The sequence below is a fragment of the Streptomyces sp. NPDC049837 genome (assembly GCF_040674455.1).
GTDB lineage: Bacteria > Actinomycetota > Actinomycetes > Streptomycetales > Streptomycetaceae > Streptomyces.
In genome coordinates this window covers 467,810-525,480 of sequence record NZ_JBFAMP010000006.1, presented here as the reverse complement: position 1 = coordinate 525,480, position 57,671 = coordinate 467,810, and the positions used below count along the sequence as shown (strand labels likewise).

Annotated in this window: 45 protein-coding genes and 2 tRNA genes (2 of these 47 running past the window's edge); 37 read left to right on the top strand and 10 right to left on the bottom strand. The window is 71.9% G+C overall.

Annotated elements, in window-relative coordinates; all coding sequences use genetic code 11:
- The 10 genes from AB0J57_RS20160 to galE form a co-directional block, all read left to right on the top strand.
- Nucleotides 1–1,292: the 3' portion of a CYTH and CHAD domain-containing protein gene (locus tag AB0J57_RS20160; RefSeq protein ID WP_366129570.1), read on the top strand. 214 nt of this gene lie to the left of the window's left edge; 1,292 of the gene's 1,506 nt are visible here — the last part of the coding sequence; its start codon lies beyond the left edge, outside the window; it ends in the stop codon at nucleotides 1,290–1,292.
- 59 nt (nucleotides 1,293–1,351) lie between these two features.
- Nucleotides 1,352–3,277: a TIGR03960 family B12-binding radical SAM protein gene (locus AB0J57_RS20155; protein WP_366129569.1), complete on the top strand. Its 1,926-nt coding sequence runs from the start codon at nucleotides 1,352–1,354 to the stop codon at nucleotides 3,275–3,277.
- Between the two features lie 81 nt (nucleotides 3,278–3,358).
- On the top strand, nucleotides 3,359–4,417 hold the full coding sequence (locus tag AB0J57_RS20150) for a hypothetical protein (protein ID WP_366129568.1): 1,059 nt from the start codon (nucleotides 3,359–3,361) through the stop codon (nucleotides 4,415–4,417).
- A gap of 124 nt (nucleotides 4,418–4,541) precedes the next feature.
- Nucleotides 4,542–5,324, top strand: coding sequence for a TIGR03936 family radical SAM-associated protein (locus AB0J57_RS20145; protein ID WP_366129567.1), 783 nt, complete (start codon nucleotides 4,542–4,544; stop codon nucleotides 5,322–5,324).
- Nucleotides 5,325–5,507: 183 nt separating this feature from the next.
- Nucleotides 5,508–9,542, top strand: coding sequence for an Rne/Rng family ribonuclease (locus AB0J57_RS20140; protein WP_366129566.1), 4,035 nt, complete (start codon nucleotides 5,508–5,510; stop codon nucleotides 9,540–9,542).
- 392 nt (nucleotides 9,543–9,934) lie between these two features.
- Complete coding sequence (locus AB0J57_RS20135; RefSeq protein ID WP_366129565.1) at nucleotides 9,935–11,062, top strand: DegT/DnrJ/EryC1/StrS family aminotransferase; 1,128 nt, start codon at nucleotides 9,935–9,937, stop codon at nucleotides 11,060–11,062.
- On the top strand, nucleotides 11,059–12,072 hold the full coding sequence (locus AB0J57_RS20130; protein WP_366129564.1) for a Gfo/Idh/MocA family oxidoreductase: 1,014 nt from the start codon (nucleotides 11,059–11,061) through the stop codon (nucleotides 12,070–12,072). Before AB0J57_RS20135 ends, AB0J57_RS20130 begins: the two co-directional genes overlap by 4 nt.
- A complete protein-coding gene (locus AB0J57_RS20125; RefSeq protein ID WP_366129563.1) occupies nucleotides 12,069–13,697 on the top strand; it encodes a glycosyltransferase in 1,629 nt (542 codons plus the stop codon). The genes AB0J57_RS20130 and AB0J57_RS20125 overlap by 4 nt, the downstream gene beginning before the upstream one ends.
- Nucleotides 13,694–14,977: a nucleotide sugar dehydrogenase gene (locus AB0J57_RS20120; protein ID WP_366129562.1), complete on the top strand. Its 1,284-nt coding sequence runs from the start codon at nucleotides 13,694–13,696 to the stop codon at nucleotides 14,975–14,977. The genes AB0J57_RS20125 and AB0J57_RS20120 overlap by 4 nt, the downstream gene beginning before the upstream one ends.
- A gap of 84 nt (nucleotides 14,978–15,061) precedes the next feature.
- The gene (gene galE / locus AB0J57_RS20115) at nucleotides 15,062–16,030 is read left to right on the top strand and encodes a UDP-glucose 4-epimerase GalE (protein ID WP_366129561.1); all 969 of its coding nucleotides are present in this window, start codon (nucleotides 15,062–15,064) and stop codon (nucleotides 16,028–16,030) included.
- Between the two features lie 54 nt (nucleotides 16,031–16,084).
- Here galE and AB0J57_RS20110 read toward each other — a convergent pair whose 3' ends face one another.
- The 4 genes from AB0J57_RS20110 to AB0J57_RS20095 form a co-directional block, all read right to left on the bottom strand.
- Nucleotides 16,085–18,217, bottom strand: coding sequence for a glycosyltransferase family 1 protein (locus AB0J57_RS20110; RefSeq protein WP_366129560.1), 2,133 nt, complete (start codon nucleotides 18,215–18,217; stop codon nucleotides 16,085–16,087).
- The gene (locus AB0J57_RS20105) at nucleotides 18,214–19,590 is read right to left on the bottom strand and encodes a glycosyltransferase (RefSeq protein WP_366129604.1); all 1,377 of its coding nucleotides are present in this window, start codon (nucleotides 19,588–19,590) and stop codon (nucleotides 18,214–18,216) included. The genes AB0J57_RS20110 and AB0J57_RS20105 overlap by 4 nt, the downstream gene beginning before the upstream one ends.
- 112 nt (nucleotides 19,591–19,702) lie before the next feature.
- Entirely contained in the window at nucleotides 19,703–20,806 is a 1,104-nt protein-coding gene (gene wecB, locus AB0J57_RS20100) for a UDP-N-acetylglucosamine 2-epimerase (non-hydrolyzing) (protein WP_366129559.1), read from the bottom strand.
- 288 nt (nucleotides 20,807–21,094) lie between these two features.
- Entirely contained in the window at nucleotides 21,095–21,469 is a 375-nt protein-coding gene (locus AB0J57_RS20095; RefSeq protein ID WP_366129558.1) for an NTP pyrophosphohydrolase, read from the bottom strand.
- 142 nt (nucleotides 21,470–21,611) lie between these two features.
- On the opposite strand from AB0J57_RS20095, the gene AB0J57_RS20090 reads away from it, so the two are divergent.
- Nucleotides 21,612–22,754: a hypothetical protein gene (locus tag AB0J57_RS20090; RefSeq protein WP_366129557.1), complete on the top strand. Its 1,143-nt coding sequence runs from the start codon at nucleotides 21,612–21,614 to the stop codon at nucleotides 22,752–22,754.
- A gap of 349 nt (nucleotides 22,755–23,103) precedes the next feature.
- Here AB0J57_RS20090 and AB0J57_RS20085 read toward each other — a convergent pair whose 3' ends face one another.
- On the bottom strand, nucleotides 23,104–23,706 hold the full coding sequence (locus AB0J57_RS20085; RefSeq protein ID WP_366129556.1) for an acyltransferase: 603 nt from the start codon (nucleotides 23,704–23,706) through the stop codon (nucleotides 23,104–23,106).
- A 287-nt stretch (nucleotides 23,707–23,993) separates the two neighbouring features.
- Here AB0J57_RS20085 and rplU point away from each other — a divergent pair, with 287 nt between their 5' ends.
- The 12 genes from rplU to AB0J57_RS20025 all read left to right on the top strand — a co-directional run bounded on the left by rplU (nucleotide 23,994) and on the right by AB0J57_RS20025 (nucleotide 38,956).
- The gene (gene rplU / locus AB0J57_RS20080) at nucleotides 23,994–24,314 is read left to right on the top strand and encodes a 50S ribosomal protein L21 (protein ID WP_017944922.1); all 321 of its coding nucleotides are present in this window, start codon (nucleotides 23,994–23,996) and stop codon (nucleotides 24,312–24,314) included.
- 14 nt (nucleotides 24,315–24,328) lie between these two features.
- Entirely contained in the window at nucleotides 24,329–24,586 is a 258-nt protein-coding gene (gene rpmA / locus AB0J57_RS20075; RefSeq protein ID WP_156694431.1) for a 50S ribosomal protein L27, read from the top strand.
- A 107-nt stretch (nucleotides 24,587–24,693) separates the two neighbouring features.
- On the top strand, nucleotides 24,694–26,130 hold the full coding sequence (gene obgE / locus AB0J57_RS20070; protein WP_366129555.1) for a GTPase ObgE: 1,437 nt from the start codon (nucleotides 24,694–24,696) through the stop codon (nucleotides 26,128–26,130).
- 217 nt (nucleotides 26,131–26,347) lie between these two features.
- Entirely contained in the window at nucleotides 26,348–28,366 is a 2,019-nt protein-coding gene (locus AB0J57_RS20065) for a glycosyltransferase family 4 protein (protein WP_366129553.1), read from the top strand.
- A gap of 165 nt (nucleotides 28,367–28,531) precedes the next feature.
- Nucleotides 28,532–30,031, top strand: coding sequence for a bifunctional cytidylyltransferase/SDR family oxidoreductase (locus AB0J57_RS20060; protein WP_366129552.1), 1,500 nt, complete (start codon nucleotides 28,532–28,534; stop codon nucleotides 30,029–30,031).
- A gap of 210 nt (nucleotides 30,032–30,241) precedes the next feature.
- On the top strand, nucleotides 30,242–32,407 hold the full coding sequence (locus AB0J57_RS20055) for a hypothetical protein (protein WP_366129551.1): 2,166 nt from the start codon (nucleotides 30,242–30,244) through the stop codon (nucleotides 32,405–32,407).
- Nucleotides 32,408–32,606: 199 nt separating this feature from the next.
- Nucleotides 32,607–33,800 carry a glycosyltransferase family 2 protein gene (locus AB0J57_RS20050; protein WP_366129550.1) on the top strand — a complete coding sequence of 398 codons (1,194 nt, stop codon included), beginning with the start codon at nucleotides 32,607–32,609 and terminating at the stop codon, nucleotides 33,798–33,800.
- A gap of 111 nt (nucleotides 33,801–33,911) precedes the next feature.
- Entirely contained in the window at nucleotides 33,912–35,042 is a 1,131-nt protein-coding gene (gene proB, locus AB0J57_RS20045) for a glutamate 5-kinase (RefSeq protein WP_366129549.1), read from the top strand.
- 142 nt (nucleotides 35,043–35,184) lie between these two features.
- Complete coding sequence (locus AB0J57_RS20040) at nucleotides 35,185–35,685, top strand: hypothetical protein (RefSeq protein ID WP_366129548.1); 501 nt, start codon at nucleotides 35,185–35,187, stop codon at nucleotides 35,683–35,685.
- A gap of 72 nt (nucleotides 35,686–35,757) precedes the next feature.
- The gene (locus tag AB0J57_RS20035) at nucleotides 35,758–37,086 is read left to right on the top strand and encodes a glutamate-5-semialdehyde dehydrogenase (RefSeq protein WP_366129547.1); all 1,329 of its coding nucleotides are present in this window, start codon (nucleotides 35,758–35,760) and stop codon (nucleotides 37,084–37,086) included.
- A 71-nt stretch (nucleotides 37,087–37,157) separates the two neighbouring features.
- Nucleotides 37,158–37,736: a hypothetical protein gene (locus tag AB0J57_RS20030; RefSeq protein ID WP_366129546.1), complete on the top strand. Its 579-nt coding sequence runs from the start codon at nucleotides 37,158–37,160 to the stop codon at nucleotides 37,734–37,736.
- A 116-nt stretch (nucleotides 37,737–37,852) separates the two neighbouring features.
- Complete coding sequence (locus AB0J57_RS20025; protein ID WP_366129545.1) at nucleotides 37,853–38,956, top strand: hypothetical protein; 1,104 nt, start codon at nucleotides 37,853–37,855, stop codon at nucleotides 38,954–38,956.
- Between the two features lie 124 nt (nucleotides 38,957–39,080).
- Here AB0J57_RS20025 and AB0J57_RS20020 read toward each other — a convergent pair whose 3' ends face one another.
- Nucleotides 39,081–40,136, bottom strand: a complete 1,056-nt coding sequence (locus AB0J57_RS20020) for a M48 family metallopeptidase (protein ID WP_366129544.1) — start codon at nucleotides 40,134–40,136, stop codon at nucleotides 39,081–39,083.
- Nucleotides 40,137–40,286: 150 nt separating this feature from the next.
- Here AB0J57_RS20020 and AB0J57_RS20015 point away from each other — a divergent pair, with 150 nt between their 5' ends.
- The 7 genes from AB0J57_RS20015 (at nucleotide 40,287) to AB0J57_RS19985 (ending at nucleotide 44,421) form a co-directional block, all read left to right on the top strand.
- Complete coding sequence (locus AB0J57_RS20015; RefSeq protein WP_366129543.1) at nucleotides 40,287–40,439, top strand: hypothetical protein; 153 nt, start codon at nucleotides 40,287–40,289, stop codon at nucleotides 40,437–40,439.
- Between the two features lie 83 nt (nucleotides 40,440–40,522).
- Nucleotides 40,523–40,684, top strand: coding sequence for a hypothetical protein (locus AB0J57_RS20010; RefSeq protein WP_179166370.1), 162 nt, complete (start codon nucleotides 40,523–40,525; stop codon nucleotides 40,682–40,684).
- A 52-nt stretch (nucleotides 40,685–40,736) separates the two neighbouring features.
- Nucleotides 40,737–41,357, top strand: coding sequence for a nicotinate-nucleotide adenylyltransferase (nadD, locus tag AB0J57_RS20005; protein WP_084895025.1), 621 nt, complete (start codon nucleotides 40,737–40,739; stop codon nucleotides 41,355–41,357).
- Between the two features lie 19 nt (nucleotides 41,358–41,376).
- Nucleotides 41,377–43,044 (top strand): LCP family protein, encoded by a 1,668-nt coding sequence (locus AB0J57_RS20000; protein ID WP_366129542.1) that lies wholly within the window; start codon nucleotides 41,377–41,379, stop codon nucleotides 43,042–43,044.
- 143 nt (nucleotides 43,045–43,187) lie between these two features.
- On the top strand, nucleotides 43,188–43,625 hold the full coding sequence (gene rsfS / locus AB0J57_RS19995; RefSeq protein ID WP_366129541.1) for a ribosome silencing factor: 438 nt from the start codon (nucleotides 43,188–43,190) through the stop codon (nucleotides 43,623–43,625).
- Nucleotides 43,622–44,275, top strand: a complete 654-nt coding sequence (locus AB0J57_RS19990) for a histidine phosphatase family protein (RefSeq protein WP_366129603.1) — start codon at nucleotides 43,622–43,624, stop codon at nucleotides 44,273–44,275. Before rsfS ends, AB0J57_RS19990 begins: the two co-directional genes overlap by 4 nt.
- A gap of 73 nt (nucleotides 44,276–44,348) precedes the next feature.
- Nucleotides 44,349–44,421: transfer RNA gene (locus tag AB0J57_RS19985), tRNA-Ala, on the top strand.
- Nucleotides 44,422–44,536: 115 nt separating this feature from the next.
- On the opposite strand, the gene AB0J57_RS19980 is transcribed toward AB0J57_RS19985, so the two are convergent.
- Nucleotides 44,537–45,424: a helix-turn-helix transcriptional regulator gene (locus AB0J57_RS19980; protein ID WP_366129602.1), complete on the bottom strand. Its 888-nt coding sequence runs from the start codon at nucleotides 45,422–45,424 to the stop codon at nucleotides 44,537–44,539.
- 112 nt (nucleotides 45,425–45,536) lie between these two features.
- On the opposite strand from AB0J57_RS19980, the gene AB0J57_RS19975 reads away from it, so the two are divergent.
- Both AB0J57_RS19975 and AB0J57_RS19970 read left to right on the top strand, forming a co-directional pair.
- Complete coding sequence (locus AB0J57_RS19975) at nucleotides 45,537–46,973, top strand: MFS transporter (protein ID WP_366129540.1); 1,437 nt, start codon at nucleotides 45,537–45,539, stop codon at nucleotides 46,971–46,973.
- 239 nt (nucleotides 46,974–47,212) lie between these two features.
- Entirely contained in the window at nucleotides 47,213–47,446 is a 234-nt protein-coding gene (locus tag AB0J57_RS19970) for a hypothetical protein (RefSeq protein ID WP_030494108.1), read from the top strand.
- Here the strand turns inward: AB0J57_RS19970 and AB0J57_RS19965 are convergent.
- Nucleotides 47,415–48,626: a glycosyltransferase 87 family protein gene (locus AB0J57_RS19965; protein WP_366129539.1), complete on the bottom strand. Its 1,212-nt coding sequence runs from the start codon at nucleotides 48,624–48,626 to the stop codon at nucleotides 47,415–47,417. The genes AB0J57_RS19970 and AB0J57_RS19965 overlap by 32 nt on opposite strands.
- Nucleotides 48,627–48,798: 172 nt before the next feature.
- Here AB0J57_RS19965 and AB0J57_RS19960 point away from each other — a divergent pair.
- A tRNA-Ala gene (locus AB0J57_RS19960) sits at nucleotides 48,799–48,871 on the top strand.
- Nucleotides 48,872–48,923: 52 nt separating this feature from the next.
- Here AB0J57_RS19960 and AB0J57_RS19955 read toward each other — a convergent pair.
- Together AB0J57_RS19955 and AB0J57_RS19950 are read right to left on the bottom strand one after the other, a co-directional pair.
- Entirely contained in the window at nucleotides 48,924–50,507 is a 1,584-nt protein-coding gene (locus AB0J57_RS19955; RefSeq protein WP_366129538.1) for an NADH-ubiquinone oxidoreductase-F iron-sulfur binding region domain-containing protein, read from the bottom strand.
- The gene (locus AB0J57_RS19950) at nucleotides 50,504–51,787 is read right to left on the bottom strand and encodes a hypothetical protein (RefSeq protein WP_366129537.1); all 1,284 of its coding nucleotides are present in this window, start codon (nucleotides 51,785–51,787) and stop codon (nucleotides 50,504–50,506) included. The genes AB0J57_RS19955 and AB0J57_RS19950 overlap by 4 nt, the downstream gene beginning before the upstream one ends.
- Before the next feature lie 451 nt (nucleotides 51,788–52,238).
- On the opposite strand from AB0J57_RS19950, the gene leuS reads away from it, so the two are divergent.
- The 4 genes from leuS to AB0J57_RS19930 all read left to right on the top strand — a co-directional run.
- Nucleotides 52,239–55,109 carry a leucine--tRNA ligase gene (leuS, locus tag AB0J57_RS19945; RefSeq protein WP_366129536.1) on the top strand — a complete coding sequence of 957 codons (2,871 nt, stop codon included), beginning with the start codon at nucleotides 52,239–52,241 and terminating at the stop codon, nucleotides 55,107–55,109.
- Nucleotides 55,110–55,254: 145 nt separating this feature from the next.
- Nucleotides 55,255–56,049, top strand: a complete 795-nt coding sequence (locus AB0J57_RS19940; protein ID WP_366129535.1) for a hypothetical protein — start codon at nucleotides 55,255–55,257, stop codon at nucleotides 56,047–56,049.
- Between the two features lie 66 nt (nucleotides 56,050–56,115).
- A complete protein-coding gene (locus AB0J57_RS19935) occupies nucleotides 56,116–56,961 on the top strand; it encodes a DegV family protein (protein WP_366129534.1) in 846 nt (281 codons plus the stop codon).
- Nucleotides 56,962–57,069: 108 nt separating this feature from the next.
- Nucleotides 57,070–57,671, top strand: partial view of a ComEA family DNA-binding protein gene (locus AB0J57_RS19930; protein WP_366129533.1) — the 5' portion only. The gene runs 442 nt beyond the window's last position; the window shows 602 of its 1,044 coding nt (coding positions 1–602); the start codon lies at nucleotides 57,070–57,072; the stop codon falls past the right edge of the window.

Genomic DNA, 57,671 nt, shown 5'->3' with positions numbered 1-57,671 from the left:
TGAAACTGCCGGTCGCCCCCGGGGTACGGGACGAGCTGCGCGCCCCGCTGGAGGACGACGTGCCGCGCTCCCTGGCCGGGCTGGTCCACGCCCGCACCCGGGGCGCCGCGCTCGTCCCGCTGGTACGGCTCCGCTCCCACCGGCAGGTGCGCCACCTCGTCGACGCCGAGGGCGCCCTGCTCGCCGAAGCGGCCACCGACACGGTCCGAGCCGAACGGATCGCGGGCGGGGACGGCGGCACCGTCGAGTGGACCGAGATCGAGGTCGAGCTCGCCGACGGCGGCGACCCCGCGCTCCTCGACGCCGTGCACAAACGGCTCCGCAAGAAGGGCCTGAGGCCCGCCGGTTCGGCGTCCAAGCTCGCCAAGGCGCTCGACCACACCGGATGGCGGCCCCCGGCGCCCCCCGAGGAGGACTCCACCGCCGGCGGGCGCGTCCTCGCCCACCTGCGCGAGCAGGCCGGCCAACTGGTCACCTACGACGCCGCCGTACGCCGCGACCTGCCGGACTCCGTCCACCGGATGCGCGTCGCCACCCGCAAGCTGCGCAGCGCCTTCCGCACGTACCGCAAGATCCTCGACCGCCGCGCCACCGACCCCGTCGCGAGCGAGCTGAAGTGGCTCGCCGGGGAGCTGGGCGTCGACCGCGACCAGGAGGTGCTCACCGAGCGGCTCACCTCCCGCATCGACGCCCTGCCCGTCACGCTGCTCCTGGGCCCGGTCCGGGGACGCCTCCGCGCCTGGGCCGGCGCCGGGCGCGCCGGATCGCGCGGCCGCACCCTCGCCGTCCTCGACAGCGAGCGGTACACCGCCCTGCTGGACGCCCTCGACGCCCTGCTCGCCGACCCGCCGCTGCGCCCGGCCGCCGGGAAGCCCGCCCGCGCGGTGCTGCCCCGCGCGGTCCTCAAGGACTACGAGCGGCTCGCCGCCCGTATGGAGCGCGCCCTCGCCCTTCCCGCCGGCCACGACCGGGACGTCGCCATGCACGAGGCCCGCAAGGCGGCCAAGCGCGTCCGGTACGCCGCCGAGGCCGCCGCGCCCGCGCTCGGTAAGCCCGCGAAACGGCTCGCCAAGCGGGTGAAGGCCGTCCAGAAGGTGCTCGGCGACCACCAGGACAGCGTCGTCGCCCGCGACACCCTCCGGAACCTGGCCATCCAGGCGCACGCGGCCGGTGAGACGGCGTTCACCTGGGGCCTGCTGTACGGCCAGGAGGAGGCCCGGGCGGCCCGGCGCGAGCGGGAGCTGCCGGAGGTGTGGGCGCGGGCGGTGCCCGGGAAACTGCGGCGGCTCTGACCGTCCGGGCACCGGGGTACGCTTGAGAGTCGCCCTGCCAGCTCACGAAGGTTCGCGAGATGCCTGCCGAGTCCGTCTTCCCTCAGCTCGAAGCTCTGCTTCCGCATGTGCAGAAGCCGATCCAGTACGTCGGCGGTGAGCTCAACTCCACGGTCAAGCCGTGGGACGAGTGCGACGTCCGTTGGGCGCTCATGTACCCGGACGCGTACGAAGTGGGCCTGCCCAACCAGGGCGTCATGATCCTGTACGAGGTACTGAACGAGCGCGAGGGCGTCCTCGCGGAGCGTACGTACAGCGTCTGGCCCGACCTCGAAGCGCTGATGCGCGAGCACCATGTGCCGCAGTTCACCGTGGACAGCCACCGGCCCGTGAAGGCGTTCGACGTCTTCGGGCTGAGCTTCTCCACCGAGCTGGGCTACACCAACATGCTCACGGCTCTCGACCTTGCGGGCATCCCGCTGGAGTCCAAGGACCGCACGCTCGACGACCCGATCGTGCTCGCGGGCGGCCACGCCGCGTTCAACCCCGAGCCGATCGCCGACTTCATCGACGCGGCGATCATCGGCGACGGCGAGCAGGCCGTGCTCGACATGACCGAGATCATCCGCGCCTGGAAGGCGGAGGGCCGCCCCGGCGGCCGCGAGGAGGTCCTCTTCCGCCTCGCGAAGACCGGCTCGGTCTACATCCCGGCGTTCTACGACGTCGAGTACCTCCCCGACGGCCGCATCGGCCGTGTCGTGCCCAACAAGTCGGGCGTCCCGTGGCGTGTGTCCAAGCACACCGTCATGGACCTCGACGAGTGGCCCTACCCCAAGCAGCCGCTCGTCCCGCTCGCCGAGACCGTCCACGAGCGGATGTCCGTCGAGATCTTCCGCGGCTGCACCCGCGGCTGCCGCTTCTGCCAGGCCGGCATGATCACGCGCCCCGTGCGGGAGCGAAGCATCACCGGCATCGGCGAGATGGTGGACAAGGGCCTGAAGGCCACCGGCTTTGAGGAGGTCGGCCTCCTCTCCCTCTCCTCCGCCGACCACTCCGAGATCGGTGACATCGCCAAGGGCCTCGCCGACCGGTACGAGGACGACAAGATCGGCCTGTCGCTCCCCTCCACCCGCGTCGACGCGTTCAACGTCGACCTCGCCAACGAGCTGACCAGGAACGGCCGCCGCTCCGGCCTGACCTTCGCCCCCGAGGGCGGCTCCGAGCGCATGCGCAAGGTCATCAACAAGATGGTCTCGGAGGAGGACCTGATCCGCACCGTCGCCACCGCGTACGGCAACGGCTGGCGCCAGGTGAAGCTGTACTTCATGTGCGGCCTGCCGACCGAGACCGACGACGACGTGCTCCAGATCGCCGACATGGCGGCCAGCGTCATCGCCAAGGGCCGCGAGGTGTCGAAGGCCAACGACATCCGCTGCACGGTCTCCATCGGCGGCTTCGTGCCCAAGCCGCACACGCCGTTCCAGTGGGCCCCGCAGCTCTCCGCCGAGGAGACCGACGCCCGGCTGGAGAAGCTCCGCGACAAGATCCGCGGCGACAAGAAGTACGGCCGCTCCATCGGCTTCCGCTACCACGACGGCAAGCCCGGCATCGTCGAGGGCCTGCTCTCGCGCGGCGACCGCCGCGTGGGCGACGTCATCCGCGCCGTCTACGAGGACGGCGGCCGCTTCGACGGCTGGCGTGAGCACTTCTCGTACGACCGCTGGATGGCGTGTGCGGAGAAGACGCTGCCCAAGTACGGCGTGGACGTCGACTGGTACACCACCCGTGAGCGTACGTACGAGGAGGTCCTGCCCTGGGACCACCTGGACTCCGGTCTGGACAAGGACTGGCTCTGGGAGGACTGGCAGGACGCGCTCGACGAGACCGAGGTCGAGGACTGCCGCTGGACGCCGTGCTTCGACTGCGGTGTCTGCCCGCAGATGGACACCCACATCCAGATCGGCCCGACCGGCAAGAAGCTGCTGCCGCTGACCGTCGTCAAGTAGCCGCACGCAGCCGCGTAACGTCCGCGCAACGGCCCGGCCCGGGGAGAAACCCCAGGCCGGGCCGTTCGCGTCATCACGGGCATGAATGTGGAGAGGCGTGAGCCCGAGGGGTGCCTCACGGCGGCGATCCGGATTCCGGTGCGGATCGCGGTGCTGCTCGTCGTCGTGCCCGTACGCATGGTCTGGGACGCCCTCACCGTCTGCTGCCGGGCACTCGACCGGGTGCTGCTGCGGCCGCTCGGCCGGGCGCTGGGGTGGCTGTGGGACACCCTGGCCGTCCCCGTCGGCCGCGCCGTGGCGTGGCTCGTGGCGGGCCTGGTCAGGTACGGCCTGGTCGTCCCCTGCGCGTGGCTGTACCGCTGGGTGCTCGCGCCGGCCGGGCGCGGCACCGCCTGGCTCGCCGGGATGCTCGCCGCCGGGGTGGCATGGGTGGTCACCACCCTGTTGGTCACGCCGCTGCTCTGGCTGTTCCGCACGGTCCTGCGGCCGCTCGGGCGGGGCGTGGGCCTGGTCCTGTGGGCCGTGCTGGTGTGGCCCTGGACCGCGCTGTACCGGTGGGTGATGACCCCGGTCGGGCACGGCCTGGTGTGGCTGTACGCGCACGCTCTGGTTCCGCTCGGGCGCGGGCTGCGGGCGGCCGCACGATGGCTCGGGAACGTGCTGATCGTCGTGCCCGCCGTGTTCGTGTACCGCTGGGTGCTCACGCCGGTCGGGCGGCTGCTCGTCGTCGTCGGGCGGGAGATACGCGACGCGGTCGTGGTGGCGTGGCGCGTTGCCGGGTACGTCTCCCGGGCGGTGGGGCGCGCGCTGAAGTGGCTGGCCTGGCACCTGGCCGGCCGCCCCATGACCTGGTTCTACCGCAGCGTGTGCACACCGGTCGGCCACGCCCTGCGCGACCACCTGTGGCGGCCGGTACGGAACGCCGCCGTCGAGGCGGGCCGCGCAGCCAGGGCCGCGCTCGCCTCCGCCGCGGAAACGGTGCGCCGGGCGCGCCGGGACGCGTGGCGGGCGCTGGCCGGGGGAGCCCGGGACGGACGGCCTGGGGAACCCGCCGGAGCTCCGGCGCGTAGTCTGGGTAGTACAACGACCGCGCCCGGCGTGGCGCCCGCACCCGAGATCTCCCTGCGAAAGCGGGGGTGAGCCGGGCGGGACCCCCGGGAGCCGCCCGAATTTTCGTGGGCGGAGCGCCACCGCGCCCGCCCCGCACCGAGGAGAAGAACCACTGGGCAAGCGACAGCCCGAAGGCCCGCCGCCCGCACCGGCAGTGCAGCGCATCCGCCTGCGCTACACCAAGCGCGGCCGCCTCCGGTTCACCAGCCACCGCGACTTCCAGCGCGCGTTCGAGCGTGCGCTGCGGCGCGCCGAGGTGCCCATGGCGTACTCGGCGGGCTTCACCCCGCACCCCAAGGTCTCGTACGCCAACGCCGCCCCCACCGGTACGGGCTCCGAGGCCGAGTACCTGGAGATCGCGCTCACCGAGCCCCGCGACCCGCAGCAACTGCGCGAGCTGCTCGACGAGTCGCTGCCGGACGGGCTCGACATCACCGACGCCGTCGAGGCCCGGACGCCGGGTCTCGCCGACCGGCTGACCGCCTCCGTCTGGGAGCTGCGGCTCGACGGGGTGACGGTCGAGGACACCGAGCGCGCCGCCGCCGCCTTCCTCGCCGCCGACGCCGTCGAGGTGCAGCGCAAGACGAAGAACGGCATGCGCACCTTCGACGCCCGGGCCGCCGTGGCGGGCCTGGAGGCCGCTCCGGCCGCGGGCGATAGGCCCGGACAGGGGCCCTGTGCGATACTGCGGCTGGTTGTTCGGCACGTGACACCTGCCGTACGACCCGACGACGTCCTGTCCGGTCTCCGAGCTGTGGCCGACCTGGCGCCGCCGGTCCCCGCAGCGGTGACCAGGCTGGCGCAGGGGCTCTTCGACGAGGAGTCCGGCACGGTGACCGACCCGCTCGCGCCCGACCGCGAGGCAGTCACGGCCGCCCCACCCAAGGCCGCCGGACTCGCCGCCGCCCCGGAGCCGACAGGTGCGGGTTCCGCGTAGGGCGGTCGTTGTAGCGCGGCCCTGGTACTCGGGAGCCACCTGGGTCGGGCCGCGTACACCCACAGGAGACTTTCGCCAGGCCGTACGCACAAGGCGTACGGAACCGGCGAGCCAGACATAACAGCTCCCGTGCGGCGCCGCGCCAGACGCGGCGCCCGGGAGCGTGACGGGAGAACCGCCCGCATGCTCGAGCCGAACGACACCGGCACCACCGCCGGTAACCACAACGAAGAGAACAACTCACCCAGCGACACGCTGCCGCCGCGCCGCCGTCGCCGCGCCGCGTCGCGCCCCGCCGGCCCGCCGGTCACGGCGAGCGCCGCTGACGCACCGGTCGGCGAGGTCGTCGTCGAGACGCCCGCCGCAGAGCCGGCCGATGTGGCCTCCCTCGCCGAGGCGCCCAACGAGGCCCCCGAGCCCGCTCCGGCCCGTACGCGTCGCCGTGCCACCCGCAAGGCCACGGCCCCGGCGGGTGCCCCGCAGGTCGCCGAGGCCGCCGCCGAGGAGCCCGAGGCGCAGCCCGAGGCCGCCCCGGCCCCCGCGCGCCGCCGTGCCACCCGTAAGGCGACTGCTCCGGCGGGTGCCCCGCAGGCCGCGGAGGCCCCGGTCACCGAGGAGCCGCAGGCCGTCGAGGCGCCGGCCGCCGAGGAGCCCGAGGCCGCCCCGGCGCGTCCGCGTCGCCGTGCCACCCGTAAGGCCACGGCCCCGGCGGGTGCCCCGCAGGTGGCGGAGGCCGCCGCCGAGGAGCCCGAGGCGCAGCCCGAGGCCGCCCCGGCCCCCGCGCGCCGCCGTGCCACCCGTAAGGCCACCGCCGCGGCGGGTGCCCCGCAGGTCGCCGAGGCCCCGGTCACCGAGGAGCCGCAGGGCGCCGAGGCCCCGGCGGTCGAGGAGCCCGAGGCGCCGGCCGCCGAGGAGGCCGAGGCCGCCCCACGCCGTACCCGTCGCCGCGCCACCCGCAAGGCGACCGCGCCCGCCGGTGCACCGCAGCCGCAGGCCGAGGCCCCGGCTGAGGAGGAGGCCGCCGAGACGGGCGAGAGCCTGCCGGCCGACACCGTCGCGCAGATCTCCTCCGACGAGGCCGGAGCCGAGGTCGCCGCCGCCGAGGAGGCCGCCTCCCGTGGCCGTACGCGCCGCCGCGCCACCGCCCCGCAGTTCACCGCCGAGCCGGTGAAGAAGCCCGAGCAGTCCCGTGGCCGCCGTGCCGCGCGCCCCGCCGTGCCGGTCTTCCAGGCCCCGGTCTTCACCGAGCCGATGTTCCAGACCCCGGAGACCGCCGCCGCCGCGGCCGCCGCCGAGGCCGCCGAGCAGGAGGAGACCGCGGAGGTCACCGAGACCGTCGCGCCGGCCGCCGAGGTGGCCGAGCAGCCCGAGACCGGTGGCCGCCGCCGCCGTCGCCGCCGTGGCGAGGCGGCCGAGCGGGTCGTCGAGCAGCCCGAGCCGGAGGCCGAGGCCCCGGCCGCCGTGGAGGCCGAGGAGGAGCCCGAGGCCGAGGCGGAGGCCGCCGGCGAGGAGACCGACGAGTTCGAGGACCGTCCCTCGCGCCGCCGCCGCCGTGGTGGCCGCCGTCGCCGCCGCGGCGAGGCCACCGAGGCGGAGGAGGCCGAGGAGGCCGCCCGCGCCGAGGAGGAGGCCGCCGAGGAAGAGGCCGAGGAAGAGGAAGAGGCCGAGGAGCACGAGGCCGGCACCCCGTCCGCCGCCGGCACCAGCAGCTCACGCCGCCGCCGTCGCCGCCGTCGCCGCAGCGGTGACACCGGCGTCGAGGCCGAGGCGACGGCCGAGGAGGACGGCGTCCGTACGGTCGTCAAGGTCCGCGAGCCGCGCCCCAAGGCCGAGCCGTCCGACGAGGTGCAGTCCATCAAGGGCTCGACCCGTCTGGAGGCGAAGAAGCAGCGCCGCCGCGAGGGCCGCGAGCAGGGCCGCCGCCGTGTGCCGATCATCACCGAGGCCGAGTTCCTGGCCCGCCGCGAGGCCGTCGAGCGTGTGATGGTCGTCCGCCAGAGCGGCGAGCGCACCCAGATCGGCGTCCTGGAAGACAACGTGCTCGTCGAGCACTACGTCAACAAGGAGCAGGCCACCAGCTACGTCGGCAACGTCTACCTGGGCAAGGTCCAGAACGTGCTGCCGTCCATGGAGGCCGCCTTCGTCGACATCGGCAAGGGCCGCAACGCCGTCCTGTACGCCGGTGAGGTCAACTTCGAGGCGCTCGGCATGGCCAACGGGCCGCGCCGCATCGAGACCGCGCTCAAGTCCGGCCAGTCCGTCCTCGTCCAGGTGACGAAGGACCCGATCGGCCACAAGGGCGCCCGCCTCACCAGCCAGGTCTCGCTGCCCGGCCGCTACCTGGTGTACGTGCCCGAGGGCTCGATGACCGGTATCAGCCGCAAGCTGCCCGACACCGAGCGCGCCCGGCTGAAGACCATCCTCAAGAAGATCGTCCCCGAGGACGCGGGCGTCATCGTGCGCACCGCCGCCGAGGGCGCGAGCGAGGACGAGCTGCGCCGTGACGTCGAGCGGCTCCAGGCGCAGTGGGAGGACATCCAGAAGAAGGCGAAGAACGGCAACGCCCCGACCCTTCTCTACGGTGAGCCCGACATGACCGTCCGGGTCGTCCGCGACATCTTCAACGAGGACTTCTCGAAGGTGATCGTCAGCGGCGACGAGGCGTGGAAGACCATCCACGGGTACGTGTCGCACGTCGCGCCCGACCTGGCGGACCGGCTCCAGCGCTGGACGTCGGAGACCGACGTCTTCGCGACGTACCGGATCGACGAGCAGCTCATGAAGGCGCTGGACCGCAAGGTCTGGCTGCCGTCCGGCGGTTCGCTGGTGATCGACAAGACCGAGGCGATGGTCGTGGTCGACGTCAACACCGGCAAGTTCACCGGCCAGGGCGGCAACCTGGAGGAGACCGTCACCAGGAACAACCTGGAGGCGGCCGAGGAGATCGTGCGCCAGCTCCGGCTGCGCGACCTGGGCGGCATCGTCGTCATCGACTTCATCGACATGGTGCTGGAGTCCAACCGGGACCTGGTGCTGCGGCGTCTGCTGGAGTGCCTGGGCCGGGACCGGACGAAGCACCAGGTCGCCGAGGTCACCTCGCTGGGCCTGGTCCAGATGACCCGCAAGCGGGTGGGCCAGGGCCTGCTGGAGTCCTTCTCCGAGACCTGCGTCCACTGCAACGGCCGTGGCGTGATCGTGCACATGGAGCAGCCGGCCACCGTGGGTGGCGGCGGCAACGGCGGCAAGCGTGCCAAGAAGCGCGCCCGTGCCGCCGAGGCCGAGGCCGAGGTGGCCGAGCTGGAGACGGCCGGCGCCGAGGCGGAGCCCGAGGTCGAGGTCGAGACCGAGGCCGAGGCCGAGGTCGCGGCGGAGGTCGCCGCCCCGGTGGCGGTGGAGGAGCCGTTCCGTCCGGACGAGGAGCTGTACTCCAGCGTCGCCGAGGCCGAGGCGGCCGCGGGCCGTGGCCGTTCGCGCCGCCGGGTCACCCGCAAGGCGACGGCCCCGGCCGGCGCGCCGAAGCCGGCCGTGGAGCCCGAGCCGCAGCCGGCGGTCGCCGAGGTGGCCCCCGAGGCCATCGAGGTGGAGGCCGCACCGGCTCTCGCCAGCGCCGCCGAGGAGGCACCCGCTCCCGTGGTCGCCGAGGCCCCGCAGGGCCGCACCCGGCGCCGGGCCACCCGCAAGGCGACCGCCCCGGCGGGCCCGCCGAAGCCGGTGGTGGCCGAGGAGGAGCCCGCGCCCGCGCCCGCGCCCGAGCAGGTCCGAGAGCCCGAGCCCGTCCAGGAGCCGGCGCCCGAGCCGGTCCAGGCCGAGCCCACGCCGGAGCCCGTCCAGCCGGTTGCCGAGGAGGCCCCCGCGGCCGCCCCGCCGCGTCCGCGCCGCCGGGTCGTCCGCAAGGTCACCGCTCCGGCCGGTTCCCCCGCGGGCGCCGCCGAGGCCGCGATCGTCGTCGTGAGCAGCGGTTCCACGGCGGAGCCCAAGGCCGAAGAGGCCGAGGAGGCGGTGGAGACCGAGGCGCCGGCCAAGAAGGCAGCGGCTCGCAAGACCGCCAAGAAGGCCACGGCGAAGAAGGCGGCCACCAAGAAGACGGCTGCCAAGAAGACGACCGCGGCGAAGAAGACGACCGCCAAGAAGGCGGCCACCAAGTCGGCGGCAAAGACCGCGAAGACGGCGAAGACGGCCAAGTCGGCCGCCAAGAAGACCGTCGCGGCCGAGCAGTAGGCTCGTAGGGCTCGTCCGGTAGTCGGTTCCGTGACCGTGGTCACGGAACCGACTACCGAACAGTTGGTGAGCGTCGATTGAACGTTCCGCGTTCTGCCCGGGATTAGCCGGGGCCGAACCGCGATTTCGTTTCGGAATCGATGCCTCCAACGGTTAACGGCCCCGAAATTGACTAGGAAATTCCTGATAATGTGACGCCGGTCGCTGCCGTCGGCGGGCCCCGCCCGAAGACTACGGTCGGTGACCGACCCGGTTCCGGGACAGACCGGTCCCAGCATTCCTCGGTAGGGCGTCGGCATCGCGCCGGAGGGGTAGCGCGGCCTTGTTAGCCTCCGCAACACCCTTCAGACCTCTGCCACAAAGAGCTCTTGCGGTGTTCAAGGAGGACGTCCATGCCGAGCATCAACGAGCAGCCCATCCCCGCTGCCCGCCCGGTCATCGGTGAAGAAGAGATCGAGGCCGCCGTACGCGTACTGCGCACGGGCCGCGTCGTACAGGGCCCCGAAGTGGCCGCCTTCGAGGAGGGATTCTCCGAGCTGGTCGACGGCCGCCACTGCGTCGCCGTCAACTCCGGTACGTCGGCGCTGCACCTCCTTCTGATGGCGCTGAACATCGGTCCGGGTGACGAGGTGATCGTCCCCTCCTTCTCGTTCGCCGCCTCGGCCAACGCGGTCCGCCTCGTCGGCGCCGACGTCGTCTTCGTCGACATCGAAGCCGACAGCTTCAACATCGACCCGGCCGCCGTGGAGGCCGCCATCACCCCGCGCACCGCCGCGATCATGCCGGTCCACATCTACGGCAACCCGGCCGCCATGGACAAGATCATGGCCATCGCCGAGAAGCACAAGCTCGCGGTCGTCGAGGACGCCTGCCAGGCCCACGCCGCGGCCCTGAACGGCACCCCGGTCGGCGCGTTCGGCTCCGGCGGCACGTTCAGCTTCTACCCGACCAAGAACATGCACAGCCTCGAGGGCGGCATGATCTCCACGGCCGACGCCGGGATCGCCCGCACCCTGCGCCTGCTGCGCAACCAGGGCATGGAGCAGCGGTACGCCAACGAGATCGTCGGCGCCAACATGCGCATGACCGATGTCGCCGCCGCCGTCGGCCGCGTCCAGCTCTCCAAGCTGCACGGCTGGACCGAGACGCGCATCGCCAACGCCGCGTACCTCTCCGAGAACATCACCGCGCCGAACATCGTGACCCCCGTGGTCGCCGAGGGCGCGCGGCACATCTACCACCAGTACACGATCCGCGTGCGGGGCGGCGAGGGTGCCCGCGACGCCGCGATGGCCAAGCTCACCGAGGCGGGCGTCGGCAACGCCGTGTACTACCCGACCCCGATCCACCGGCTGAAGCCGTACTGGGAGCCGGACCAGAAGGCCGGCCGGAACTGGGACCTGCCCGAGACGGAGAAGGCCGCCGCCGAGGTCGTCTCGCTGCCCGTCCACCCCTCGCTGACCCAGAACGACCTTGAGCGCATCGTCACCGCCGTGAACGCGCTGGGAGAGAACCTGTGACTGCTGCTGGACTGCGGGCCGGCCTGATCGGCCTCGGCTCCATGGGACGCCACCACGCCCGCGTACTGGCCGGACTGGACGGCGTCACGCTCGTCGGCGTCGTCGACCCGATGGGCGACAAGAACGGCTGGGCCCAGGGCGCACCCGTCCTGTCCACCGTCGAGGAACTGATCTCGCTGGGCATCGACTACGCCGTCGTCGCCTGCCCGACGGCGCTGCACGAGGAGGTCGGCCTGAAGCTGGCCGACGCCGGTGTGCACGCGCTGATCGAGAAGCCGGTCGCCGACACCGTCGAGGGCGCCCGCCGCCTCGTCGAGGCGTTCGAGTCGCGGAGCCTGGTGGCCGGCGTCGGCCACATCGAGCGCTGCAACCCGGCGCTGCGCTCGCTGCGCGCCCGCCTGGAGGCCGGCGAGCTGGGCGACGTGTACCAGGTCGTCACCCGCCGCCAGGGCCCCTTCCCGCACCGCATCGCGGACGTCGGCGTGGTCAAGGACCTCGCCACCCACGACATCGACCTGACGGGCTGGGTCACCGGCCGGCACTACACGTCGATCGCCGCGCACACGGTGTCCAAGTCGGGCCGCCCGCACGAGGACATGGTCTCCGCCGTCGGCCAGCTCTCCGACGGCACGATGGTCAACCACCTGGTCAACTGGCTGAGCCCGCTGAAGGAACGCTTCACGTCGGTCACCGGTGAGAAGGGCTGCTTCATCGCCGACACCCTCACCGCCGACCTCACGTTCTACTCCAACGCCGCCGTCGCCACCGAGTGGGAGGCGCTGCGCGCGTTCCGCGGTGTCTCCGAGGGCGACATGATCCGCTACGCCATCCCGAAGCGCGAGCCGCTCCTCGTCGAGCACGAGCTGTTCCGCGACGCGGTCCTCGGCAAGTCCGACGACATCTGCACGCTGCGCCAGGGTCTGCGTACGGTGGAGGTGGCCGCGGCCGTCATCGACTCCGCCGACCGCGGCGTCACCGTGCGGCTCACCCCGGAGGACGTGGCCAGTTGACCACACCCGATGTCACCGTCGTGGTAGCCGTGTACAACACGATGCCGTACCTCACCGAGTGCCTGAACTCGCTGGTGGGGCAGAGCATCGGGCTGGACCGGCTCGAGGTCGTGGCCGTCGACGACGGCTCGACCGACGACAGTGGCCGGGAACTGGACCGCTTCGCGGAGAAGTACCCGAACACTGTCAAGGTGATCCATCAGGCCAACTCCGGTGGCCCGGCTGCTCCCAGCAACCGGGCCCTGGAGCTGGCCACCGGTCGTTACGTCTACTTCATCGGCTCCGACGACTACCTGGGCAGCCAAGCCCTGGAGCGCATGGTGGCCTGTGCCGACAAGTACGGCTCCGACGTCGTCGTCGGCAAGATGGTGGGCACCAACGGCCGTTACGTCCATCAGGCGCTGTTCAAGAAGAGCGACCCGGACGTCTCGCTGTACGACTCGGCCCTGCCGTTCACGCTGGCCAACACCAAGCTCTTCCGCCGCGAGCTGGTGGAGAAGTACGAGCTGCGCTTCCCCGAGGACCTGCCGGTCGGCTCCGACCAGCCGTTCACCCTGGAGGCGTGCGTACGGGCCGCGAAGATCTCGGTCCTGGCGGACTACACGTACTACTACGCGGTCAAGCGCGGCGACGCCAGCAACATCACCTACCGGGCGAACCACCTGTCCCGGCTGCGCTGCACCGAGCGGATCATGCACTTCGCGGCCTCGCTGATCGAGGCGGGCCCGCAGCGCGACGCGGTCCTCAAGCGCCACTTCACCTGGGAGCTCGCCAAGCTCGTCCAGGACGACTTCCCGGCGCTGGACGCGGTGACGCGGACCGAGGTCTGCGCGGGCATCGCGCGACTGGCGGACGAGTACTTCACCGAGGCGCTGCGCGACTCGATGGACGTCAAGCGGCGGGTGCGGATCTGCCTGGCCCGGCGGGGCGCCGTCGACGAGCTCGTACGGGCCATCGAGGACGAGGCCGAGCACGGCTCGCCGCCGCTGCTGCTGGAGGACGGGCGGGCCTTCGTCCGGTACCCCGGCTTCCGCGACCCCGCCGTCGGGCTGCCCGACCGGGCGTACGAGGTGATCGGCGAGTCCGTGCCCGGCCGGCTGGCCGAGGTCACGTCGCTGGTCGCGGCCGAGTGGGACCAGCGGGGCGACGACATGGCCGTCGACCTGACGGTACGGCTCGGGCTGACCGGCGAGACCGGCTCGGCCGTCGTGAGGCTCGCCACCAAGGCCATGCCCAAGAGCGCCGACAAGCCCGGCGCCCGCAGGCTCCCCGTGGGGCACGAACTGCCCGCGCCGGTGGGGGAGTTCACCCGAAAGCCGACCGAGGACGGCGAGGGCACCCTGCTGTCCGCCCGTATCCCGGTCAAAGCCAAGAGCGCCAAGCTCGGTGTGCGCGTGTACGCCGACGTGGCAGGCTCGACGTACGAGATTCCCGTGCCGGTCCGTGGCCGGCCACTGCCCCTGGCCCGGCGCTGGCGGGAGCGGATCCCTTACCGGATCTCCGCCAACGCCAACGCCAAGGGGCGGCTGGTGATCACCACGGCCCCGCTCTGGGAGCCCTCGCTCGGCGTGGGCAAGCGACTGCGTCAACTGATGTCCCGTGTGAAGAGGAAACTGACCCGATGAATATCTGTGTAGTCGCGCTCGGCAAGATCGGCCTGCCGCTCGCCGTGCAGTTCGCCGCCAAGGGCCACAAGGTCATCGGCGCCGACGTCAACGAGAAGGTCGTCGAGCTGGTCAACGCCGGCACCGAGCCCTTCCCCGGCGAGCACGACCTCGACCGGCTGCTGAAGCAGACCGTCGACGCCGGTCTGCTGTCCGCGACCACCGACACGGCGGCCGCCGTCGCCCAGTCCGAGGCCGTCGTGGTCGTCGTCCCGCTGTTCGTGGACGCCGAGGGCACCCCCGACTTCGGCTGGATGGACTCCGCCACCAAGGCCATCGCCAAGGGCCTCAAGCCGGGCACCCTGGTCTCCTACGAGACGACCCTGCCGGTCGGCACCACCCGCACCCGCTGGGCGCCGATGCTGGAGGAGGGCTCCGGCCTGAAGGCGGGCGAGGACTTCCACCTGGTCTTCTCCCCGGAGCGCGTCCTCACCGGCCGCGTCTTCGCCGACCTGCGCCGCTACCCCAAGCTCGTCGGCGGCATCGACGAGGCGTCGGCCAAGCATGGCGTCGAGTTCTACGAGCAGGTCCTCGACTTCGACGAGCGCGACGACCTGCCGCGCGCCAACGGCGTGTGGGACCTGGGCAGCGCGGAGGCCTCCGAGCTGGCCAAGCTCGCCGAGACCACGTACCGCGACGTCAACATCGGCCTGGCCAACCAGTTCGCCCGGTTCGCCGACAAGCAGGGCATCGACGTCCTGAAGGTCATCGAGGCCTGCAACAGCCAGCCCTACAGCCACATCCACCAGCCGGGCATCGCCGTCGGCGGCCACTGCATCCCGATCTACCCGCGGATGTACCTGTGGAACGACCCGGAGGCGACCGTCGTGCGCTCGGCCCGCGAGGCCAACGCCGCGATGCCCGAGTACGCCGTCGACCTGCTGGCCGCCGCCTACGGCGACCTGAAGGACGTCAACGTGCTCGTGCTGGGCGCCGCCTACCGCGGTGGCGTCAAGGAGACCGCGTTCTCCGGCGTCTTCGGCACCGTCGAGGCCCTCAAGGCCCGTGGCGCCGTCCCGTACGTCTCCGACCCGATGTACACGGCGGAGGAGCTCGCCGCGCACGGCCTCACCCCCCACCAGGGCGAGAAGGTCACCGCCGCGATCCTCCAGGCCGACCACGCCGAGTACAAGGAGCTGGCCGCCTCCGACCTGCCGGACGTCACCGTCCTGGTCGACGGCCGCCGCACCACGGACCCGGCCCGCTGGGAGGGCGTCCGCCGCGTCGTCATCGGCGGCTAGCCGGACGGCTCATTCCGTACGCAACGAACCATGGCCCTGCCCCGCGCTCTTGCGGGGCGGGGCCGCCTTGCAGAGGGTTTCCCCATGACCTGGTTGATTACTGGCGGCGCCGGATTCATCGGCTCCCACGTGGTGAAGGCGATGGCCGAGGGCGGCGAGCGGATCGTCGTCCTGGACGATCTGAGCACGGGCCGCGCCGAGCGGCTCCCCGAGGGCGTCCCCCTGGAGGTCGGCACCGTCCTGGACCGTGCCGTCGTCGACCGCGTACTGCGCGAGCACGCCGTCACCGGCATCGTGCACATCGCGGGCAAGAAGCAGGTCGCCGAGTCGGTCGCCAAGCCGCTGTACTACTACCACGAGAACGTCGAGGGCCTCCGTACGCTCCTGGAGGGCGCCGTCGAGGCCGGTGTGACCCGGTTCCTGTTCTCGTCCTCGGCCGCCGTGTACGGCATGCCCGACGTGGACCTGGTCACCGAGGACACGCCGTGCGCGCCCATCAACCCGTACGGCGAGACCAAGCTGGCCGGCGAGTGGCTGGTCACGGCCGCGGGGCGGACGTACGGGATGGCGACCGCGTCGCTGCGGTACTTCAACGTGGCGGGCGCCGCCACGCCCGAGCTGGGTGACGACGGCGTCTTCAACCTCGTACCGATGGTCTTCGAACGGCTCACCGCCGGCGAGCAGCCCCGGGTCTTCGGCGACGACTACCCGACGCCCGACGGCACCTGCATCCGCGACTACATCCACGTCGAGGACATCGCCTCCGCGCACGTCGCCGCCGCCCGCCGGCTGGCGGCCGACCCGGAGGCCTCGCTGATCATGAACATCGGGCGCGGCGAGGGCGTCTCCGTCACGGAGATGGTCGGGATCATCCAGGACGTCACCGGCCGCACCGACATCAAGCCGCTCGTCACCGAGCGCCGCCCCGGCGATCCGGCCCGCGTGGTGGCCTCCGCCGGCCGCATCCGCGAGGAGCTGGGCTGGAGCGCGCGGTACGGGGTGCGCGAGATGGTCGAGTCCGCGTGGGCGGGCTGGCAGCTCCGCCACCCCTGACCCCCGTACGAGAAAGGGCCCCGGGATCGCTCCCGGGGCCCTTTTCCGTACGGTCTAGCCCTCGCCGAGGAAGAGCTTGTCGAAGACCTTGCTCACGACGGGCCAGTCCCACGTCGACAGCGCGTACTCCGACGCCAGCTTCCCGGCGTTCTGCCACGCCTCCTCGGACGCCGTCGTCTCCAGGATCCGCTGGGCGGCCTCCTCCGTGGAGCCGACGACCCAGCCCTCCGGGTACAGCGTGCGCGCGCTGTTGGGCTTGCCCGCGTAGAACGGCCAGTCGCGGGAGACGGGGACGGCGGCGCTCGCCGCGCCCTCCATCAGGCCCACGTGGCAGCCCTCACGTACCGACGAGGACAGGATCACGCCGATGTCGGTGAGCGCCGAGGGCACGTCGTCGGTCGGGCCGAGCTTGAGCACGACGCCTTCCTCGATGAGCGGGGCGATCTCCTTGTCGAACTGGCGCCGGTAGTCGCGGGTGGCCCGGCTGGTCTTCGGGTTCATGTCGCCGCCCACCAGCAGCAGCCGGTACCGCTCGTCGTGCTCCCGCACCCGCCGCAGCACGTCCACGGCCCACATCGGGTCCTTGGCGACCTGGCTGATGCCCACCAGGCCCAGGTTGAAGCGGGCGTCGGCGGACTTGGGGCGGGCGAAGCCCGACAGGTCCATGGCGTTGTCGATGAGGTGCGCCCGGGGCGCGTCGTCGCCGCGCAGCATCGGTACCAGCGACTCGACGAGGTCCTTCACGTGCGGGGCGACGTAGACCAGGTCGTCGATCCGCGAGAAGTCCGTCATGTGCGGCCAGCGGGTGAACGCCTCGTAGCTGTGCAGCCGGACGACGATCCGGGTGTCGCCCGGGTCGATCGTCGTCAGCATCGCCGCGGGGCCGACCGACCAGTCCAGGAAGACGGTGTCCGCCCAGTCCAGGTACGGCCGCATCAGCCGCTCGACTTCCTCCTGGTAGGTGCTGGTGCCGCCGGCCATGCGGTCCTCCAGCACCCGGCGGCCCGCCCACGCGATCCGCTTGAGCGCCTTCTGCGCCGCCAGGTCCAGGTACCGCAGCTCCACGCCCTGGTGGTTGCCGTACCGGTCCAGGATGTGGTGCAGGAAGTTGTCGTTGGCGCTGGTGGTGACCAGCAGCCGCAGCGGGCGGTCCTTGGGGGCCGGCGCGGCGGGCGTCCGCCTGCCCTGCGGGCGGGCGAGGGTCTGCATGGCCTTGGAGCGGTACAGCGGGGCGACGAAGCCCTGCGCGTCCTTGGCCAGCGGGGAGGAGAGCTGGTCGATGTGCAGCACCCGGTGGAAGGCCAGGAACAGCGCCCGGTCCAGCGCGAAGGACGCCTTCTCGTAGTCGCCCTGGGCGAACTGGGCGTCGGCGTGCGCGAGTTGCGCCGCGACCGCCTTGCCCAGGTCACGCGGGTTGAGCCCCTTGCCCAGCTCCTTCATCACGGCCTCGTCCAGCAACTGCGCCTTGAGCCCCAGGTCGGGGATCTTCGACGCGGCGGCGGCGAGTGCCAGGGCGGCGCCGCTGGTGCGGCCCGCCCACTGCATGCCCTCGGCCACGTAGCGGGAGGTCGCGATGCGCACCTTCGTCGGCACGCCGGGCGCGGTGACGGCGGTACGCCACATCCGGGCGCCGACGGTGGAGCGCATCACCGGACGGGCGGTGGCGTGCCGCATGACGGTGGCGGGCAGCCCGTCCATGGAGCGGCGCACGTTCTGCTTGACGACGTCCAGCGGCGGCAGCACGCCACGGCCGGCGGCGGAGCCCTTCTCCTTGACGCGCTCGACGGCCTTCAGGGCCGGCGCCAGACCGAAGTGGGCCTCCTCGACGCGGTAGTACTGCGCCAGGCGCCACACGGTGTACACGGCGCCCGCGTCGAGCGCCACGAGGACGTCGGCCTTGCGCGCGAGCTGGCGCAGCTTGTTGTCGCGCTGGCACTGCATCCACACCTTCATGCCGCCGGGCGCCGTACGGGCCTTGCGGCGCAGCGCGGTGCTGCGGAAGTTGAGGTTGCGCGGGAGCTGGTGGGTGCCGTCCAGCTCCATGGCGGCGAGTTCCTCGGCGACCGGCTCCAGGGGGAAGGTACCGGCGAGGTACGTCTTCGCGCCCGCTGCGCGGAACTTGCGCACCGAGTCGGCGAACACGCCCACCTGGGGGCGGACGCTGGCGATGAACAGGACGTTGGTCACAGGGACGGTCCTCCGGCGACGATCTGGTTCTCGGCGGGGGAGGCCGCGTCCGCGGTGTCCGCCCGCTCCGCCGTGAGGGTGGTGTAGTCGTCGATCAGTTGCTTCACGGCGGCGGTCATCAGCGCCTCGCGGGTGAACTGGTCGGCGTGCGCCATGGCTTCGGCGTGGACCTCGTCGCTCGTCTCGACCGCCATGTGCGCGGCCTTGATGAACGATTCGGTCAGCCCCTCCTCGTCGATGCCGACGGCGCCCGTCCACAGCGGGTGGCCGCGCAGCACGTTGGAGGCGTCGTGCTCGACGACGTGCGCCGAGACGATCGGCAGACCGGTCGCCATGTACTCGTACACCTTGCCGGAGGTGACGTAACGGCCGCCGATGAGGATGAGGACCATCGCGTCCCAGCGGGCGTAGATGGACGCCACCTCGGCCTTGGCGGCGGGGCCGCCGAAGCGTACGCCGTCGACCTCGGCCTGCTTGAGGACCTCGGCGTGCCGGTTGGCCTCGCGGCCGGAGCCGTTGCCGATGTGGCCGCGCACCTCGAAGGTGGCGTTGGCCAGCAGCGGCTCCTTCTCGCGGGCCGCGCGCCAGGCGTTGAGCACGGTCTCCAGGTGCGGGACCGTGAAGTTGACGGTGCCGAGGTAGCCGAACGCCAGGCCCGCCTCGGGGTTGGCGCGGTGCGCCTTGCCCGGCGAGCTGTCGGCGTCGTAGCCGTTGCGCACGACGTGGACGCGGTCGGCGAAGTCGGGGTAGCGGGTGCGGTAGTGCTCCGCGATGGGGTCGTTGACGACCCACAGGGACAGCGCGTTGTCGAGGATCTTCTGCTCCCAGCGCCCCTCGGCGGAGTCGCGGGAGAACGCCTCGACGCCGTCGATGACGTCGATGGACCAGCCGTCGCGGAAGTCCACCGCGTACGGGACCTTCGCCTCCTCCCACAGCTTCCACGCCGCGGCGAGGTTGACGTAGGGGACGCAGCTCGCGAGCAGCAGGTCGGCCGGGTGCTCGCCGTGGATGCGGAGCACGGCCTGCTCCAGATCCTCGCGCCATTCACCGAAGTTGGGCTCCGGGAACGGCTCCATCTGGCGACGGCGCAGCCGCGTCACCCACCCGTTCGGGTTGAGTGCGCGCTCCTCGCTGTACAGACGGATGTCCGTCTCCAGGTCCTCACGCACCAGCGGGAGTTCGACGATCTTGATCTTCGGATCGACCTGCTCCAGGAGGGTGAGGTCGACGCCGGAGTCCCTTTCCCACGACTCCTGCGCGATGGTGACGACGGTGACGTCCCAGCCCTGGTTGATGAACTGGTTCGCGGTTTCGCGCATGCGGTACGCGCAGCTCTTGGCTGCGGGCGGGAAGCCGATGGCGAGGTAGATCACATGGGGCCGCTTGCCTGCCGCGGGCAGCCCGGACCTGGGAGACGCTGACATAACCGGTGACGCTAGCACGGTGACATGTACGGAAAAGTGCCTCTTGGGAGGACCTGTCCGGTCACGCGTGCCGGCTGCCTCCCTTCCACTCTTCCATGATCCGGACAACGTTCTGGGCGGCCCGCCCGTCGCCGTACGGGGTGCCCGGGTCGGCCGTGGGCACCGCGCGGGTCACGGTCGCGGCCCACTCGTCGGCGGGCAGCGTGTGCGGGTCGGGAACAAGGACGTTCCAGCCCGTCTCCACGGTTTCCACCCACTCCGTCTCGGGACGGATGGTGGTGGTGATGCGCTCCAGCAGGAACGCTTCCTTCTGCAGGCCGCCCGAGTCGGTGACGACACCGGCGGAGGCGAGCACGGCGGCGACCAGACCGGCGTACGGCAGCGGACGGCCGACGTGCACGGAACCGGTGTTCAGCTCGATGCCGTGCTCCTCGGCACGCGCCACCAGGCGCGGGTGGGCGAGCAGCGCGACGGGGACCGGCAGGCCGGCCAGCGAGTCGATGATGGCGCGCAGCCGCTCCGGGTCGTCGGTGTTGTCCGGCCGGTGCAGCGTGGCCAGCAGGAACGGCTCCGACGGGTCGATGCCCTCGGGCAGCGTGGGCGCGGGGTGCTTCCCGGCCAGCACGTCGTCCCGGATCTTCAGGCAGATGTCGACCATCACGTCACCGGCCAGCACGGCACGGTCCTTCAGGCCCTCGTCGGCGAGGTGGCGCATGGCCTCCTCGGTCGGGGCGAGCAGGACGTCGGCGCAGTGGTCGGTCAGGACGCGGTTGTGCTCCTCCGGCATGCGCCGGTTGAAGGAGCGCAGACCCGCCTCCAGGTGGGCGACCGGCAGGTGCATCTTCACGGCCGAAAGGGCACCGGCGATGGTGGAGTTGGTGTCGCCGTAGACCAGGACCCAGTCCGGCTTCTCGCGCGCCAGGACCGGGTCGAGCGCGGAGAGCACCGCACCGGTCTGGACGCCGTGGCTGCCGGAGCCGACGCCCAGGTGGACGTCCGGGTCAGGGATGCCGAGGCCGTCGAAGAAGACGTCGGAGAGGTCGGCGTCGTAGTGCTGCCCGGTGTGCACGATGAAGTGCTCGTGCTCCGTCTCGGCGAACGCCGCCGCGATGGGAGCGAGCTTCACCAATTGGGGACGTGCGCCGACGATGCTGATGACTTTCACTGAGCACTCTTCTTCTACTGGGACAGGTCAATGAGGGAGGCGTGCCGTGCCATCGTAGGCAATGGCCGGGATGACCAGGCCCGCGGCCGGAGCACTGGCCGGAACGCCCGGGTCCGACGGTGGTGGTCAGACATGGTCAGAAGCCGCGTGCGCACCGGTGAACGGCGGGGATAACGATTCCATGAACAGTTGACGACGAGGTTTCGCGACGCTTTTCCGGTGCGGTCAGGGGCGCCGCCCAGCCGGCGGCGGACCGGGCCGGTCGGGTGCGGTCGAGGTCTGGCGCGGTCAGGGCCGTACCGAGCTGGGGCCCAGGCATTCCGCGCCGTGCGCCGCCACGCGCCGCCGCAGCTCCCGGTCGGCCGTCACCACCACGCACCCGCGCCCCGCCCCGGCCGCCTCGCCCGCCAGCTCCACGATCCGGTCGTCGCCGCTGCCGGGCGCCTCGTCGACCCGCACGCCCGGCACCGGCTCCACGCCCCGTGCCCGCCCCTCGACGACGAGCACCACGTCCAGCGGGCCCGGATGCCCGGCGACCCCGTCGGAGGCGTAGGGGACGAGCCGGTCACGCAGCCGCTCGGCGGCTCCGCGGCGGTCCCGCCACCAGCCGTCGGGCACCGATCCGACGACGTTCGCGGCGTCGACGACGAGGAGAGTCAGCACGCTACGAGGGTCCCACGCGGACGCGCCCGGGTGGGCCTTCCGGGGGACTGGGGAACACGCGCCAAAATGCTATGGTCGCGCAAGCTTGGGGGAACTGTGCGTGAACTGTTTGAACTGTTCAGGGGAAGGTCGGCGGTGAGCCATGGCGGTGTGGTCCGCGCGGAAGTCCAGGCGTCCGGTCGACGCCCCCTCGCGGCGTAGCGGCGCCCCCTCGGGCACCCCGCTCCCCGACGCCTCCCTCCCGGCGACCACCGACTGGCTGGTGCGCGGCAAGGACGGCCGTCTCACGGCGTACGCCCCGGTCGAGGGCGCCGTACTGCGCTGGACCGAGAAGCACCCGGGCGGCCCCGAGTGGACCGGCCCCGAGACGATCCCGGCGCCCGGCATCGTGCCGTACCTCTCCATAGCCCAGGGCTCCGACGGCTACGTCCACCTCGTGTCGCTGCGCCGCACCCGCCTGGCCGACGGCACGCCCGCCACCGACGTGGTCTTCGCGCTCCAGTACCAGTCCGGCCTGGCCGTTCGCGACTGGGCCGTGGTCGGCAACCCGTACCCGAACGACCCGGCGCTCGCCGGGCAGATCGGCCTGCCCGCGGCCGTCATCGACTCCGAGGGCTCGCTGCACGTCTTCGTGCGCAACGTGGGCGGCGGGATCTGCGGGCGCGCCTCGGTGCCGTCGGGCAAGTGGAACAAGTGGGCCGACCTGAAGGGCAGCGGGATCACCGGCGCGATCTCGGCGTCGATCACCTCCGACGGGCTGATGGAGCTGGTCGCGCCGACGGAGGACCACATTCTGCGCTGGACGCAGGAGACCAAGGGCGTGAAGTTCCAGCGGGCGGAGGACATCCCGGCCAGGGCCCAGGCGGGCTCCCTGTCCACGGAGCGCACCGGCCCCGGCCGCCTCACCCACTTCTGGCACGACGCCGACGACGGTACGGTCCGGGCCTGGCGCCCCTCCGACAAGGCCCCGTCCGCCCTCGGCACCGGCGCGGGCACCGGCCCGGTCGCCCTGCTGCGTACCGCCGTGGACGGCCACGACTGCACGATCATGGCCCGCCGGGACGCCGCCACCGGCCGCCCGGCCCTCGCCGCCTACCCCACCGAGGACGAGGCCCTCGGCGCCACCTGGACGCTCACCGGCGAACCCTGCCTGGGCGCCCCCGCCCTGGGCGTCGACGGCCGCGGCCGCGTCGTCATGGCCGCCTTCGGTACTGACGGCATCCTGCGAGTGGCCCGCCAGAAGCCGGAACCGGGCCTGGCGCTGGGGGCTTGGGCGCGGGTGTAGGGGTCCGGGTCGGCCGTTCCACACCGTTGTGGGCATTCGTTCCGCAGGGCGATGGGGGCCCCTGCTCGAGCGAAGTCGAGAGCTTGGGGGAGGGTGGGCACAACGGGACTGGGGCGGTGCCCGTGGCCCGGTTCGCCCTGGGGCGGTGCCCTTGTCCCGGTGCCCACGGGGGCGGTGCGTGCGTGGGGGGCGCGGCCCCTCCGGGCTCGCCTCCTCGCGGTCGGCGGGGTGCCCACTCGCGAGACGGCACCCCCCGTCGCCGCCGATCCCCAGCGGGGGCGACCCTGCACGGCCCCGCCCCGGCCGTCCGCCGGGTGCGGGCCGTGGAAAGGGCCCCAGGGGCCCTTCGTCAGGCGGCGCGCTCGGTCAGCACGCCGTCCTTCTCGTCGTACAGCGCGCCACTCTTCGGGCACTCCCACACGCCCGGCTCGCCGTCCCGCTCGACCAGCTTGACGCCGGCCCGGCCGACCCAGCCGATCTGCCGTGCCGGGACGCCCACGACCAGCGCGAAGTCCGGGACGTCCTTGGTGACGACCGCGCCGGCGGCCACCATCGCCCAGCGGCCGATCTCCAGCGGGGCCACGCACACCGAGCGCGCGCCGATCGAGGCACCGTCGGCGATCTTCACGCCCACGGCCTCCCAGTCGCCGCCGCGCTTCTGCTTGAAGTCCGGGTCGACGGAGCGCGGGTTGTGGTCGTTGGTGAGGACGACGGCGGGGCCGATGAACACGCCGTCGCCGAGCTCGGCCGGCTCGTAGACCAGGGCGTAGTTCTGGAGCTTGCAGTTGTCGCCCATGCGCACGCCCGTGCCGACGTACGCACCGCGGCCGATCACGCAGCCCTCGCCGAGCTTCGCGTCCTCGCGGATCTGCGCGAGCTCCCAGACACTGCTGCCCGCGCCGATCTCGGCGCTGTCGGCGACCTGGGCGGTGGGCTGGACCCTGTAGTTCACTGTGCTCTGCCTTCCGGTGTGCGGCTTCCCGCGGCTTGCCCGGTGAGCATACGGGCGGCGGCCCCGGCGGAGTCCGGACGGGCCGGTTTGACCCGTGGGAGCGCGGACCGTAACCTTGACCGTCGGCGTGTTTCCATGCGCGCCAACTCCTGAGCACCTCCCTTCCGGCCGGACTCGGTCCGTGGTTGGAAGAGGCCGCTCGTCCCACTCGGACAGTCACGGACCTCGCCGGTCCGTGCGAGCGGCTGGCATCAGGGGTTTCCGTTCCGAGCGAGAGAGAGATCCGCGTGTACGCCATCGTGCGCAGCGGTGGTCGCCAGCACAAGGTTGCTGTCGGCGACATCGTTGAGGTTGACAAGATTTCCACTGCCAAGGTTGGCGACACGGTCGAGCTCTCGACCCTGCTCGTTGTCGACGGCGACGCTGTGACCAGCGACCCGTGGGTGCTGGCCGGCATCAAGGTCCAGGCCGAGGTCGTGGACCACCACAAGGGCGCCAAGATCGACATCCTGCGCTACAAGAACAAGACCGGCTACCGCCGTCGTCAGGGCCACCGCCAGCAGTACACGGCGATCAAGGTCACTGCGATCCCCACGGCTGCGAAGTAAGGGACTGAGGAGACATGGCACACAAGAAGGGCGCATCGTCCACCCGGAACGGTCGCGACTCCAACGCTCAGCGGCTCGGCGTGAAGCGCTTCGGCGGTCAGGTCGTCAACGCCGGTGAGATCCTGGTCCGCCAGCGTGGCACGCACTTCCACCCCGGCTCCGGCGTCGGCCGTGGCGGCGACGACACGCTGTTCGCGCTTCAGGCCGGTGCGGTGCAGTTCGGCACGTTCCGTGGCCGCAAGGTCGTGAACATCGTTCCGACCGCTGCCTGATCCACTTTCGCGGAGGCGGACCTCACTTCCCGTACGTATCGGGAAGCGGGTCCGCCTTTCGCGTGTTACCACGTAGACATTTCCGTACGTAACTGGAGGCACAGAACATGACCACCTTCGTGGACCGCGTCGAGCTGCATGTCGCCGCGGGTAACGGAGGCCACGGCTGTGCCTCCGTTCACCGTGAGAAGTTCAAGCCGCTCGGCGGCCCCGACGGGGGCAACGGCGGCCGGGGCGGCGATGTGATCCTGGTCGTCGACCAGTCGATCACCACGCTGCTGGACTACCACCACTCTCCGCACCGCAAGGCCACCAACGGCAAGCCCGGCGAGGGCGGCAACCGGTCCGGCAAGGACGGCCAGGACCTGATCCTGCCGGTGCCGGACGGCACGGTCGTGCTCGACAAGAAGGGCAACGTGCTGGCCGACCTGGTCGGGCACGGCACGTCGTACGTCGCCGCCGAGGGCGGCCGGGGCGGGCTCGGCAACGCGGCGCTGGCCTCGGCCCGCCGCAAGGCGCCCGGCTTCGCGCTGCTGGGCGAGCCGGGCCGGTCCGGCGACATCGTCCTGGAGCTCAAGACGGTCGCGGATGTGGCCCTGGTGGGCTACCCCAGCGCGGGCAAGTCCTCGCTGATCTCCGTGCTGTCCGCCGCCAAGCCGAAGATCGCGGACTACCCGTTCACCACCCTCGTGCCGAACCTCGGGGTCGTCACCGCCGGCTCGACCGTCTACACCATCGCGGACGTGCCCGGCCTGATTCCGGGTGCGAGCCAGGGGCGCGGACTGGGGCTCGAATTCCTGCGGCACGTGGAGCGCTGCTCGGTGCTCGTCCACGTCCTGGACACGGCCACGCTGGAGGCCGACCGTGACCCGGTGACCGACCTGGACGTCATCGAGGAGGAGCTGAAGCAGTACGGCGGCCTCGACGACCGCCCCCGTATCGTCGTCCTCAACAAGATCGACATCCCGGACGGCAAGGACCTCGCGGACATGATCCGCCCCGACCTGGAGGCGCGCGGCTACCGCGTCTTCGAGGTCTCGGCCGTCGCCCACCTGGGCCTGAAGGAGCTGTCCTTCGCGCTGGCCGAGATCGTCGCCAAGGCGCGCGCGGCCAAGCCCAAGGAGGAGGCGACCCGGATCGTCATCCGCCCGAAGGCGGTCGACGACGCGGGCTTCACGGTCACGCAGGAGGAGGACGGCCTCTTCCGCGTGCGCGGCGAGAAGCCGGAGCGCTGGGTGCGCCAGACGGACTTCAACAACGACGAGGCCGTCGGCTACCTGGCGGACCGCCTCAACCGCCTCGGCGTCGAGGAGGAGCTGATGAAGGCCGGAGCCCGCGCGGGCGACGGCGTGGCCATCGGCCCCGAGGAGGACGCGGTCGTCTTCGACTGGGAGCCCACGATGATGGCGGGCGCCGAGATGCTCGGCCGCCGTGGCGAGGACCACCGCATGGAGGCCCCGCGCCCCGCCGCGCAGCGCCGCAAGGACCGCCAGGCGGAGCGGGACGAGGCGCAGCGCGAGTTCGAGGGCTTCGAGCCCTTCTGATCCCCCGCCCCCGGTGCCTGCCGGCGCCCCTGCCCCCGCGTTCTGCGCGCCCGGGCGGGGGCGTCGTCGTGTGTGGTGCGGTGTCGCGCCGGTCACCGAAAAAAGCGCATGAAATCCCGTTTACGTCGCTCCAGGCGGACAACCTGTGGCCAAGGATCACCGTCTTGTCCGTGGGGGCGGGGCCGCAGGTGCCCCGGCTGACTTGAACGGAGCGTTGATGAAGGTCTCCTTCCTCATCCACACCATCTACGGCATCGGCGGCACCATCCGCACCACGCTGAACCTCGCGGAAGAGCTCGCCGGACGGCATGAGGTGGAGATCGTCTCCGTGTTCCGGCACCGGGACGAGCCGCTCTTCGCGATCGACCCCCGCATCACCGTCGTACCGCTCGTCGACACCCGCCCCTCCTCCCCGGCCAACGAGAAGAAGCACGAGCGGCACCTCCAGCCCGCCGAGCACTTCCCGAAGAACGAGGCGCGGTACAAGGAGTACAGCCGCCTCACCGACGAGCGCGTCCGCGCCCACTACGCCGGGGCCGGCTCCGACGCCGACGTCGTCATAGGCACCCGGCCCGGACTCGTCGCGTACGTCGCCGCGTTCGCGCCCGAGGGCGCCGTGCTCATCGGCCAGGAGCACATGACGCACAACCACCACAAGCCCGACCTGCGGGCCGAGATGGCCGGGTTCCTGACGAAGCTCGACGCGTTCGTCACCGTCTCCGAAGGCGACGCCGCCTCCTGGCGCGCCCGGATGCCGCTGCCCGACACCCGCGTGCTGGCCATCCCCAACAGCGTGCCCGAGCCGGTCGTGGCGCCCTCCGACACCTCGGGCACCACGATCATGGCGGCCGGCCGGCTGGCCTCCGAGAAGCAGTACCACGTGCTCATCGAGGCGTTCGCCAAGGTCGTCGCCCAGCGCCCCGAGTGGACGCTGCGCATCTGCGGCTGGGGCAACCAGAAGGACCGGCTCCGCAAGAAGATCGATCAACTGGGCCTCTACAACAGCGTCCACCTCATGGGCCCGCGTTCCCCCATCGAGCCCGAGTGGGTCAAGGGCGCGATAGCCGTGTCCACGTCCCGCCACGAGTCCTTCGGCATGACGCTCGTCGAGGCGATGCGCTGCGGCCTGCCCGTGGTGTCCACCGACTGCGACTACGGCCCCCGCGAGATCATCAAGGACGGCGAGGACGGCCTCCTCGTACCCGTCGGTGACGTCGACGCCATCGCCGCCGCGCTGCTCCGGCTCATCGACGACCCGGAGCTGCGCCGCCGCATGGGCGCCGCCGCCCTCGTCAACGGCCGCCGTTTCGACCCGGGCCCGGTGGCCAAGCAGTACGAGGAGCTGTTCGCCGAGCTCGGCGCGGCCGCCACCCACCGCGCCGGCCACCACTCGGAGCCCGCCCCCGCCCCCGTGACGGACACCCTCGCGGACTGCGTCGCGGCCGACGACGGCACTCTGACCGTGACCCTGCTCACCCCGCGTAAGGGCGCCCGCCTGGTGGTCGAGGACCATGGCTTCCCCTTCGACGGGCACGGCACCGCGACGGTCCCCGCCGGCACGCCGTTCGCCGAGGGCGTCCACCCCGTACACGTGGAACTGCCCGGCGACGGCGGGCGCGTACCGCTCGCCACCCGCGCGATCGACCAGCGCGGCGCGATGCGCGCGGCGGGGCGGCAGCGCGCCGGCGAACCGGTCCGGCAGCTCGTTCCGTATACAAGGAGCGGTGCTCTGCACCTCCGCTCCTGGGTGCGCCCCGTCCACGCCGAGGTCGGCGACGTCCGGATCGAGGACGGGACGGTCACCCTGTCCGCGCGGTTGTACGGCGCGGCCCGAGCAGGCGGCGAACCGGTTCTGCTGCTGCGGCGGCGCGGGAAGGCACCGCTGGAGCTGGCCTTCCCGGGGAGCAGGCACGGCAACGACGGTTTCCGGTTCACCTTCTCCTGCACCGCCCCCGCCGCCCGTCAGCAGGACCCACACGATGTGTGGGACCTGTGGCTCCGGCCCGCCCCGGAGGCCCAGCCGGTCCGGCTCGCGCGCATCCTCGACGACGTCGTGGAGAAGGGCTCCCTCTTCCCGTACCCCCCGGTCGAGCTGTGCAAGAAGCAGCCCCTCGGGCTGGCGCGCGCCGTCGTCCGGCAACTGGCGGGCAAGCCGCGGGAACGGGTCGTGATCAAGGTCTTCTACAGCGCCGCCAACGAGCTCGTCCTCAACGTCGTCGACAAGCGGACCGCGTGATGTCGGTCACCGGAGCACCGTCGCGGCACTCGTCCGCTCTCCCTGGCCACACGGTGAACACGAGGTGTCGCGGGGGTGTGGGGGGCCCGATGTCCGCCTTGCGAGACGGTCACGGAGAGTGCGACCATCAGCCCGTCCCCCAGTCGTCGCAAGGTAGGTCGTTCTGTGTCAGCGCCGCATGAAGCCAAGCCCCGCACCACAGCAGTCGTGCTCGCCGGCGGTACCGGCCAGCGCGTGGGGCTCGCGATCCCGAAGCAACTGCTGAAGATCGCGGGCAAGGCGGTCATCGAGCACACGCTGACGATCTTCGAACAGGCGGAGTGCGTCGACGACGTGATCGTGCTGATGGCGCCGGGTTTCGTGCCCGATGTCGAGAAGATCATCGCCAAGGCGGGGCTCACCAAGGTCACCCGTGTCATCGAGGGCGGCGCCACTCGCAACGAGACCACCGAGCGCGCCATCCAGGCCCTCGGCGAGGGCCTCGCCGAGGGGGAGGACCTCAACGTCCTCTTCCATGACGCGGTGCGTCCGCTTCTGTCACAGCGCGTGATCAAGGACTGTGTCGACGCCCTCGACCGCTACCAGGCCGTCGACGTCGCCATCCCCTCCGCGGACACGATCATCGTGACCCGCACCCACGGCGAGGACGGCGAGTTCATCACCGACGTCCCCGACCGCTCCCGGCTGCGCCGCGGCCAGACCCCGCAGGCGTTCAAGCTGTCCACGATCAAGCGGGCGTACGAGATCGCGGCCGGTGACCCGAACTTCCAGGCCACCGACGACTGCAGCGTGGTCCTGAAGTACCTGCCGGACGTGCCGATCTACGTCGTCGCGGGCGACGAGTACAACATGAAGGTCACCCAGCCCGTCGACGTCTTCATCGCCGACAAGCTGTTCCAGCTCGCCTCCACCGCCGCCCCGCGCCAGGCCGACGAGGCCGCCTACCGCGAGCTGCTGTCCGGCAAGACCCTCGTCGTCTTCGGCGGCTCGTACGGCATCGGCGCCGACATCGCCGCCCTCGCCGAGCGGTACGGTGCCACGGTGTACGCGCTGGGCCGCTCCACCACCGGCACGCACGTCGAGAACCCCGAGCACGTCGAGGAGGCCCTCGCCAAGGCGTACGCGGAGAGCGGCCGTATCGACTACGTCATCAACACGGCGGGCGTGCTGCGTATCGGCAAGCTCGCCGAGACCGACAACGCGACCATTCAGGAAGCGCTGAACGTCAATTACCTCGCGCCCGTGCAGATCGCCCGGGCCGCATACAAATACCTGGTCGAAACCAAGGGCCAGCTCCTGCTCTACACCTCCTCCAGCTACACCCGCGGCCGCGCCGAGTACAGCCTTTACTCGTCCACCAAGGCCGCCATGGTGAATCTCACCCAGGCCCTCGCCGACGAATGGGCCGGCGATGGAATCAGGGTGAATTGCGTCAACCCCGAGCGCACCGCCACACCGATGCGTACGAAGGCATTCGGCCAGGAGCCCGCCGGATCGCTGCTGTCCTCCGAGGCCGTGGCCCGGACCTCGCTGGACGTGCTGCTCTCCGAGCTCACCGGCCATGTCATCGACGTACGGCAGCAGGACCCCACCCGTGGGGCGAGCGAGGCGTCGGGCTTCGAGCAGGCCCTGGCCTCCGTGCTGGACCGACAGGAAGATGTGTAATACTCACCAGATGTGCTCTTCGGGCCTCTGTGTCGCTTTGTGCGAATGCAGAGGCCCGAGTTCGTAAGACTCGATTCGTAAGAGTCTCGTAAAGCAGACCGTGAAGTCAGTTTGTGAAGTCCGTTCGTGAAGTCGGTTCGTGAATTGCTCGCCTTCACAAGAGTTTTGTCCATGTGAAAAAACCGGCACCCCCTCTGGAGCAGGTTCTTCGTGATTTCGACCGCCATTCGCCTGGCACGTGTGGGCAGTGCGTCAGAGCTCGCCGCGGCAGTCCTCATGGGACTGGGATATCCGTGCGTCATGCTCGCCGCCCTCATCCCGAACCTCTGGTTCTTCGCGGCCGCCGGTGCCGTGACCTACGTCGCCGACTGGTATCTGCACCAGAAGAACAGTTACCTGATCAACCGGCTGAGCAAGGTCAGGGCCGGGCTGCCGATCCGCTTCCTGCTGCGCCAGCTCCTGCTGATCCTGCTGCTCGCTCGCGAAGGCCTCGCCGAACAGCCCGTGTTCTACGCGGCGGTCGCCTGCTTCCTGCTCTTCTACGGCCTCCAGGCCCCGCAGGGCGCCCTCGCCACCCTCATCCGGCTGCGCCGGACCATGCCGGTGGTCACCCGCAACATCGACCTCAACGCCGTTCGCATCCCCGACGCCCCGCCGCAGGCGCTGCTCAGCCGCTCCGGCGAGAAGATGCTGCACCTCGACATCCCCGCCATGGCGGGCGTGATCGTCGCGGTCGCCACCGGGCTGAACGTCATCGGGTACGCGGGCGTCGCGGCGACCCTCGCCCTCGGCCTGCTCTACACCGCGGCCCTCGTCCCGTACCTGCGCCGCAAGCGCCGCGTGCCGGCCGCGGGCGCCGTCCTCAAGGCCGTCGGCACCTGGCTGCGCGAGTACCAGCCGACCGTCGCCCTGTACTTCTCGGGCGGCGAGGACTCCGCGTACCAGGTCAACATGTGGCTGGAGACGATGGAGCAGATCGACGGCCGACCGCTGATCATCATGCGCGAGCGCGGTCTGGTGAAGAAGCTTCCGCCCACGTCCGTGCCGATCCTGTGCGTCCCCGGCGGCCAGCACCTGATGGCCATGGACATGTCGTCGATCCGCGTCACGCTGTACCCCGCCAACGTCGGCAAGAACATCCACATGCTGCGCGTCCCGACCATGAAGCACGTCTTCATCGGCCACGGCGACAGCGACAAGCTCGCCAGCGTCAACCCGTTCTCCAAGGTGTACGACGAGGTGTGGACCGCAGGCCGGGCCGGCCGCGACCGGTACGCGCTCGCCGACGTCGGCGTCCGCGACGACGACATCGTCGAGGTGGGCCGCCCGCAGCTCGCGCCGATCAAGACCTGGACGGGCGCGCCCAGGAACCCGATCCCCACCGTCCTGTACGCCCCCACCTGGGAGGGCTGGGACAACAACCCCGGCAACACCTCCCTGCTGCTGGCCGGCGAGAACATCATGAAGCGGCTGCTGAACGCCCCGCGGCCGGTCCGGGTGATCTACAAGCCGCACCCCTTCACCGGACTCGTCAACAAGAAGGCCAAGGCCGTCGACGAGCGCCTCCAGAAGATGGTCGCCGCCGCCAACGCCGAGCGCGCCGCCGACCCGCGCTGGGCGAAGGAGGCCGCCGCAGCCCAGCCGTCCCAGGCCGAGGCCCGTGCCGAACTGGCCCGTATCGAGGCCCGCCTCGCCGACCTCACCCGCCCCGGCCGCAAGGGCGGCGACGAGGCCGAGGAGTCGCGCGTCTCGCTCGCCGACCCGCAGCGCCTCGCCGAGATCAAGCGGCTCCGGGCCGAGTGGAACGACGCGTACTGGCGCTCCTTCGGCTGGTGGGAGCACAAGGTCGTCACGGGCCCCGAGCCCAAGCTGTACGACTGCTTCAACGAGGCCGACGGCATGGTCTCCGACATTTCGAGTGTGGTCTCCGACTTCATCGCGAGCGGCAAGCCGTACGCGGTGACGGACTCCGCCGAGCTGGGCGCCGACGAGTTCAAGCGCCAGAACACCGCCGTCCGCGCCGCGGTGATCCTCTCCAACAGCGCCGCCGAGCTGGACGAGCTGCTCGCCGCCGTGGCCGACCCGGCCGCCGACCGGCTCGCGGACGAGCGGAAGTCGCTCAAGCGGTACCTGCTGGGCCCCGACGAGCCCACGTCCATCGAGCAGTTCAACGCCGCCGTGCGCGCGCTGGCCGCCAAGGCGGAGGCCCGCAACAACGGCGTGGCGCAGCGGCTGGCCGGCCAGCGGATCGGCGAACTCGACCAGGAGGCCGACGGCGCCGGCGCCGAGCCGCTGGGCGCCGCTCTCGACACGGTGGCGGAGAAGGGCGTGTCGAGCACCCAGGAGAGCGCCGAGGAGGCCACGGTCGCGCACTGACCCGTGCCGGTGCCACCGGCGTAAAGCACCCCGGCGTAAAGCCGGACGTACACACCGCGGCCCGTAAGTCCCTCGTACGAGGCGGACTTACGGGCCGCTGTGCGTGCCGTCACGCCCCGGAAACGCCCGAAGGGCACCATGACGGACGAACTTCGTCCGTTTGCCGCTTACCGCCAGGTAAGGAATCCAGTGGGTGCCGATGACTGAGAACACTCCCGATGTCAGCGTGATCATCGGGGCCTACGACGCTATGCCGTACCTGGTGAAGTGTCTGGAATCGGTCGAGGCGCAGACGATCGGCGCCGACCGCATCGAGATCGTCGCCGTCGACGACGGTTCGACCGACGGAACCGGGGAGTACCTGGAGGAGTTCGCCGCCCGCTCCAAGGTCCCCACGCGCGTGGTGCGGCAGGCCAACTCCGGCGGCGCCGGCGCCCCGCGCAACACCGGACTCGCCCTCGCCCGGGGACGGTTCGTCTTCTTCCTCGACGCCGACGACTACTTCGGCGAGGAGGCGCTGGAACGTCTCGTCGCCATGGCCGACAAGGCCGGGACGGACGTGGTGCTCGGCAAGACCGTCGGCGTCAACCGCAACGCCGCCAAGTCGATGTGGAATCGGACCGTCGAACGCGCCGACATCCACCGCTCCAACGTCAAGTACACGCTCAGCGCCCAGAAGCTGTTCCGGCGCGACCTGCTCGTCAGGCACGGCATGCGGTTCGACGAGTCGCTGACGACCGGTGAGGACGCGCTGTTCACGCTGGAGGCGTACCTGCGCGGAAGCGGGGTGTCGGTGGTCGCCGACTACACCTGCTACTACCTGGTGGGCCGCGAGGACGGCAAACACCTGACGAAGACCGGTGGTTACGTGCCCCGCTTCGACTCGGCCAAGGCCCTGATGGAGCTCATCGCCGAGCACGAGCCGCCGGGGGAGCGGCGCGACCTGCTGATGATGAGGCCGTTCACGGTCACCCTGCTGAACCAGTTCGGCCCCGTCATCCTCCGGCAGCCCCGCGACATCCTGCTCGCCAAGATGAAGCTCGCCGCGCCGCTGATGGCCGCGTACTGGACACCCGGCGTGGCGGACCGTCTCAGGACCGAGGACCGGCTGCGCCTGACGTGCGTGGCGATGGACCGGCCCGATGCCCTGCTGGACATCGTCGCCTTCCTCCAGGCGGGCGAGCAGCCGCAGCGGGTGCGCCGGCGGGGACGCGAGTACCTGGCGTACCCGTACTTCCGGGACCCGGCGGTGGGCCTGCCGGACACCGCCTACGAGGTGCGCGGCGCACCCGGCCCGTTCACCGTCACCCGGCGCCGGGCGCGGCGCCTGGCGGGGCTGGTGGCGGGACCGGTGCTGCGGCGGGTCAGGCGCATGCGGGCGGCGGGGGCCTGATCCCGGGTGTCCCGTGGGTGTCCAGCCGCATGTCCATCGGCCTGTCCATGGGCATGTCCATCGGCTGGAATGCGCGCGCGCCGAACGCCGCTCCTGGCATAGATTTCCCACGTGACAGCAGTGGCAAGGCAGTACGTAACGGAAGCCCGCAGGATCGTCGTCAAGGTCGGCTCCTCCTCCCTCACCACCGCCTCGGGCGGCCTCGACGCCGACCGCGTCGACGCGCTCGTCGACGTACTCGCCAAGGTCCGCAGCGGCGGCGAGAAGGAGATCGTCCTGGTCTCCTCCGGCGCCATCGCCGCCGGGCTCGCGCCGCTCGGCCTCGCCCGCCGCCCCAAGGACCTCGCCCGCCAGCAGGCCGCCGCCAGCGTCGGGCAGGGCCTGCTCGTCGCCCGCTACACCGCCTCCTTCGCCCGCTACGGCGTACGCGTCGGCCAGGTGCTCCTCACCACCGACGACACCAGCCGCCGCGCCCACTACCGCAACGCCTACCGGACGCTCGACCAGCTCCTCGCCATGGGCGCCGTGCCGGTCGTCAACGAGAACGACACGGTCGCCACGGACGAGATCCGGTTCGGCGACAACGACCGGCTCGCCGCGCTCGTGGCCCACCTGGTGCGGGCCGACCTGCTGGTGCTCCTCTCCGACGTGGACGGGCTGTACGACGGTGACCCGTCCAAGCCCGGCACCTCGCGCATCGCGGAGGTGCGCGGTCCGGCCGACCTGGAGGGCGTCGAGATCGGCTCGGCGGGCAAGGCCGGCGTCGGCACCGGGGGCATGGTCACCAAGGTCGAGGCGGCCCGCATCGCGGCGGCCGCCGGCATCCCGGTCGTCCTGACCTCGGCCAGCCGCGCCGCCGACGCCCTCGCGGGCCGGGACACCGGCACGTACTTCCGCCGCACCGGCCGCCGCTCGGCCGACCGGCTGCTGTGGCTCGCCCACGCCTCCACCCCGCAGGGGGCGCTGATCCTGGACGACGGCGCGGTGCGGGCGGTCGTCGCGGGCAAGAAGTCCCTGCTGCCGGCGGGCATCGCGGCCGTCGAGGGCGAGTTCGGCGCCGGGGACCCCGTCGAGCTGCGCGACGCCTCCGGCCGGGCCGTCGCGCGGGGGCTGGTCAACTTCGACTCCAAGGAGATCCCCCAGCTCCTGGGGCGGTCCACCAGGGAGCTGGCGAAGGAACTGGGTCCGGCATACGAGAGGGAGGTCGTACACAGGGACGATCTCGTCGTCCTCCAGCCCTAGACCCGTCCCAGAACGGCTGAAAGTCCCGCCATCCGCCAGAGACCTTCACCAAAACCGCCCCACGTTCCGCGCAGGACTGGTCAACTTTGTCTCAGGGGTAAGCGGGGTGACAGCACCACGACGCACTAACAGGAGGCCGCCGGTGAGACGAGCGCGCCCAGGGGCTCTGCCCCGAGGGACGGCCGAACGCGCCTTGACGAGTGTCGAGGCCGGGGCCGACTTCGACGAAACCGTCCTCGACGACGGCGCCACGGGCCGGCAGTCGGGAAGCCAACCGGAGCGGCGCACCCCGGACCGCCCGGTGTCCAAGCTGTGGCACATCACCCTCAGCGTCTCGGGCCAGGAGGCCCCGCTGAAGGACGTCAGACGGGCCCTGGAGCAGCTCGCGCACGATCACCCGTTCCTGCTGACCAGCCGGTACGCCAATAATCACGCCGAGATCCGGTACTGGGAAGAGGCCCGCGACCTGCACGACGCCGCCGCCGTGGCGCTCCGCCTGTGGGGCGAGCACCGGCAGAGCGCGGGGCTGCCGCCCTGGGAGATCGTCGGCCTGGAGGTCATCGACCGCGAGACGTACCACCTGCGGATCGCGGAGGGCTACGGCCCGCCGCCCGCCGCCCCCGTGGGCGTACACCCGTACTGATCCGCCGGTGTCGCCGTCTCGCAGAGCGGGATATGTGATGGATGCCCGTCGGGAGCGCATTACGCTGCGAGTATGACCTCGTCGCACTCCTCCGCTTCCGCCAGCACCCCGTCAGGCTCGCCGTCCGTCACGCCGTACGACGACATGACCCCGGTCGTCCGCGCCGCCTACCGGGCCCGCGCCGCCGCCGCCGAAATCGCGCCACTCCCGCGCGCGGCCAAGGACGACGCGCTGCTGGCGATCGCGGACGCGCTGGAGGTCCGTACGAGCGAGATCGTCGAGGCCAACGCCGAGGACGTCGCCCGCGCCAGGGAGGCCGGCACCAGCGAGTCGATCATCGACCGGCTGACGCTCACCCCCGAGCGGGTGCGGGCCATCGCCGCCGACGTCCGGGACGTGGCCGCGCTGCCCGACCCGGTCGGCGAGGTCGTCCGCGGCTCCACCCTCCCCAACGGCATCGACCTGCGGCAGGTCCGCGTCCCGCTCGGTGTCGTCGGGATCATCTACGAGGCCCGGCCCAATGTGACGGTCGACGCCGCCGCCCTGTGCCTGAAGTCCGGCAACGCCGTGCTGCTGCGCGGCTCCTCCTCCGCGTACTCCTCCAACACCGCCCTCGTGCGCGTCCTGCGCGACGCGGTCGGCGGCGCGGGCCTCCCGGCGGACGCCGTGCAGCTCGTGCCGGGCGAGTCCCGCGACTCGGTGCGCGAGCTGATGCGCGCCCGTGGCCTGGTCGACGTCCTCATCCCGCGCGGCGGCGCCTCCCTGATCCGTACGGTCGTCGAGGAGTCCACCGTCCCGGTCATCGAGACCGGCACCGGCAACTGCCACGTGTACGTCGACGCCCAGGCCGACCTGGACATGGCCGTCGACATCCTGATCAACTCCAAGGCGCAGCGGCCCAGCGTCTGCAACGCCGCCGAGACGCTCCTCGTCCACCGCGACATCGCCGACGCCTTCCTTCCGCGCGCCCTGGACGCCCTCGCCGAGGCGGGCGTCACCGTCCACGGCGACGAGCGGGTGCAGACGTACGCGGACGGCTCCAAGGCCACCGTCGTGGCGGCCACGGCCGAGGACTGGGAGACCGAGTACCTCTCGTACGACATCGCCGCCGCCGTCGTCGACTCGCTGGACGCCGCCGTGGCGCACATCCGGCTCTGGACCTCGGGCCACACCGAGGCGATCGTCACCACCTCCCAGGCGGCCGCCCGCCGCTTCACGCAGCTCGTCGACTCCACGACCGTCGCGGTCAACGCCTCCACGCGGTTCACCGACGGCGGCCAGTTCGGCTTCGGCGCCGAGATCGGCATCTCGACGCAGAAGCTCCACGCCCGGGGCCCGATGGGGCTGCCGGAGCTGACGTCGACGAAGTACATCGTCACGGGCGACGGCCACACCCGGTAGGCGCCGCCTCGGCGGTGGTGGAGTTCGTACTCTCCCTGCCCAAAACCACCTCCCCGGTCTACCCTGAAGGCGTGCCGGACGACGTGGGGGGCAGGCCGTTCCCGGACGGCTGGGAGCCCGACGACGACCGCGGAGGCGCGGACGAGGACTTCGCCTCCGTGGTGTTCGACGAGGACTTCGTACGGGCCGCCACGATCCATGAACCCACCGCCGTGGAGCGGCTGTTGGCCGCCGCCCAGGCGCGCGCGGACGCCGAGGCCGCCCGCTCCGGCACGGGCGGCGGAGCGGCCGACGACGAGCCGTACGACGACGAGCCGTACGGGGCCGGGTACGGGTACGGCGGCGGGCCGGGACCCGACCACGATGGGGACCCCTACGGGGCGCACGGCGGCACGCTGCGCCCGTACAGGCCCAGCTCGCGCTGGTACCGGCCGGTGGCCTGGATCCTGGCGGTGGTGATGGGCGTCGGCATGGTCGCCCTCGCCTTCACGGCCGTCTACCGGGGCGCCTCCGGCGGCCGTGGCGGGCCGGTGCCGGCACCGGCGACCAGCGGCATCGACACGCCACCCCCGACACCGGCCACCACCGCTCCGTCCGCCTCCGCCCAGTACGGCGCCCCGCCCGTGCCGGCGGTGCCGCGCAACCCCTGAGCGGAGCCCCTGGGCGCACCCCCTGCGCGCACCCCTGCGCGCACCCCCTGCCCGCACCCGCAAGTCCCCGCGCACCAGCGCGTTTACCGTGGCCTCCGCCGACCTACCCTGAAGGTATGGCAGGGCGTGGCGACCCGCCTGAGGGGACGCCCGAGGGGCTTCCCGGCGGTGGTGAGGACGAGTACCGATCCGTCGTCTTCGACGAGTCGTTCGTCCGCGCTGCCCGCCTCCAGGAGTACTCCGCGCGGGAGCGCATGGGCGAGCCCACCCAGGCCGTGCGCAGCCGCCCCCTGTGGAGCCGTACGCCCAGGGGCCCCCGCCCCGGCCCCCGGCACGGCGCACTGGTGCTCGTGCTGGTCCTCGCGGTGGCCTTCGCCGCCGTGGTCTACCTCAGCGCCCGCACCACCTACCAGCCGCTGACCGACCGGCGCGCCGAGCCGCTGCGGAGCACGGTCGTCCCGCTGGCCCCGCAGGGCGCCGTCCCGGGCGGCGAGCCCGACGCCCTGTACGCCCACAGCCCCGCCGCCCAGTTCCGCTCGGGCGCCGCCGGCATCCCCCTCCCGGCCGCGAAGCGCACCGCCCACTTCTCCGAGAGCCAGGTGGTGGCCGCGCTGAGCACCGTGAAGGACTACCTGGTGCAGTCCTCGCTCGACCCGGACGTCCTGACCGGGGCCGCCGTGCGACAGGTGCGGCTGCTGCTCGATCCCGACCAGCTCGAGCAGTTCGACCGGAGCGTGGAGTCCCCGGCCGACGACGGGCGGCACGCCGCGACGGGCTGGCTGGTGCGCTTCGACACGGCCGAGGTGGCCCTGGCCGACCCCACCGCCGCGCGCGTACGGGGCACGATGCGGGTGACCGAGGTGGCGCCCGACGTCCTGGAGGTCACCTCGGACCACACGTTCGTCTACGCGGTACGCCCGGCCGGGGCGGACGCCGACGCCGCCGCCTCGCTGTTCACCGTCCGCCGCGAGCTGGCCTTCCGCTTCGACCGCGAGGACCTGCGGATGCACCGGGCGGAGCTGCTGACCAGCCGCGTGCAGGCCGGCCCCCAGTCGTGCGCGGCCGACCCGTCCGGCTCCCTGCACCCCCTGCCCGCCGGCCACCGCGCCGCCCCCTCGGGCCCCGCGGTCACCGACCCCTACGCCACCGGCACCCACACCACCCCCACCCTCTGCGGCGCCCTGTCCCCGGCCGCCCAGCCCTCCCTTCCCGCAGGCTGACGCGACGGGGCGGTGTGTCCCTTGGCCCCCGGTCCCACGCCCTGACGCGGCGGGCGACGGCAGGGGGCCGTACCAAGGGCCGGCTGGCGCCGCCTGTCACCGCCCCCACGCACAGGGAGCCGCCTCAGTCCGTGCCGCGTCCGTTTCCGTTGCTGCCCGCGAACCTGTCGCGCAGCTTGCCGCCCAGGTCGCCCGCGCCGCCGGCTATGTCACCGACCAGCTTCATCAGGGGATCCTTGCTGCCGCGCACCGAGTCGGCGTAGTGGGAGGCCGACTCGCGGAAGGCATCCGTGACCGAGGTGTCCTTGTCCTCCGAGCGGCGCGGGTAGTGGCCGTCCATGATCCGCTGGTAGTCGCGGCTCTCGGCCCACTTCTTCAGCTCGGCGGCCCGCACCGTGGTGAACGGGTGGGAGCGGGGCAGCACGTTCAGGATCTTGAGCACCGAGTCGCGGAGGTCGCCCCCGGCCTCGTACTCCTCCGCCTGCTCCAGGAACGCGTCCACGTTCATCTCGTGCAGGTGGTTGCCGCCGGCGATCTTCATCAGTCCGCGCATCGACGCCTTCAGGTCCTGGCCCACCAGCAGCCCCGCCCGGTCCGCCGACAGCTCCGACTTGCGGAACCACTCGCGCAGCGCCGTCACGATCGCCATGATCGCGACGTTCCCGAGAGGGATCCAGGCGACCTTCATCGCCAGGTTGGTGAGGAACAGCAGAACCGTGCGGTACACGGCGTGGCCCGACAGGGCGTGGCCCACCTCGTGCCCGACGACGGCCCGCATCTCCTCCTCGTCCAGCAGCTCCACCAGCCCGGTGGTGACGACGATGATCGGCTCGTCCAGGCCGATGCACATGGCGTTGGGCTTCGGGTCCTGGGTGACGTACATCGCCGGGACCTTCTCCAGGTCCAGGATGTAACAGGCGTCCCGCAGCATGGTGTTGAGGTGCGCGAACTGGGCGTCGCTCACCCGCACCGAGTCGGACAGGAAGAGCAGCCGCAGGCTGCGCTCCGGCAGCAGCCCGCTCAGCGCCTTGAAGACGGTGTCGAAGCCGCTGAGCTTGCGCAGGGCGACGAGCGCGGAGCGGTCCGCCGGGTGCTCGTAGGCCCGGGACGAAATCCCCGGGAACCGCCTGCGCTGCCTGCTCGGCACGTTCTCGTGACTGCTGTCGGTGCTGTCGGTCATGGAATGCCCCCTCTTCGTACGAGACCTGCCTCGTCCCCCTGACGGCCCCCAGCGTAGGCGCTGGAGTTACGGTGGGAGCGAGCCTGTGGATAACCGGCGATCAGCGACGAACGCCGACGAACGCCGACGAACACCAAGGAGCGCACCGCCATGCCGGACCCCGCCGCACTGCTGGCCGCCGCCTCCGGGCAGCAGGGCCCCGGCGACACGCTCCGGATCGTGCTCGTCGTCTCGATGCTCGGAGCCGCCCTGCTCGCCTGGTTCCTGCTGCGCGGATACCGCAACGGGAACGACAACGACTGAGTCGGCGTGAGCGTGCCCGGACGGCCCGCATACGATGTGCGCGAAGTCTCCGCTCCGACTCCGATGGATAGGTCCTGCCGAAGATGAGCCTCCCCACCACCGCCGCCAGCCTCGTCACGCTCGCCCAGGGCGGCGAGCACGGTGGCAACCACGCCAGCCTGAACCCGTACATCACCGGTGGCGGCGCCCTCGTGGTGCTGCTCCTGCTGCTGTGGATCACCACGCGCTTCAACCGCGACCGCTGAGCCCGCGCCCGCCGGGACCGCCCGCGGCGCCGTGCCAGTAGGCTCTGCACGCATGGGAGACCAGCAAGTGCCTACCAGTTCCGGCAAACGCCGACTTGGCGTGATGGGCGGGACATTCGACCCGATCCACCACGGACACCTGGTGGCCGCCAGCGAGGTGGCCGCCCTGTTCCACCTCGACGAGGTGGTGTTCGTACCGACCGGGCAGCCGTGGCAGAAGAGCCACAAGAATGTCTCCCCGGCCGAGGACCGTTACCTGATGACGGTCATCGCCACGGCGTCGAACCCGCAGTTCTCGGTCAGCCGCATCGACATCGACCGCGGCGGGCCGACGTACACCATCGACACCCTGCGGGAACTGCGTGACCTCAACGAGGACACGGATCTGTTCTTCATCACCGGCGCGGACGCGCTGTCCCAGATCATGCCGGGCTGGCGCAACGCCGAGGAGCTCTTCTCGCTCGCCCACTTCATCGGGGTGACCCGCCCGGGCCACGACCTGTCGGACGACGGCCTGCCCGAGGGAGGCGTCTCCCTGGTCGAGGTGCCGGCGCTGGCCATCTCGTCCTCGGACTGCCGGGCGCGGGTCGCCGCGGGCGATCCCGTCTGGTATCTGGTGCCGGACGGTGTGGTGCGCTACATCGACAAGCGCCAGTTGTACCGGGGCGAATGAGCCACGGAGAGGGGCACCGGTGAACGACCAGCAGAACCCGTACGACCCGTACTACCCGCCGCAGCCGCAGATCGTCGGCTACGACGCCTACGGGCAGCCGGTGTACCAGCAGGCTCAGCAGCAGTACGAGTCGGCCCAGCAGTACGACCCGTACGCGCAGCCCCAGCAGCCCCAGCAGTCCTACGGCTACGACCAGCAGTACGACACGTCGTACGCGCAGCAGGGGTACGGGTACGAGGGCTACGCCGCCGGGCCCGGGTACGACACCGCCCAGCAGCAGCCGGCCCCGCAGCCCGTCCGCGAGCCGCAGCAGCCGCAGCAGGCCCAGCACCCGCAGGCCCAGCCCGCTCCCGGCGCCGCCGTGCCCGGGCAGCGCCGGCCGGCACCCGGACCGGAACGGCCGGAGGGCGAGCGTCCCGACGCCGAGGGCGAGTACCGCACCGAGCAGTTCTCCTTCGTCGAGGAACCGGACGAGGACTCCGAGGACGTCATCGACTGGCTCAAGTTCACCGAGAGCCGCTCCGAGCGCCGCGAGGAGGCCCGGCGGCGCGGCCGCAACCGGGTCGTCGCGCTCGTCGTCGTCCTGGCCGTCGCCCTCATCGGCGGCGTCGGCTACCTCTGGTACGCGGGCAAGCTCCCCGGCCTTTCCGACCAGGAGACCAAGCAGGGCGGCACCGCGACCGGCCCCCAGAAGCGGGACGTGATCGTCCTGCACCTGCACAACACCCGGAACAAGGAAACCTCCACGGCGCTGCTCGTCAACAACGCCACCACCAAGCAGGGCACCACCGTCCTGCTGCCCAACTCCCTCTCCGTGGCCAACGACGACGGGACCACCACCACGCTCGCCAAGTCCGTCGACGACGACGGCTCCACCGGCACTCGCGAGGCGATCGGCGCTCTGCTCGGCACCAAGATCACCGGAACGTGGCGGCTCGACACCCCGTACCTGGAGAACCTCGTCGAGCTGGTCGGCGGCATCGAGGTCAGCACCGACACCGAGGTCCCCGGCGCGAAGAAGGGCGAGGCGCCCCTGGTGACCAAGGGCGAGAACCAGACCCTGAACGGGCGCATGGCCGTCGCCTACGCCACCCACCGTGGTGAGGGCGAGGCCGAGGCCAAGCAGTTGGAGCGGTTCGGGCAGGTCATCCGCGGTGTGCTGCGCAAGATGTCGGACGACCCGCAGTCCGCGACGGTCACGATCCAGACGCTGGCGCAGATCCTGGACCCGTCGCTGCCCGAGAAGGACCTGGGCGCCTCCCTCGCCAAGCTCGCCGAGCACGCCAAGGTCGGCGACTACAAGACCGCGCTGCTGCCCGTGCAGGAGGACGGCACGCTCGGTGAGCAGGCCACGAACAGTGTGGTGAAGGACATCCTGGGCGGCTCGGTCAGCGCACCGGAGCAGGGCGCGGCCGTACGGGTCGGCATCAGGAACGCCTCCGGCAACGAGGACGCCACCGAGGACGCGCGGATTCTGCTCGTCAACGGCGGCTACGCCGTCATCGACGGCGGCAAGGCCGACACGGAGGCGTCTTCGCAGGTCATCTATGGTGACGCGGCACAGAAGGCGAAGGCCGAGGAGGTCGCCAAGACCCTGGGTCTGCCCGCCGGCGCCGTCGAGAAGGGCACGGCCACGGCCAACGCGGACGTCACGGTCGTACTGGGCCAGGACTACGAGGCCGGGTAGGAGACCGGGCGGGTGTCCGGTACGAGGCCGGGGCAGGGCCCGGTATGAGGGCCCGGTACGAGGCCGCCAGGTAATGGTTTGCCGGGCTGTCGGCGGTACGTGAGACCCTGGAAGGGTTCTGGACCGCCGACGAAAGCCTGCATGTGACCGCCACTGACCGCTCCATCGAGCTCGTGACCGCCGCCGCCCAGGCGGCTGCCGACCGGCTCGCGCACGACATCATTGCCTACGACGTCAGCGACGTGCTGTCGATCACCGACGCCTTCCTGCTCGCCTCCGCGCCCAACGACCGCCAGGTCAAGTCGATCGTCGACGAGATCGAGGAGCGGCTGAACAAGGAGCTCGGCGCCAAGCCGGTCCGCCGCGAGGGCGACCGCGACGCCCGCTGGATCCTGCTGGACTACGTCGACATCGTCGTCCACGTCCAGCACAGCGAGGAGCGGGTCTTCTACGCCCTGGAGCGGCTGTGGAAGGACTGCCCCGAGCTGCCCCTGCCCGAGGACGCCCTCAAGACCCGCGGGAAGGCGGAAGAGTACGCCCGGCTCAGCGGCGCCGACGGCTCGGACGGTGAGCTGAGCTGAACGGCACCAAGGGCGGCAGGGGCCGCCGGATCGTCCTCTGGCGGCACGGCCAGACGTCGTGGAACCTGGAGCGCCGTTTCCAGGGCTCCACGGACATCGAACTGACCGACACGGGCATCGCACAGGCGCGCCGTGCCGCGCGGCTGCTCGCGGCGCTCAAGCCGGACGCGATCATCGCCTCCGACCTGAAGCGTGCGGCGGCCACGGCCGCCGAGCTGGCCGCCATCACCGGCCACGAGGTCAACCACGACTCCGCGCTGCGCGAGACGTACGCGGGCGAGTGGCAGGGCCTGACCCACGAGGAGATCCTGGCGCGCCACGGCGAGCAGTACGCCGCGTGGAAGCGCGGCGAGCCGGTGCGGCGCGGCGGTGGCGAGCTGGAGACGGAGGTGGCCGACCGGGCCGCTCCCGTGGTGCTGGCGCACGCCGAGAAGCTGCCCGAGGACGGCACGCTCGTCGTGGTCAGCCACGGCGGCACGATCCGCACCACCATCGGCCGGCTCCTGGGCCTGGATGCGCACCACTGGGAGGGCCTGGGCGGGCTCTCGAACTGCTGCTGGTCGGTGCTGGGCGAGGGCGCGCGCGGCTGGCGCCTGCTGGAACACAACGCCGGAACGCTCCCGGAACCGGTCCTCGGCGACGACGACTGACCCGGATTTCACTTTCCGGCAGGTCACAGGCTAAAGTTCTTCTTGTTCGCAGCGCGGAGCGCGAAGAACACGAGGGGCTATAGCTCAGTTGGTAGAGCGCCTGCATGGCATGCAGGAGGTCAGGAGTTCAATTCTCCTTAGCTCCACAGTCACCGGATCCCGTCCCCAGCAGGGGGCGGGATTCGTGTTTCCCCGCCCCTGTCGGTGACTCGATTCCCCGGCTCGGACCGGTTCGGACCGCGCGGGAGCAGGCCTGTCGCGTCAGGCCCCCGCGGCGTCAGCGGCCCGGGCGCACAGCTTCTCCATCGCCAGCAGGCTCTCGTCGTCGTTCGCGGTGTACGCCACGATCCGGCACTCCGGCATCCCGTTGATCGACAGGGACACCGACGTCATCCGTATCTCCCCCACGGCGCGGTGCCGGAAGGTCTTCACCCGGGGGCCCGGCGGCACGACGTCCCCGCTCTCCCACAGCTCGGCGAAGTAGGCGCTGGCCGAGGAGAGCCGGGCGATGAACGACTCCCACGAGGGCTCGCCGACATGCCGCCCGTACGCCCCGCGCAGTTGCGCCACCATCAGTGGCAGCTCGGCCTTCTTGTCGACGAGCGGGCACACCGGCTCCGGCACGGTGAAGAGCGTCCACAGCGCGTTGCGCATCTCGTCCGAGGCGGTCCCGGCGCGATCGAACAGCAGCCGGTACGCCCGGTTGGTGGCGAGGATGTCGTACCGCGTGTTGTAGACCACGCTCGGTCGCGGGTCGAGGGCGTCGAGGATGCCCTGGATCTCCGGGCTGATCTCCTCCACGCCCGCCGCGCGGTCCGGCGCGTACGGCACCTCGGCCAGGTGGTAGAGGTGCTCCCGCTCCGGCCGGTCGAGCCGAAGGGTGCGCGCCACCGCGTCCAGGACCTGGGCCGAGGCGTTGATCGGGCGGCCCTGCTCCAGCCATGTGTACCAGGTCACGCCGACCCCCGAGAGCTGGGCGACCTCCTCGCGGCGCAGCCCGGGCGTGCGGCGGCGCAGCCCCGGCGGCAGTCCGACGTCCGCCGGTGTCACCCGGGCCCGGCGGCTTCGCAGGAAGGCGGCCAGCTCGTGCCGCCGGCGCTGATGTCCCGCCCGCTCCTCGTGCTCCGCCTGCTTCCGCTGTGTCGCCATCGTTGTCACGCCCCCCATGGTCGATGGACCGCCCCGCCCTTGCCAGGTGCTGCCAGTACCAGCATCAGCGGGCTCTCGTTACCCGTATCGGATCGTCGGCAGGCTCGACGTCATGACAACGACCGCGACAAGTCCCGTAATCAGTAAAGACGGTGGCACTGACAACCGGCCGCGGCTGCTGCTCGGCGTGGTGCTCGCCGCCCAGTTCATGGCGCTGCTCGACACCTTCATCGTCAATGTCGCCGCACCCACCATCCGTACCGAACTCGCCGCTTCCGGCGCGGCGTTGCAACTCGTCGTCGCCGGCTACACCATCGCGTACGCGGTCCTGCTGATCACCGGCGCCCGCCTCGGGGACCTGCTCGGGCACCGCCGGATGTACCTCGGTGGTCTCGCGCTGTTCACCGTGTCCTCGCTCGCCTGCGGGCTGGCCTCGGGGTCCGGTCAGCTCATCGCCTTCCGGCTGGCCCAGGGAGCCGGCGCGGCCCTGCTGATCCCGCAGGTGCTCAGCCTCATCCAGCGGCACTTCACCGGCGAGGGGCGGGTACGGGCGCTCGGCGCCTACTCCGCCGTGCTCGCCACCGGAGCGGCGGCCGGGCAGGTCGTGGGCGGAGTCCTGGTCGGCGCGGACCTGTTCGGCACGGGCTGGCGCCCCGTCTTCCTGGTCAACGTGCCGATCGGACTGGTCCTGCTGGTGCTGGGCGTACGCGTGCTGCCGCGGGACCGGCGGGAGGTGCCCGGGCGGGCCCGGCGCCTCGACCTGCCGGGCCTGGTGCTCCTGGCCGCCGCCGTCTCGCTGTTCACCGTGCCGCTGGTGCTCGGCCAGGAGCGGGACTGGCCCGCCTGGGCCTGGGCGTCCCTGGCCGCCTCGGCGGTCCTGTTCGTGGCGTTCTGCGCGTACGAGTCCCGTCTCGCGCGGCGCGGCGGCGCCCCACTCATCGCACCGCGCGTGCTGCGCATCCCCGGCATGGGCCTGGCGGTGGTGCGGATCGCCGTCGTGATGGGCGTCAACGCCGGCTTCCTGTTCGCCATGACCCTGCACTTCCAGGGCGGTCTCCAGTACGGCGCGCTGCGCGCCGGGCTGACGTTCGCCCCGACGGCCGTCGTCTTCGGCGTGGTCGGTCTGACCTGGCGCCACTGGCCGGTGGCCTGGCGGCGCGCGCTGGTGCCGGGCGGGTTCCTGATCAGTGCCGGGTCCGCCCTGACGGCAGGCTGGGCGCTGCGTGACGGGCAGGCCGGCGGCCCGGTGATGTACGTGGCGTTCCTCGCCCTGGGCGGAGGTCTGTCGCTCGCCTTCAGCCCCGTCCTGACCGGCGCCCTGGCGACCGTACGCCAGGAGGACGCCGCCGACGCCAGCGGCCTGCTGGCGACCGTCACCCAGCTCGGTCAGCTCCTCGGCGTCGCGACCTTTGGCACACTCTTCCTGAGCCGCCTGAACGCGCCGGGGGCGCATGTGTCGGCCGACGCGCTGTGGGTATGTGCCTTGGCGCTGGCCGTCGCGTCGATCATGGGGGCGTCGGCGGGACTGGTGCGACGCCGACCCCGCTGACCCTCGTGCCGGGCCATGGCAGAATCGGACGGCCGGAGGGGGACGACGATCCGGACGGGAGGGAGTGCGCGATGTCGGCCAGCGGTTTCGAGGAGGCTTCCGAGCCGCTCACCGCGGCACAGGCGCGCCCCGGACTCAACTGCCCCTCGTGCGGTTCGTCCCACGTCGCCCAAGTACTCGGTGACAATGGCGGAGTGTCCTATGTGTGCACGTCCTGCGGCCACTGCTGGAGCTGATTGATGGGTGCGCACAGGCGGAAATGCGACTGGTGCGGCAGCGGTACGCCGATCGTCCGGGACATGGACCCGGTCAACCCCGACTACCAGTACTGGTGCGAGGAGTGCGCACGGGCGCTGATCATAAAAGGCGACCCCATCGAGACCTACCGGGAACTCGAAGGGGAGCCCATCTACGGGCGCCTGCTCGACGAGCACTGCACCCTCAAGCGGTTCTACTCGTTCGCCACCGCCTGACCCCGAAAGCCGCCAACAGGCTCAGCCCGACCAGGGTGTAAAGCCCGGACAGCAGCATCTGCCAGCCGTTCTGGTGCAGTTCGAGACGGACCGGAGCGGGCGCGTGCGGCACCCACCACAGGGCGAACGACGCGAACACCAGAGCCGTACCAACCGTCCAGGCGGGCCGCACCCGGGTGGCCAGCAGTATCAGCATCGGCACGCACCACACCCAGTGGTGCGACCAGGAGATCGGACTCACCAGAAGCGCCGTCGTCGCGCACGCCACCACCGCCACCGGCCGGTCGTCCCGCAGCGCCGCCAGCACCGCGACGGTGAGCCCCGCCACGCCCACGACAGCCGCCGCGATCAGCCACCACACCCCCGGATCGGTGGTGTGCAGCAGCCTGGCCAGCACGCCGTTGAGGGACTGGTTGGCGGTCTCCTCCTTGCGCCCCACCCGGCTCGTCTCGAAGATCATCTGCGTCCAGAAGCGGCGAGAGTCGTACGGCAGGACGACGGCCGACGCCACGGTCACACCGATGAACACCCCGGTCGCCGTCGCCGCCTGCCGCAGCCACGGGTTCCAGCCCCGCTCCCATCCGTGCGCACGCGCGCGTGCCACCCCCACCGCCAGCAGCAGGACGACGAACAGCCCGGGCGTCAGCTTCACCGCCGTGGCCAGGCCGATGCCCACCCCGGCCCACCGGTTGTTCTCCCGCCGCGTCAGGTCCCACAGCACCGCCACCGCGATCAGCAGGTTGATCTGCCCGTACCGCAGCGTCGTCCACACCGGCTCCAGCCAGACGAGGACCGCCGCCACCCACAGCGCCGCACCCGGCCTGTCCCTGCCCACCAGGCGCAGCGACAGATGCACCAGCGCCAGCAGCAGGAGCAGGTTCCCCGCGGTGGCCAGCGTGCGCATCTCCGGGACGCCGAGCAGCGTCAGCGGCGTGAACAGCAGCGCGGCGAACGGCGGGTACGTCGTCGGCAGGTTCGCCGATGTGGCACGCATCGCATACAGGTCACCCCCGGCCAGGACCGTCTCGCCCTCCGCCCGGTAGACGGAGAGGTCCAGCATGGTGACGTTCGCGGCGCGCTGGGCCATCCAGAAGGCCGCGAAGGACAGCAGGCAGGCCGTCGCGGCGGCGGCGAGGGGCAGCTCCCTGAGGCGCGCCCGGAGGGTCATGGTCACGGTCACGAAGGGCGACGCTACCCGCCGCGGCGGAGGGCGGCGCCACCGGCCGGAGCCTGCCGGTCGTAAACGATTTGGTGAACCACCGGGGGGACCGTGTAATGTTCTCTGTGTCGCCGCGAGGGAAGCCCGCAAGGGAGACCCGCCGGAGGAAACTCCAGAGGGCGGCACACCGCAAGGGGCTATAGCTCAGTTGGTAGAGCGCCTGCATGGCATGCAGGAGGTCAGGAGTTCAATTCTCCTTAGCTCCACAGAACGTGGAAGGCGGGCCATCCGATCGGATGGCCCGCCTTTCCGCGTCCGTCAACCCCGGCCGCTGCCAAGGGCCTTGCGGCCGGCGCTGGGCAACGCGGGACGGGAAGGACGCTCCTCGGCCCCCTGCTCCAGGCGCAGCGCCAGCTCCGGGCAGCGCCGGACCGCGAGCTGCGCGCGGTCACGCAGGTGGACCGGCACGGACGCGTCCGCGAGCACCGGGTAGCCGTCGCGGCCCATGCGGATCAGCTCGGGGACGATGTCCGCGCACAGCCCGTGGCCCTTGCACAGCGTCCAGTCCACCGCCAGCTTCTCGCCGCTCGGGATGGACTCCACGGCCTCCTGGTAGCCCGGCTCGGGCAGCGGCAGCACGCCGATCGTCGGCCGCCCGCAGCCGCCGTGCAGCACGTGCGCGGCCAGATCGTCCGTGAAGGCCGAGAGCGTCGAGCTGAAGAACCGGGCGGAGCCGTCCGGGTGCTTGCACACGCCCCGGCCCTTCACCGCCTGGGTGACCTCACGCAGCGCCTCCAGGGCGGCCGGCCCGCCACCGTTCAGCACGTCCGACAGGCCCCCGGCGGCGGCGGGCAGGCCCAGGCGGCACGGGCCGCACTGGCCGGCGGTCTCGGCCGCCAGCCAGTTCGCCACGCGCTGCGCCTCACCCAGCGGACAGGTCTCGGGGCCGATCGGGAGGATCGCGCCGGCTCCCAGGGCGCCCCCCACGGCCGCCATGGACTCGCGCGAGATGACGCAGTTGTCCACGGCCATGGAGTCGATCCAGTTGCCGTGGTAGCCGCCGGTCAGCACGCCCTGGGGCACCTGCGGGGCACCGGCGAGCTGAAGGACGTACCGCATGGGCACGCCCGTCGGCACCTCCACCACCATGGGCCGCGCGACCTGCCCGGAGATCGTCAGCATCACCGTGCCCGGCTCGCTGTCCAGGCCGTGCTGGCCGTAACGGCCGGCGCCGGTCCGGGCCGCGATGGCGAGCTGCGCGAACGTCTCCGCGTTGGACAGCAGCGTCGGCGCGTTGCCCACACCCGACTCGGCGGCGCGCTCGCGACGGCCCGGCGGGATCGCGGGACCGCCGTTCGCCGCGCGGATCACGGAGGACGCCTCACCGGAGACCATGCGCTCCGGAGTTCGGACGACACGCGCGCGTAGCTGCTGTCCGCGCCGGTCGGACAGGCCCCGCTCGGCGAGCGCGGCCCGGATGGAGATCTCCGTGGAGTTCCGGGTCACCGCGACGACCAGGGTGCGGGCGCCGAGGGCCTCGGCGGCCAGCAGGGCGCCGTCCAGGATGAGGTGCGGGGCACGGTTCAGAAGGACGGTGTCCTTGCGGCAGGCGGGCTCGCCCTCGCTGCCGTTGACCACGACGACGGGGCGGACGCCGCGCCGGATCGCCGCCTTGGCGACCGCGCGCAGCTTCTTGCCGAAGGGGAAGCCGGCGCCGCCCCGGCCGCGCAGCGAGATCTCCTCGGCCAACTGCGCCAGCCGCTCGCCGGGTATGGGTTCGAGCGGACCGTGCACCTTCAGGTGCATCTGGAGGTCGAGCCGCTCGACCAGGTCGAAGCCCTGGGTGAGCTGGGGGAGGCCGACGACGCGGACTTCGGGGACGTCGGGGAGCGGGGCGTTCACGTGCGGTCTCCTGCGGGTGCGGTCCAGGGCTCGCCCGCGGGCGGCTGCTGGAAGGGGCCCGGTGTGGGCTCAGAGGGGTCTGCGGGGCTGTAGGAGGGCGGGGAGGTGGTGTACGAGGGCGGGGCGGGGGACGGGGTGGGCGGCGGCGGGGAGGGGGTCGGCCAGTAGCCGGGACGGGTCGCCGGTTCGTCGGGCACGACCGGCAGCTCCTCGGTCATGGGGACGCGCTCGGCGTACGGGATGTCCTGGCCGGTGCCGCCGGCGGCGGTCCCCGGAGAGGCGGTGTTGCCGAGGGAGGCGGTGTTGCCCAGGGACACGGCCCGGTAGGCGGCGGACATTCCGGCCCCCGTGGGGGCCGAGGCGGCCCGTGTGGGGGTGGGGGAGGCCGGGGGGAAGGCGGGCTCGTACAGCGGCGGGGAAGGCGGGGTCAGGGTCCTGGGCTGCTCGCGGGGGCGGCCGATCGGACGGTCGGGGGAGACGGCCGACGGCTCGGCGCGGGTGACCGGCTCGCGCCGCAGCTCTTGCTCGAACGGTGTCTCGTAGGGGCGGGGCGGGGTGATGTCCGACGCGCCCGGCAGCGGGGACACGGAGGGGTCGCGCCGCCTGCGGCCGCGCTCCGGCTTGTCGGTGCCCGGGCCGATCAGCGCCAGGACGCGCTCGGCGAGGCGCTGCTGGACGGGGCGGGGCAGCAGCCGTATAGAGACGGCGGCGGCGACCCCGGTGAGCGCGAGGCAGTACATGGTGGTCACCCACGTGGCCGCCGGGCGACCCGCGTAGAGCCCGTGCACGAGCGCGCAGCACCAGGCCGGATACGCGAGCATGTGCAGCGGCCGCCAGCGTGCCGCGATGCTGCCACGCCCCGCCAGCGCGCTGCGGGCGGCGCCGGTGGACGCGGCGATCACCATCAGCAGGCCGGCGAGCGACCCGAAACCGATCAGGCCGGCCGTGCCGGTGACTCCCAGGCCGAAGGGGATGAGGGCCCCGATGAGTGCCACGTGCCCGAGGGAGACCTTGACCGTGGCGTGGAGGAGGAGGAAGCCGAGGGAGGCCACCGCCGTGGTGCGGTGGATGGCCTGGGCGAGGAGACGGTGGCGGGTGGAGAGGAGGAGCCGGTCCGTCGCGATCAGGCCCCAGGCCACGGACGCGGTGAGCGATACGAGGGATAGGACACCCGTGGTGAAGTCCAGCGCGGCCCGGAAGCTGTCGCTCCCGCCGATCGCGAGCACGGGTATGAGTACCAGCGCAGCCGCGGAAAGCCCGCCCTGTACCGGCTTGCTCATACCGGCCTGCAAGGCGGGCGATGAGCGGATCTTGCGATGAGGGTTCATGGGGAGCGACTCCAGTGGTGCGGAAAAGAGGTCCCGTGGCCGCATGCTAAGTCGACGCATACCAAGCGGTACGAGCTTTGAGCGTTTAAGGTTCGGAACAGCCGACAACTGACTCTGGCGTTGCCCCGGATAGGGTCGATACGCGGAGTAACCCGGAGGCCCGTGATGGCGTCCGCCGGGGTGACCGGCCCGTGGACCTCGATGCGGCTCGGACGGGCCCTGCGGTACCCTGACGCCATGCGTGCCGTACGCCTTCTGCTTAGCGAGCCGCGCTGATCAGTACCGGCGGATGAAAGGTCCGGCCGGAATCGGCGCGGCGTCCCCTCCTGTGCGAGGGGTTTTTTCATTTCGCCGCGCTACACAGCGGCAGCCGGCAGAGACGATCGATGGAGCTTTAAGGATCATGAGCGAGATGAATTCGGCTGCTGCCGAGGCAGCAGCCCCGCATCGTTACACGGCGGCCATGGCCGCCGACATCGAGGCACGCTGGCAGGACTTCTGGGACGCCGAGGGCACCTACGAGGCGCCCAACCCGAGCGGTGACCTGGCCGGCGACCCGGCCGTGGTCGCCCGCCCCAAGAAGTTCATCATGGACATGTTCCCCTACCCCTCGGGTGCGGGCCTGCACGTGGGCCACCCCCTGGGCTACATCGCCACCGACGTCTACGCCCGCCACCAGCGCATGACCGGGCACAACGTCCTGCACACGCTGGGCTTCGACGCGTTCGGCCTGCCGGCCGAGCAGTACGCCGTCCAGACCGGCACGCACCCGCGCGTGTCGACCGAGGCGAACATCGAGAACATGAAGGTCCAGCTCCGCCGGCTGGGCCTGGGCCACGACAAGCGCCGGTCGTTCGCCACGATCGACCCGGACTACTACAAGTGGACCCAGTGGATCTTCCTCCAGATCTTCAACTCCTGGTACGACGACGAGGCCAGGAAGGCCCGGCCCATCGCCGACCTGATCGCCCAGTTCGAGAGCGGTGAGCGTCCCGTACCCGGCTCCACGCGCGCGTGGAGCGAACTGACCGCCGCAGAGCGCGCCGACGTCCTGGGCGAGTACCGCCTGGCGTACGCCTCGGACGCGCCCGTCAACTGGTGCCCCGGCCTGGGCACCGTCCTGGCCAACGAAGAGGTCACCGCCGACGGCCGCTCCGAGCGGGGCAACTTCCCCGTCTTCAAGGCCAAGCTGCGCCAGTGGAACATGCGGATCACCGCCTACGCGGACCGGCTGCTGGACGACCTGGACGCGCTGGACTGGCCCGAGGCCATCAAGCTCCAGCAGCGCAACTGGATCGGCCGCTCCGAGGGCGCCCGCGTCGACTTCGCCGTCGGCGACGACGCCATCACCGTCTTCACCACCCGCCAGGACACCCTGTTCGGCGCCACCTACATGGTGCTGGCGCCCGAGCACGAGCTGGTCGAGAAGATCGTCCCGGCCGCCTGGCCCGAGGGCACGCACGAGGTCTGGACGGGCGGGCACGCCACCCCGGCCGAGGCCGTCGACGCGTACCGCAAGCAGGCCGCGTCCAAGTCCGACGTCGAGCGCCAGGCCGAGGCCAAGGACAAGACCGGCGTCTTCACCGGCGCGTACGCCATCAACCCGGTCAGCGGCGACCGCGTCCCGGTCTTCATCGCCGACTACGTCCTGATGGGCTACGGCACCGGCGCGATCATGGCCGTGCCGGCGCACGACACCCGCGACTTCGCCTTCGCGCGCGCCTTCGAGCTGCCGATGCGCTGCGTCGTCGAGCCCTCCGACGACCGTGGCACCGACCCCTCGACGTGGGACGACGCCTTCGACTCCTACGAGGCGAAGATCGTCAACTCGGCGAACGACGAGATCTCCCTGGACGGCCTGGGCGTCGTCGAGGCCAAGGCGAAGATCACCGACTGGCTGGTCGCCAAGGGCATCGGCGAGGGCACCGTCAACTTCCGGCTGCGCGACTGGCTGTTCAGCCGCCAGCGGTACTGGGGCGAGCCCTTCCCGATCGTCTACGACGAGGACGGCGTCGCGCACGCGCTGCCCGAGTCGATGCTGCCCCTGGAACTGCCCGAGGTCGACGACTACTCACCGCGCACCTTCGACGCCGACGACGCCGACACCCAGCCCGAGACGCCGCTGTCGCGCAACGAGGACTGGGTCAACGTCACCCTGGACCTGGGCGACGGCCCCAAGAAGTACCGGCGCGAGACCAACACCATGCCCAACTGGGCCGGTTCCTGCTGGTACGAGCTGCGCTACCTGGACCCGCACAACGACTCCGCACTGGTCGACCCGGCGATCGAGCAGTACTGGATGGGCCCCCGCGAGGGACAGCCGCACGGCGGCGTCGACCTGTACGTGGGCGGTGCCGAGCACGCCGTACTGCACCTGCTGTACGCGCGCTTCTGGTCCAAGGTCCTGTACGACCTGGGGCACGTCTCCTCGGCCGAGCCCTTCCACAAGCTGTACAACCAGGGCATGATCCAGGCCTTCGTCTACCGGGACTCGCGCGGCATCGCCGTCCCGGCCGCCGAGGTCGAGGAGCGCGACGGCGCCTTCTGGTACCAGGGCGAGAAGGTCACCCGCGTCCTGGGCAAGATGGGCAAGTCCCTGAAGAACGCCGTCACTCCGGACGAGATCTGCGCCGAGTACGGGGCGGACACGCTGCGCCTGTACGAGATGGCCATGGGCCCGCTGGACGTCTCCCGGCCCTGGGACACGCGCGCGGTGGTGGGCCAGTACCGGCTGCTCCAGCGGCTGTGGCGCAACATCGTCGACGAGTCGACCGGTGAGGCGACCGTCGTCGACACCGAGCCGGACGAGGACACGCTGCGCGCCCTGCACAAGGCCATCGACGGCGTCGGCCAGGACATGGCCGCCATGCGGTTCAACACGGCGATCGCCAAGGTCACCGAGCTGAACAACTACCTGACCAAGACCGGCGCCCCCGTGTCGCGGTCGGTCGCCGAGCGGCTGGTGCTGCTGGTCGCCCCGCTGGCCCCGCACATCGCCGAGGAGCTGTGGCGCAAGCTGGGCCACACCGACTCCGTCGTCCACCAGGACTTCCCGGTCGCCGACCCGGCGTACGTCGTCGACGAGACGGTGACCTGTGTCGTCCAGATCAAGGGCAAGGTCAAGGCCCGCCTCGAGGTCTCGCCCTCCATCACGGACGCCGACCTGGAGGCCCTGGCCCTGGCCGACGCGGGTGTCGTGGCGGCGCTGGGCGGCGCGGGCATCCGCAAGGTGATCGTGCGGGCGCCGAAGCTGGTGAACATCGTCCCGGCGTAACGGGCCGGTTCGCCACCTGGGTGGTTTCCCCTACGGGCAGGTTGGGGGTTCCGATGGAACCCTCGGCCTGCCCGTTCCGTTTACCGTGGAGGAAACACAGCCCGGCCGTTTCCGACACCGCACCGAGTGACCCCGAGGGGACTTCATGACAGAGGCGATCCTGATCCTGGCGGTGCTCTTCCTCGCCTTCGTCGCCCTGGGGGTCTACGCGACCGTCAAGGCGGTCAAGGCCGCGAAGCGCGGGGTCGACCGCACGATCACCCAGGCGCGCCGCACCGTCGAGGACACCACACTGCGGGCCAAGAGCTACGGGCCCGGCGGCGTGACGGCCGAGCTGGCGCAACTGCGGCTGTCGCTGCGGACGTCGATGCGGGCCACCCAGGACGCGCTGGAGGCCGGCGTGGCGGAGGACGCCTCGCTCAAGGAGTCCCTGGACCTGTTCCGGCGGCTCAGCGCGCACGGGCACGAACTGGACGCGGACCTCAAGCGGCTGGAGCGGGACCCGGACCGGACCGGGGTGGCCGCGCAGCTCGGCGAGCTGCGTGAGCGCACGGAGCGGATCACCCATTCGGCCGAGTCTCTGAGGTGGGCGGCCCGGGACCGGGCGCGGAAGTTCGCGGACGACGACCTGGCGTCGCTGAGCGCGCAGATCGACGTGGAGGCCGGGGCCCTGCGGCACTGGGCGGGGCGCGAGCAGGACGACCTCTCCTGGCCGGAGCCGGCAGCGGGGCAGGCGACGGAACAGGTCCGGCCGGCGGACGCCGGTGCGCAGTCAGGGACGGCGGCCCGGTCCGGTACGGACGGGCGGCCCGGTACGGCGGCGGCCGGGGACCGTGCCGCCTCGGAGGAGGACGGGCCCAGGGCGATCACCGCGCAGGATCCCCGGCAACAGCCCTTCTACTCCTGGCAGAAGTCGACGCGCCCCGAGACCACGAACTGACCCGTTCCGATCACGAGCCGGGGGCGGGCTGCCCTACGGAGCCCCCTCCGGGGTACCCTCCCGGTCATGTCCCGCCATGTCGCGATCGTCACCGATTCAACGGCCTACCTGCCGCCGCAGACGATGGAGCGGCACGGTATCACCGCGGTGCCGCTGACCGTCGTCCTCGGCGACCAGGCGCTGGAGGAGGGCACCGAGATCTCGGCGCGCTCGCTGGCCCTCGCACTCCAGAAGCGGCGCTCCGTGACCACGTCCAGGCCGAGCCCCGAGGTGTTCGCGGCCGCCTACCGGGCCGCGGCCGAGAAGGGCGCCACGGCCATCGTGTCGCTTCACCTGTCGGCCGAGTTCTCCGGGACGTACGACGCCGCGGTGCTGGCCGCCAGGGACGCGGCCGTGCCCGTGCGGGTGGTCGACACCGGGATGGTCGCCATGGCGCTGGGCTTCTGCGCGCTCGCGGCCGCCGAGGCGGCGGAGGCGGGCGGCACCCTGGACGAGGTGGTCGCCGCCGCGGAGAAGCGGGCCGCCGGGACCTCCGCGTACTTCTACGTCGACACACTCGAGTACCTGCGCCGCGGCGGCCGCATCGGCGCGGCCCAGGCCCTGTTGGGCTCCGCGCTCGCCGTGAAGCCGCTGCTGGAGCTGGAGGGCGGGCGGATCGAGCTGCGGGAGAAGGTGCGCACGGCGTCGAAGGCCATCGCCCGGCTGGAGGAGATCGCCGCCGAGCGGGCGGGCGCGAGCCAGGTGGACATCGCGGTGCACCACCTCGCGGCAGCCGATCGGGCTGCCGCCCTCGCGGACAGGCTGCGCGCCCGCGTCCCGGGCCTGGCCGAACTGCACGTCAGCGAAGTCGGCGCGGTCATCGGCGCCCACACCGGTCCGGGGCTGCTGGCGGTCGTCGTCTCCGCACGGTGACCGCCGGCCTCACCCTTGCGGGTGGCCGGGTTTTCCACAACTGGTGGGTTATCCACGGGATTTGACGCTGCTCGGCGGGTTCGGGCGATGACGCCTACCGTGCTTGGCATGGCAACGCGAACACACTCCGTGACAACCACATCGCGCGTCGTGCGTGCGGCGAGCGGCCCCGGCCGGGCGGCCGGATCCGACGGCCGCACGCGCGGACGCGGCCCCTCCTCACGGCACCGCGTGCGCGGGCGGCGCACAGCCGCCGTACGCGCGACGGTGACTGCACGCCGCCGCGCGGACGCCCTCTTCGAAGAAGCGGGCACACACGCGACCCACCCGCCCCCGGCCGGTGGGCAGGTGCCGGGCCCGCCCGGTGGTGCTCCGCACCCGGTGGCGGGCGCGCGTCCGGCGGGTGGTCGGCCCGTGCCGGGGGCTGCGGCGGATGCCGAGGGCGCCGGGGGCGGGGCTGAGGAGACGCTCGGGCGGCGGGAGCGGTGGCGGCACGGACTGCGGGACCGGTTACCGCTCTGGGTGCAGGCGCGGTGCGGGATGGAGCCCCGGACGGTCGCCGCGCTCGCCGTGGTCCTGGTGGTGGCCGCCGTCCTCGCCGGGCGGTACTTCTGGGTGGGCAGGCCGGAGCCGGTGAGGGCACCCGACGTGGTGACGGAGGCGGCGCCCCCCGCGGCGGCCGCGACCGGAGCGGCCACGCCCGGGGTCTC

Coding starts and splice junctions, on each gene's coding strand:
- AB0J57_RS20155 (WP_366129569.1), top strand. CDS start 1,352: ATGCCTGCCGAGTCCGTCTTCCCTCAGCTCGAAGCTCTGCTTCCGCAT.
- AB0J57_RS20150 (WP_366129568.1), top strand. CDS start 3,359: ATGAATGTGGAGAGGCGTGAGCCCGAGGGGTGCCTCACGGCGGCGATC.
- AB0J57_RS20140 (WP_366129566.1), top strand. CDS start 5,508: ATGCTCGAGCCGAACGACACCGGCACCACCGCCGGTAACCACAACGAA.
- AB0J57_RS20135 (WP_366129565.1), top strand. CDS start 9,935: ATGCCGAGCATCAACGAGCAGCCCATCCCCGCTGCCCGCCCGGTCATC.
- AB0J57_RS20120 (WP_366129562.1), top strand. CDS start 13,694: ATGAATATCTGTGTAGTCGCGCTCGGCAAGATCGGCCTGCCGCTCGCC.
- galE (WP_366129561.1), top strand. CDS start 15,062: ATGACCTGGTTGATTACTGGCGGCGCCGGATTCATCGGCTCCCACGTG.
- AB0J57_RS20090 (WP_366129557.1), top strand. CDS start 21,612: ATGGCGGTGTGGTCCGCGCGGAAGTCCAGGCGTCCGGTCGACGCCCCC.
- rpmA (WP_156694431.1), top strand. CDS start 24,329: ATGGCACACAAGAAGGGCGCATCGTCCACCCGGAACGGTCGCGACTCC.
- obgE (WP_366129555.1), top strand. CDS start 24,694: ATGACCACCTTCGTGGACCGCGTCGAGCTGCATGTCGCCGCGGGTAAC.
- AB0J57_RS20065 (WP_366129553.1), top strand. CDS start 26,348: ATGAAGGTCTCCTTCCTCATCCACACCATCTACGGCATCGGCGGCACC.
- AB0J57_RS20050 (WP_366129550.1), top strand. CDS start 32,607: ATGACTGAGAACACTCCCGATGTCAGCGTGATCATCGGGGCCTACGAC.
- AB0J57_RS20035 (WP_366129547.1), top strand. CDS start 35,758: ATGACCTCGTCGCACTCCTCCGCTTCCGCCAGCACCCCGTCAGGCTCG.
- AB0J57_RS20025 (WP_366129545.1), top strand. CDS start 37,853: ATGGCAGGGCGTGGCGACCCGCCTGAGGGGACGCCCGAGGGGCTTCCC.
- AB0J57_RS20020 (WP_366129544.1), bottom strand. CDS start 40,136: ATGACCGACAGCACCGACAGCAGTCACGAGAACGTGCCGAGCAGGCAG.
- AB0J57_RS20015 (WP_366129543.1), top strand. CDS start 40,287: ATGCCGGACCCCGCCGCACTGCTGGCCGCCGCCTCCGGGCAGCAGGGC.
- AB0J57_RS20010 (WP_179166370.1), top strand. CDS start 40,523: ATGAGCCTCCCCACCACCGCCGCCAGCCTCGTCACGCTCGCCCAGGGC.
- nadD (WP_084895025.1), top strand. CDS start 40,737: ATGGGAGACCAGCAAGTGCCTACCAGTTCCGGCAAACGCCGACTTGGC.
- AB0J57_RS19980 (WP_366129602.1), bottom strand. CDS start 45,424: ATGGCGACACAGCGGAAGCAGGCGGAGCACGAGGAGCGGGCGGGACAT.
- AB0J57_RS19975 (WP_366129540.1), top strand. CDS start 45,537: ATGACAACGACCGCGACAAGTCCCGTAATCAGTAAAGACGGTGGCACT.
- AB0J57_RS19970 (WP_030494108.1), top strand. CDS start 47,213: ATGGGTGCGCACAGGCGGAAATGCGACTGGTGCGGCAGCGGTACGCCG.
- AB0J57_RS19950 (WP_366129537.1), bottom strand. CDS start 51,787: ATGAGCAAGCCGGTACAGGGCGGGCTTTCCGCGGCTGCGCTGGTACTC.
- leuS (WP_366129536.1), top strand. CDS start 52,239: ATGAGCGAGATGAATTCGGCTGCTGCCGAGGCAGCAGCCCCGCATCGT.
- AB0J57_RS19940 (WP_366129535.1), top strand. CDS start 55,255: ATGACAGAGGCGATCCTGATCCTGGCGGTGCTCTTCCTCGCCTTCGTC.
- AB0J57_RS19935 (WP_366129534.1), top strand. CDS start 56,116: ATGTCCCGCCATGTCGCGATCGTCACCGATTCAACGGCCTACCTGCCG.